Origin of the sequence: Rhizobium sp. 42MFCr.1, assembly GCF_000377185.1 — a bacterium.
Classification (GTDB): Bacteria; Pseudomonadota; Alphaproteobacteria; order Rhizobiales; family Rhizobiaceae; genus Rhizobium; species Rhizobium altiplani.
This window is the reverse complement of record NZ_KB897823.1, coordinates 115,344-173,014: the sequence shown is the minus strand read 5'-3', so window position 1 is coordinate 173,014 and position 57,671 is coordinate 115,344. Positions and strand designations below refer to the sequence as shown.

48 protein-coding genes (2 of these 48 cut by a window edge) are annotated in these 57,671 nt (G+C 59.2%); 33 read left to right on the top strand and 15 right to left on the bottom strand.

Going from position 1 to position 57,671, the window contains the following annotated elements; translation table 11 throughout:
* The 7 genes from C934_RS0109090 to C934_RS0109060 all read left to right on the top strand — a co-directional run.
* On the top strand, positions 1-602 hold the 3' portion of the coding sequence (locus tag C934_RS0109090; protein ID WP_018856402.1) for an ABC transporter permease. Its footprint begins 202 nt before the window's first position; only the last 602 of its 804 coding nucleotides appear in the window; its start codon lies off the left edge, out of view; the stop codon is at positions 600-602.
* On the top strand, positions 599-1,678 hold the full coding sequence (locus tag C934_RS0109085; protein WP_018856401.1) for an ABC transporter ATP-binding protein: 1,080 nt from the start codon (positions 599-601) through the stop codon (positions 1,676-1,678). Before C934_RS0109090 ends, C934_RS0109085 begins: the two co-directional genes overlap by 4 nt.
* Before the next feature lie 115 nt (positions 1,679-1,793).
* Complete coding sequence (locus C934_RS0109080; RefSeq protein WP_018856400.1) at positions 1,794-2,660, top strand: TauD/TfdA dioxygenase family protein; 867 nt, start codon at positions 1,794-1,796, stop codon at positions 2,658-2,660.
* A 22-nt stretch (positions 2,661-2,682) separates the two neighbouring features.
* A complete protein-coding gene (locus C934_RS0109075) occupies positions 2,683-3,336 on the top strand; it encodes an RraA family protein (RefSeq protein WP_026371688.1) in 654 nt (217 codons plus the stop codon).
* The gene (locus tag C934_RS0109070) at positions 3,333-4,187 is read left to right on the top strand and encodes a carbon-nitrogen hydrolase family protein (protein WP_018856398.1); all 855 of its coding nucleotides are present in this window, start codon (positions 3,333-3,335) and stop codon (positions 4,185-4,187) included. Before C934_RS0109075 ends, C934_RS0109070 begins: the two co-directional genes overlap by 4 nt.
* Before the next feature lie 110 nt (positions 4,188-4,297).
* A complete protein-coding gene (locus C934_RS0109065) occupies positions 4,298-5,380 on the top strand; it encodes an ornithine cyclodeaminase (protein ID WP_018856397.1) in 1,083 nt (360 codons plus the stop codon).
* Positions 5,381-5,398: 18 nt separating this feature from the next.
* Complete coding sequence (locus tag C934_RS0109060; RefSeq protein WP_018856396.1) at positions 5,399-6,754, top strand: MmgE/PrpD family protein; 1,356 nt, start codon at positions 5,399-5,401, stop codon at positions 6,752-6,754.
* A 132-nt stretch (positions 6,755-6,886) separates the two neighbouring features.
* Here the strand turns inward: C934_RS0109060 and C934_RS31775 are convergent, their stop codons facing one another.
* Both C934_RS31775 and C934_RS0109050 read right to left on the bottom strand, forming a co-directional pair.
* Complete coding sequence (locus C934_RS31775; RefSeq protein ID WP_335326816.1) at positions 6,887-8,179, bottom strand: amidohydrolase; 1,293 nt, start codon at positions 8,177-8,179, stop codon at positions 6,887-6,889.
* On the bottom strand, positions 8,166-8,870 hold the full coding sequence (locus C934_RS0109050; protein ID WP_018856395.1) for a winged helix-turn-helix transcriptional regulator: 705 nt from the start codon (positions 8,868-8,870) through the stop codon (positions 8,166-8,168). Before C934_RS0109050 ends, C934_RS31775 begins: the two co-directional genes overlap by 14 nt.
* 790 nt (positions 8,871-9,660) lie before the next feature.
* Here C934_RS0109050 and C934_RS0109040 point away from each other — a divergent pair.
* A complete protein-coding gene (locus tag C934_RS0109040; RefSeq protein ID WP_018856393.1) occupies positions 9,661-10,293 on the top strand; it encodes a response regulator transcription factor in 633 nt (210 codons plus the stop codon).
* 49 nt (positions 10,294-10,342) lie between these two features.
* Complete coding sequence (locus C934_RS0109035) at positions 10,343-11,230, top strand: autoinducer binding domain-containing protein (protein ID WP_245267932.1); 888 nt, start codon at positions 10,343-10,345, stop codon at positions 11,228-11,230.
* A 120-nt stretch (positions 11,231-11,350) separates the two neighbouring features.
* On the opposite strand, the gene C934_RS0109030 is transcribed toward C934_RS0109035, so the two are convergent.
* Positions 11,351-11,974 carry an acyl-homoserine-lactone synthase gene (locus C934_RS0109030; RefSeq protein WP_026371687.1) on the bottom strand — a complete coding sequence of 208 codons (624 nt, stop codon included), beginning with the start codon at positions 11,972-11,974 and terminating at the stop codon, positions 11,351-11,353.
* Positions 11,975-12,196: 222 nt separating this feature from the next.
* On the opposite strand from C934_RS0109030, the gene C934_RS36420 reads away from it, so the two are divergent.
* The 3 genes from C934_RS36420 to C934_RS0109010 all read left to right on the top strand — a co-directional run bounded on the left by C934_RS36420 (position 12,197) and on the right by C934_RS0109010 (position 15,018).
* Entirely contained in the window at positions 12,197-12,469 is a 273-nt protein-coding gene (locus C934_RS36420) for a hypothetical protein (protein WP_156828736.1), read from the top strand.
* Positions 12,470-12,589: 120 nt separating this feature from the next.
* Positions 12,590-13,558, top strand: a complete 969-nt coding sequence (locus tag C934_RS0109015; RefSeq protein WP_018856388.1) for a 3'-5' exonuclease — start codon at positions 12,590-12,592, stop codon at positions 13,556-13,558.
* A gap of 167 nt (positions 13,559-13,725) precedes the next feature.
* Positions 13,726-15,018, top strand: coding sequence for a DUF882 domain-containing protein (locus C934_RS0109010; protein WP_018856387.1), 1,293 nt, complete (start codon positions 13,726-13,728; stop codon positions 15,016-15,018).
* Between the two features lie 142 nt (positions 15,019-15,160).
* Here C934_RS0109010 and C934_RS36160 read toward each other — a convergent pair whose 3' ends face one another.
* The 4 genes from C934_RS36160 to C934_RS0108985 form a co-directional block, all read right to left on the bottom strand.
* Positions 15,161-15,283 (bottom strand): hypothetical protein, encoded by a 123-nt coding sequence (locus tag C934_RS36160; protein WP_018856386.1) that lies wholly within the window; start codon positions 15,281-15,283, stop codon positions 15,161-15,163.
* A gap of 196 nt (positions 15,284-15,479) precedes the next feature.
* Complete coding sequence (locus C934_RS0108995) at positions 15,480-17,960, bottom strand: ImcF-related family protein (protein ID WP_026371686.1); 2,481 nt, start codon at positions 17,958-17,960, stop codon at positions 15,480-15,482.
* Positions 17,961-18,004: 44 nt separating this feature from the next.
* Positions 18,005-18,874: a M15 family metallopeptidase gene (locus C934_RS0108990; RefSeq protein ID WP_018856384.1), complete on the bottom strand. Its 870-nt coding sequence runs from the start codon at positions 18,872-18,874 to the stop codon at positions 18,005-18,007.
* A gap of 35 nt (positions 18,875-18,909) precedes the next feature.
* Positions 18,910-19,668 (bottom strand): PP2C family protein-serine/threonine phosphatase, encoded by a 759-nt coding sequence (locus C934_RS0108985; protein ID WP_026371684.1) that lies wholly within the window; start codon positions 19,666-19,668, stop codon positions 18,910-18,912.
* A 116-nt stretch (positions 19,669-19,784) separates the two neighbouring features.
* On the opposite strand from C934_RS0108985, the gene C934_RS0108980 reads away from it, so the two are divergent.
* Positions 19,785-20,543 carry an OmpA family protein gene (locus C934_RS0108980; protein ID WP_018856382.1) on the top strand — a complete coding sequence of 253 codons (759 nt, stop codon included), beginning with the start codon at positions 19,785-19,787 and terminating at the stop codon, positions 20,541-20,543.
* A gap of 41 nt (positions 20,544-20,584) precedes the next feature.
* Here the strand turns inward: C934_RS0108980 and tssH are convergent, their stop codons facing one another.
* The gene (gene tssH, locus C934_RS0108975; protein ID WP_018856381.1) at positions 20,585-23,311 is read right to left on the bottom strand and encodes a type VI secretion system ATPase TssH; all 2,727 of its coding nucleotides are present in this window, start codon (positions 23,309-23,311) and stop codon (positions 20,585-20,587) included.
* A gap of 164 nt (positions 23,312-23,475) precedes the next feature.
* Between tssH and C934_RS0108970 the strand changes: the two genes are divergently transcribed.
* The 18 genes from C934_RS0108970 to C934_RS0108885 all read left to right on the top strand — a co-directional run bounded on the left by C934_RS0108970 (position 23,476) and on the right by C934_RS0108885 (position 45,468).
* A complete protein-coding gene (locus C934_RS0108970) occupies positions 23,476-25,572 on the top strand; it encodes a serine/threonine protein kinase (RefSeq protein WP_018856380.1) in 2,097 nt (698 codons plus the stop codon).
* A 94-nt stretch (positions 25,573-25,666) separates the two neighbouring features.
* Complete coding sequence (locus C934_RS0108965) at positions 25,667-26,830, top strand: type VI secretion system protein TssA (RefSeq protein ID WP_026371683.1); 1,164 nt, start codon at positions 25,667-25,669, stop codon at positions 26,828-26,830.
* Positions 26,827-27,363 (top strand): type VI secretion system contractile sheath small subunit, encoded by a 537-nt coding sequence (gene tssB / locus C934_RS0108960; protein WP_018856378.1) that lies wholly within the window; start codon positions 26,827-26,829, stop codon positions 27,361-27,363. The genes C934_RS0108965 and tssB overlap by 4 nt, the downstream gene beginning before the upstream one ends.
* Before the next feature lie 3 nt (positions 27,364-27,366).
* A complete protein-coding gene (gene tssC / locus C934_RS0108955) occupies positions 27,367-28,875 on the top strand; it encodes a type VI secretion system contractile sheath large subunit (protein WP_018856377.1) in 1,509 nt (502 codons plus the stop codon).
* 28 nt (positions 28,876-28,903) lie between these two features.
* Positions 28,904-29,353 (top strand): Hcp family type VI secretion system effector, encoded by a 450-nt coding sequence (locus C934_RS0108950; protein WP_018856376.1) that lies wholly within the window; start codon positions 28,904-28,906, stop codon positions 29,351-29,353.
* Complete coding sequence (tssE, locus tag C934_RS0108945; RefSeq protein ID WP_018856375.1) at positions 29,340-30,101, top strand: type VI secretion system baseplate subunit TssE; 762 nt, start codon at positions 29,340-29,342, stop codon at positions 30,099-30,101. The genes C934_RS0108950 and tssE overlap by 14 nt, the downstream gene beginning before the upstream one ends.
* Before the next feature lie 2 nt (positions 30,102-30,103).
* Positions 30,104-31,978 (top strand): type VI secretion system baseplate subunit TssF, encoded by a 1,875-nt coding sequence (gene tssF, locus C934_RS0108940; RefSeq protein ID WP_018856374.1) that lies wholly within the window; start codon positions 30,104-30,106, stop codon positions 31,976-31,978.
* Complete coding sequence (gene tssG / locus C934_RS0108935; protein ID WP_018856373.1) at positions 31,942-33,006, top strand: type VI secretion system baseplate subunit TssG; 1,065 nt, start codon at positions 31,942-31,944, stop codon at positions 33,004-33,006. The genes tssF and tssG overlap by 37 nt, the downstream gene beginning before the upstream one ends.
* Positions 33,003-34,265, top strand: a complete 1,263-nt coding sequence (gene tagH, locus C934_RS0108930) for a type VI secretion system-associated FHA domain protein TagH (protein WP_018856372.1) — start codon at positions 33,003-33,005, stop codon at positions 34,263-34,265. Before tssG ends, tagH begins: the two co-directional genes overlap by 4 nt.
* Entirely contained in the window at positions 34,265-34,726 is a 462-nt protein-coding gene (tssJ, locus tag C934_RS0108925) for a type VI secretion system lipoprotein TssJ (RefSeq protein WP_018856371.1), read from the top strand. The genes tagH and tssJ overlap by 1 nt, the downstream gene beginning before the upstream one ends.
* A gap of 16 nt (positions 34,727-34,742) precedes the next feature.
* Entirely contained in the window at positions 34,743-36,077 is a 1,335-nt protein-coding gene (gene tssK, locus C934_RS0108920) for a type VI secretion system baseplate subunit TssK (protein ID WP_018856370.1), read from the top strand.
* 4 nt (positions 36,078-36,081) lie between these two features.
* Positions 36,082-37,404 (top strand): type IVB secretion system protein IcmH/DotU, encoded by a 1,323-nt coding sequence (icmH, locus tag C934_RS0108915; RefSeq protein ID WP_026371682.1) that lies wholly within the window; start codon positions 36,082-36,084, stop codon positions 37,402-37,404.
* Between the two features lies 1 nt (position 37,405).
* A complete protein-coding gene (gene tssM / locus C934_RS0108910; protein WP_018856368.1) occupies positions 37,406-40,933 on the top strand; it encodes a type VI secretion system membrane subunit TssM in 3,528 nt (1,175 codons plus the stop codon).
* Positions 40,915-41,460: a type VI secretion system-associated protein TagF gene (gene tagF / locus C934_RS0108905; protein ID WP_018856367.1), complete on the top strand. Its 546-nt coding sequence runs from the start codon at positions 40,915-40,917 to the stop codon at positions 41,458-41,460. The genes tssM and tagF overlap by 19 nt, the downstream gene beginning before the upstream one ends.
* Positions 41,460-42,560, top strand: coding sequence for a DUF2169 family type VI secretion system accessory protein (locus C934_RS0108900; RefSeq protein WP_018856366.1), 1,101 nt, complete (start codon positions 41,460-41,462; stop codon positions 42,558-42,560). Before tagF ends, C934_RS0108900 begins: the two co-directional genes overlap by 1 nt.
* Positions 42,557-43,579, top strand: coding sequence for a hypothetical protein (locus tag C934_RS0108895; protein ID WP_018856365.1), 1,023 nt, complete (start codon positions 42,557-42,559; stop codon positions 43,577-43,579). Before C934_RS0108900 ends, C934_RS0108895 begins: the two co-directional genes overlap by 4 nt.
* Positions 43,580-44,536, top strand: coding sequence for a DUF4150 domain-containing protein (locus C934_RS0108890; RefSeq protein ID WP_018856364.1), 957 nt, complete (start codon positions 43,580-43,582; stop codon positions 44,534-44,536).
* Complete coding sequence (locus tag C934_RS0108885; RefSeq protein WP_018856363.1) at positions 44,536-45,468, top strand: hypothetical protein; 933 nt, start codon at positions 44,536-44,538, stop codon at positions 45,466-45,468. Before C934_RS0108890 ends, C934_RS0108885 begins: the two co-directional genes overlap by 1 nt.
* A 27-nt stretch (positions 45,469-45,495) precedes the next feature.
* On the opposite strand, the gene C934_RS0108880 is transcribed toward C934_RS0108885, so the two are convergent.
* From C934_RS0108880 to C934_RS0108870, 3 genes are read right to left on the bottom strand one after another with little or no spacing between them, the layout of a single operon-like run.
* Positions 45,496-45,843, bottom strand: coding sequence for a hypothetical protein (locus C934_RS0108880; protein WP_018856362.1), 348 nt, complete (start codon positions 45,841-45,843; stop codon positions 45,496-45,498).
* The gene (locus C934_RS0108875; RefSeq protein ID WP_018856361.1) at positions 45,843-46,268 is read right to left on the bottom strand and encodes a DUF6484 domain-containing protein; all 426 of its coding nucleotides are present in this window, start codon (positions 46,266-46,268) and stop codon (positions 45,843-45,845) included. The genes C934_RS0108880 and C934_RS0108875 overlap by 1 nt, the downstream gene beginning before the upstream one ends.
* 11 nt (positions 46,269-46,279) lie before the next feature.
* Complete coding sequence (locus tag C934_RS0108870) at positions 46,280-48,586, bottom strand: type VI secretion system Vgr family protein (protein WP_018856360.1); 2,307 nt, start codon at positions 48,584-48,586, stop codon at positions 46,280-46,282.
* A 447-nt stretch (positions 48,587-49,033) separates the two neighbouring features.
* Between C934_RS0108870 and C934_RS0108865 the strand changes: the two genes are divergently transcribed.
* Positions 49,034-51,121 (top strand): caspase family protein, encoded by a 2,088-nt coding sequence (locus C934_RS0108865; protein ID WP_245267927.1) that lies wholly within the window; start codon positions 49,034-49,036, stop codon positions 51,119-51,121.
* A gap of 521 nt (positions 51,122-51,642) precedes the next feature.
* Here C934_RS0108865 and C934_RS0108855 read toward each other — a convergent pair.
* Positions 51,643-53,904 (bottom strand): glycosyltransferase, encoded by a 2,262-nt coding sequence (locus C934_RS0108855; RefSeq protein ID WP_026371680.1) that lies wholly within the window; start codon positions 53,902-53,904, stop codon positions 51,643-51,645.
* A 784-nt stretch (positions 53,905-54,688) separates the two neighbouring features.
* Here C934_RS0108855 and yghU point away from each other — a divergent pair.
* Complete coding sequence (yghU, locus tag C934_RS0108850) at positions 54,689-55,579, top strand: glutathione-dependent disulfide-bond oxidoreductase (RefSeq protein WP_018856357.1); 891 nt, start codon at positions 54,689-54,691, stop codon at positions 55,577-55,579.
* Positions 55,580-56,142: 563 nt separating this feature from the next.
* Here the strand turns inward: yghU and C934_RS36415 are convergent.
* From C934_RS36415 to C934_RS0108830, 3 genes are all read right to left on the bottom strand, one after another.
* Positions 56,143-56,415, bottom strand: coding sequence for a GNAT family N-acetyltransferase (locus C934_RS36415; protein WP_156828735.1), 273 nt, complete (start codon positions 56,413-56,415; stop codon positions 56,143-56,145).
* A 655-nt stretch (positions 56,416-57,070) separates the two neighbouring features.
* A complete protein-coding gene (locus C934_RS0108835; protein WP_018856354.1) occupies positions 57,071-57,421 on the bottom strand; it encodes a hypothetical protein in 351 nt (116 codons plus the stop codon).
* 153 nt (positions 57,422-57,574) lie between these two features.
* Positions 57,575-57,671 carry the final stretch of a DUF72 domain-containing protein gene (locus C934_RS0108830; RefSeq protein WP_018856353.1) on the bottom strand. 308 nt of this gene lie beyond the right edge of the window, so the window shows 97 of its 405 coding nt (coding positions 309-405); its start codon lies off the right edge, out of view; it ends in the stop codon at positions 57,575-57,577.

Below are 57,671 nucleotides of genomic sequence, written 5' to 3'. Positions count from 1 at the left end.
TTGCCATTGTCGTTTCTGTCGTAAGTGGCGCGATCGGGACCGTTGCTGCTTATGTCGTCGCTTACGAGAAGTTCGCAGGAAGCGAGGTCGTCATGGCCGCACTCCTTTCGCCGCTTTCCGTGCCGCAGATCGTAAAGGGCGTGGCAGTGGTTCTGTTTTTGTCCGTGATCGGACTACAGCCGTTGCTCGGAACGCCGGCTCTCATTGCCGGTCACTGCGTGCTTGCGCTTCCCTTTGTGGTTCGCATGGTTGCCACGTCGATTGCAAACTTTGACTGCAACCTCTTCCGAGCGGGCCAGATTCTCGGGGCCAATCAATGGCAGCGGATCAGGTTCATCCTCCTGCCTGCGATCAAGCCGGGTGTCCTTTCAGGGGTGACATTCGCATTCATCATCTCGTTCAACAATATTCCGCTCTCGGTGTTTCTGGTGCGACCGGGAGAAACCACGCTGCCGATCACCGTCATAAACTATCTCGAATACAGCCTCGACCCCGTCATGGCTGCGGTCAACGTCGCATCCATGGCCTTCATTCTGATCGTGATTTTCAGCTTCGAAAAACTCGGCGGTTTTTCCGCCCAACTGCATGGTGGTAGCAAATGAGTGCAATCGACGTGGAGCTGATCTCCGTCAGCAAATCCTTCGGTCCGATATCGGTCGTCACAAACATTGATCTTAAGATTCCGAAGGGAGAATTCGTCAGTATTCTCGGACCGTCCGGGTGCGGGAAGACCACAACCCTCAACATGATCGCCGGGTTTAGCGCGCCGTCCGGCGGCGACATCCGTATTCGCGGCCGTAGCCAGGTTGATGTTCCTCCCGAACGCCGAAACATTGGCCTCGTTTTTCAGAACTATGCACTTTTTCCACACATGACCGTCGCCGAAAATGTTGCGTTCGGCCTGCGAATGAAGGGCACGCCAAAGGGCGAAATCGGATCAATCGTTCAATCCTCACTTCGCAGGGTTCATCTCGACACACTGGCAGACCGCTATCCCAGAGCGCTGTCGGGCGGACAACAGCAACGCGTCGCCCTGGCGCGGGCACTTGCGCCACGACCCTCGGTTCTTTTGCTCGACGAGCCGTTATCCAATCTTGACCTGAAGCTGCGCGAAGCAATGCGTGCGGAATTGAAGGAGATGCAGCAGGAACTGGGTATGACCTTCATCTACGTCACCCATGACCAGGAAGAAGCGATGGCAATGTCCGATCGCATCGTCGTCATGTGGAAGGGGGCCGTCGCGCAGCAAGGGGATCCCGGTTCCATCTATGGCGATCCACAATCGACCTTTGTCGCCGACTTCATCGGGAAGTCCAATATTCTGACATTGAGGGAGGTAACGTCGACTGGAACCGCATGGGATGCTTCAATCGACAAGTGCGACATAAGACTTCGCGCGACGCGCGGAAAGGGAGATGCCCGCTATTGTGTCATTCGACCCCAGGACATCCAGCCGCTTGTCGACGACGCTCCGGTTCCGGAGGATTTCAACGTGCTTAGAGGTATGCTGAAAAGAGTGATCAATCTTGGGGCATCGCTCGAAGTGCTCGTTGAACTCGCGCCCGAAATTCACGTCAGCGTTCTGGTTCCTTCCGCAGGGTCGGACGCATTGCCGGCCCCTGGGCAACAGCTGAAGCTCGGCATTCGTGCCTGTGCATTGAAACTCCTGGCCGACTGAGCAGCGATCGATAAAGCAGCCGCATCAATGCCTCGGGGTTCATATTGGAGATCTCCCAGGGGCCCGCTTTAGGATCACCGTGACCTAATCGAGAAGGTCACTATAGGAGATGAAAATGCTTACAAAGGAGCGGCTTAAGGCCATTCAGCATTCCAGCAACGTGTGTGCGGATATCGAGGGTTTTGATTTCGACCGATACGACAGCCGCGACATCGAGGCGATCCGAGGGTACTGGCTGCAGTATGGGGTGATACGGTTCAAGCAGACCCGCATCACAGACGCGCAGCAGGTGGAATTCTCCCGGCATTTCGGCGAGTTTGTCATCCACCCGAAGCAGTTGCAGGAAGGGGGACATCCAACGCACAGGGAAATTCTTGTCATCAGCAACGCAATGACCGACGGAAAGCCCAGTGGAGCCATGGGAAACAGTGAGGCCACCTGGCATACGGACACATGGTTCTACGAGAAGCCTCCGGCTGGGGCGATTTTGCGTGCAGTTCAAGTCCCTCCCTCAGGCGGTGATACCTACTTCCTGTCGACCTATCTTGCCTACGAAACACTGCCGGCGACACTGAAAGCAGCCGTCGATGGACGGCAGATCTTCTTCCAGAACGTCTATGACAAAACGGGTAAGCTGCGGCTGGGAAAATCGACCCCGAAGAGCCAGGACTATCGCGAGTGGAGCGGCGTCGTGCACCCACTTGTTCGCACTCATGGCGAGACGGGTCGCAAGGCACTTTATCTCGGCGGAACAATTGACGGCGCATGGATCGTCGGAATGAGCCGCGACGAGAGCGATGCGCTCTTGGCCGAGCTGTGGGATCACACGACCAGCACCAAGCAAGTCTTTGTGCAGCAGTGGGACGAAGGAGACATCATGATGTGGGACAATCGATGCACGATGCATCGTCGCGATTCATTTGATCCGGCCTTCATCCGGATCATGCACCGTACGACGACCTCAGGCGAACGGCCAGTCTGATCCCCAAAACGAAGAGCTATCCGTGACAATGTTCTATCAACTGATGGATCGCCATCCACCCCTGAATCCTGACCTGATCGAACTATTGTCATCGGTAGAGACGGCAACGATCGGCCACGTGGAGCATGTGGGATTTGTGGGAAGTCAGGTCCTTCCGCTGTTCCCGGCTCATGCGGCCGGAGTTGCCGTAACCGTCGCGGCCCCCGGCCGCGACGGTTCTATCATCTACAAGGCGATCGACCAGCTCATGCCCGGCGATATGCTTGTGATCTCTCGTGTCGACGGCGATGACATCGCCTGCGTGGGAGGCGGGGTGGCAACGGCTGCCATGGCGAAGGGCGCCGTTGGCATCGTCGTGGACGGTCCATGTACTGATGTCGAGGAGATCGTGGAAGTTGGATTGCCGGTCTGGTGCCGGGGGGTGTCCTCCAAGACCACCAATCGTCAATTCAGCATCGGTGGTTGCTTGAATGTTCCCGTCGCCTGCGGACGTACCGCCGTGTTGCCTGGCCAGGCCGTACTTGCCGACCGCTCCGGAGTGTTCGTCGCCGATGCCAACCGGATGCGCCAAATCGCTGAAGCAGCAAGGCAACGCCAGCAAAGATCGGTCGCCGTGCGAACGCATCTGGCGGCAGGCAGATCGATTTTTGAATTCCAGCCGGAGACCGGATCGTGAAAATCGCGTTGATTCAAATGAACTCGCAACCGGACCGCCGCCGGAACCTGGTTCAGGCCGAGCGGCTGATGAACGAAGCGATGCGCGGAACTCCCGACCTGATTGTTCTCCCTGAGCACTTCGATTGGATGGGAGGAACCGGAGATGACAAACGGCGCGCCGCCGATCGCGTCCCCGGCGGCGAGGCCTACGGTTTCATCGAGCGTTTTGCGAAGGACAATTCAGTCTGGATACATGCCGGCAGCTTGCTGGAACGGCAGCGCAACGACGGACCCGTGCACAACACGACGATCGTGTTTAATGCGCGCGGCGAGGAGGTCGGCCGCTATCGGAAGATTCATATGTTCGACATTACGGCGCCGAACGGGATGAAATACGCTGAATCGTCGGTTGTGACGCCGGGCGATGATCTTCTTATCTACGAGTTGAATGGATACAGGATCGCATGCGTGATCTGCTACGATCTTCGTTTCTCGCGCCTGTTCGATCGGCTGGCCAGCGAGATGGTCGATATCTTCATTCTCCCTGCTGCGTTCAACCGCCAAACCGGACGCGCGCACTTTGAGGTGCTATGCAGGGCGCGGGCGATTGAGTATCAGGCTTACTTCGTCGCATGTGGTCAATGTGGCAGTTACCCCACCCCCGGCGGCCCGCGCCGGGAAACGTTAGGCCGTTCTCTTGTTTGCGACCCCTGGGGAACAGTGATTGGCAAAGCCGGCCACTTTCCGGCAGTTCTCCAGGTCGAAATCGATCCGCATCGCCTTGCCGAAGTACGGCGCCTGATTCCGATGTCAGAGCATCGGGTGCTCCTTGATGGCAAGCACCTCCACATCAAGCCGGAACGCATGTAGCGCCGGCGTTTCGCAGGCGCTTTGCTTTCCCAGGAATTTATCCAAGCTTCATCCTGCCGTTTCCTCCGGATCGCTAGGTTCTTCCGATTGGCGAGAAGGAGAAACCGTCCATGCAGGAACAGAACATTCAAGCTAGTCGCGACGTGAAATTTCTCAATTGTGAAGAGATCCGCGCCGCAGGCGCCGACCTGACCACGCAGGAGCTTCTGGACGCAACAGATGCGGCTTGGCGGGACATCCGGTCAGGAAAATCGTTTGGTGGCAAGTCCGTGCTGTCGCTGCCAGAGGAATCCTTCTGGGAGGTCGAAAGCGTCGCTCCATTCAAGTCCCAGTTTGAGAACGAGCGGTTGGGATGGAAATTGTCGTGCCTCTACAGCGTCAATGATCAATTCGGCGGCGTCAAGATCATCGGGGCCAACGCGTTCAACCGCAATCTCGGCTTTCCGCGATCGACCTCGACCGTACTCCTGCTGGAGAAGCGAACCCTGCGCCTCGTGACGGTTCTGGAAGGAACCGCAATGTCCGCCCGGCGCACGGGCACCTATGCAACGACGGTTCTGGGCATGTTCACGAATCCAACGGATAAGCTATCAGTCTTTTTGTTCGGGTCGGGCCCAATCGCCCGCAGCGTGATTGAGTGCCTTGATTTCCGTTTCGCAGACAGGATCGAAGAGATCGTGGTGCGTGGGCGTAGCAGGGAAGGCCTTGAGGCACTGATGGCAGACATCGCGGGTTGCACGACGATCCCAGTCATCCCTGCAAGCGACACCACACGCCTACCGTTCTGTCGGTTTGTGATCACGGCCACGAATGCCAGAACACCTCTGTTTGACGATTGCGCCCTTCATCGACGCGCCATATCGCTGCATCTCGGTGGAGATGAGGTCCCAGAGGCCTACCTCCAGCGAGCACTTCGATCGGGTCTTGTCGTCTGCGATGACGTGGCGACCGTCTCTCGCCGAAATTCGCAAAGTATTGCGCTGCATTTCTCCAGGCGCGGCCTTTCCCTCGAGCAAGTCGGCCCGTTAATCGGAGTAGCAGAGCTTTCGGGCTCCGGTGATTTGCACGTCGAGCAGGAAGGTCCGACCTGCGTCACCTGCGTTGGCCTGCCGATGCTCGATCTCTATGTCGCACAGGCGACCTACAAAAAATACCGTGCGTACAACGATCACATGCTGGCAACCCGCACTTGATCAAACGGAGGCGGTTCATTGTACCTTTCCGAAATACTCGCCGAACATATCTCGGCTGTCGCCGCTCGACCTCCCCTTGCCGAGACGCGCAACATGGCAATCCGGTGTGTTCTTGATCTTATCGGTGCTGCCATCGTCGGACATTCCTCCGACAGTGCAACGGCAGCGCGTCGATCCGCAGCAACCCTCTTTGGCAAAGGCGAGACGCCGATATGGTTTTCGGGACAGGAATTGGCCGCTGTCGGCGCCCTTTTCTGTAACGCAGCAGCGGCCAGCGCCCTTGATATCGACGACGGTCACCGGGCGGCACGAGGCCATCCCGGAGCCTCAGTGGTAACGACTGCCCTTACCATCGGCTCGATGCAACAGCTTGGCGGCGACGACATCATCGCTGCAATTGTCGCAGGCTACGACATTGGAGTGAGGACGGCAGCGGCACAGAACCCGCAAACTATTTCCACGCGGCAGTCGGGACGTTGGGCTGCCATCGCATCTGCCGCAACCGCGGCGGTCTTGCTCAAGGCTTCACCAGCGGTGACCACTCAGGCGCTTGCCATTGCCGGCGTGCTTGCCCCGAACCAGCAGGCAAATGGTAGCTCGGGTTACTCGAAGATGACCGGCAACGACGTCAAGGAAGGCATCCCGTGGAGTAGTGCCACGGGGCTTATGGCTCTCGAGCTTGCGCGTCGCGGTTTTACGGGTCCTTCTGATCTGTTTGATCACCCTGACTACTACGACCCGCGGCTGCTACTCGGAGAACTCGGTCGCCGTTGGGAGATCCTCGGCACTTACTTCAAACCCTATGCGTGCTGCCGCTACATACATCCGGCTCTCGATCGGCTTCTTGAGCTTGTTGAACGCTATGGTCTGACGTCAGAGACCATCATCTCGATCGATGTCGAGACCTTCGGCTGGGCCCTCCGGCTTGCAAATCGCACGTCGCCGGAGAATCTCGTCGATGTCCAGTTTAGTCTTCCCTACTGTCTCGCGATTGCCCTTGTTGACGGCTCCTCCGGATTGTTGCCGATAACGACCAAGTGCCTTGCACGCCCGGATCTCGTTGCTGTTGCAATGAAGGTTCAGCTCTTGGTTCATCATCAGAGTGACCGCCTCTTCCCGGCCGAAACCCTGGCACGCGTCACTGTTGAAACAAAAAATGGCAAGTTTGTTTCCGACTTGGGTGGCCCACTCGGAGATCCCGGTTTGCCGCTGCTGTGGCACGGCATAGAGGAGAAGTTCTGTCGATTGACAGCCGCCAGGCTTACGCCGGGGAAGCGACAAGCCATTGTCGACGGCGTCCTGGCACTGGCGCAGGGTGAGGCAGGACCGCTATTTGCCGAAATGCCACAATATTTGGACATGCACGAGGATTGACAGGGTTCATCGCAATGTAGAGCGCGTTGTGTGGGCACACTGCGTCTTTATGCTGGAACCGGACGTTTCATGGGTTCTTGGGGATTTTGTCGCTTTTCGCACCGTTCCAAACGGCGAAGCGGCCATTGATCATCAGGTGCCGCACGCGAGCAAGATTGTGGCTTTCGACGATCGCAACATCGGCACGCTTTCCAGGCGCGAATACCCCTGTCTCCCGCAAACTCGGGAAAAATCCGAGCAACGTTGCCGGTTGCAAGCGCAATCGCGCAAGGCAACGTCTCGTTGCACCATGCGGTTGATCGCTGCAAGGATGCTGTCCCAATCACCGCCGGCAAAATCGGTAGACAAGGTATCGACAAGCCCCTCACGGACCAGGAGGTCGATGTTGGTCGCGTCGTTGCGCCAACGGGTTGTAATGCAGTCGAGTGTTGAAACGTCGATCACGACGCCACGCTTCTTGAGTTCGCGTGCGGAGGCAACACATTCATCCGGACGAAACGAGGGATGGTTGGCGTGAGCCGCCACAATGCGGGCTGATGGATATCGCACTGCCAGGTTCAGTAATGTTCGTGCTGTGGGGAGGGCGTGGTGGAATATGCCTGGCAGGCCATAGTGCGCACTGGCTGCGGCAATCTCGTCCAGTCCTCTCAAGGAGAGCGCGACAGGGGGCATGACGGTTTTCGTTATCAGCTCCACAAGATCCTGGACGGACATGATCGATAACAGACCGCATTCGGCCAGAAGTGCTTCGATCAGTTCAGTTGGGGCTGCGTCCTTACCGTCGAGGGTGCGTCCGAGGACTGCTTCTTTGAGACTTCGCGCCCACTTCGGGGAGAGCCTGATGCCCGTTAATGCAAATATCGCGTCCGGTATGAAGCGATAGTCCTGGGCCCCTCCCCCAAGCGTTTGACCACCGCCGGCTTCGCCAAGCGCTCGCACCCCAGCACTTATCATCGTCTCGATGGTCGCTGCATGATGACGGTCGCTGAGACCGGCGCCGTCAATTGCAAGTGCGGCACGAAGGTTGCTTGGCGTATGCGCGCTCGTGATATGTATGTCGAGAGGATGGTTGTTTCGCGTACCATCGTCGATTTCATCGGCAAGGGCGAGGCCGCAGACATTCAGGAGAGTAGAGGTGCCGGAAAGCAGGTGTCGGTTGCGAAAGTAATCGACGTCGCTCGACCGAAAGGGCTTGGACCCGCTCGGCATCGAGGGGCCGTGCACGCACCCATGCGCATGCGCGTTGATAATGCCGGGAATGATCGTGTAGCCGTCGGCGTCGATGACAAGCGATCCTGCGGCGGCCGCAAGCTGACCCTCCGCGACCTGGCAATCGTTCTGCCGCGAACACGGACGGAACCGCGGGTGTGAACTGTTGATCCATCTCCCGTGACAACGCGGCCATTGAGGATCAAGGTTTCGCAAGCCATCGCGCTCTCCTTTCAGGCAAAGACGGATTGACGGAGCCGATGCCATAGCCGATGCCGCGCACCGTACGAATGGGGTCAGGGGCTCCCTCAATCCTCAGACACCTGCGCAGTCGCCCGATGTGGACGTTCACCGTCTTGCAATCGACGTATATTCCACTTGGCCAGCACTGCCTGATGATCTCCCTGCGGTCGGAAATCCTGTCGGGCTGAAGAAGGAAGTAGCGCAGGACGGCAAACTCGATCCGTGGAAGGTAGACGGGGCAATCGGCACGCCACACGCGCCGGGCCGCCACGTCCATCTCGATGTCGCCAAATCTCAGGCGCTGTGTCGTGCCTTGCATCATCAATGCCCGAAGCAGATGACTGGGCGGAACCGGTCGGGTAAAGACTTCATCGGCGCCTGCGTTGAGGAAGGCGAGACCCTGGCCATGCGCCCCCGGGTCAACCAGGGCGACAATGATGATCGCGCTGCCTGCTCGAAGATCGCAAATCTGCGCACAGGCCGAAACTGCGTCCCTGACCCGGCCGTCAATCAGAAGCGCACAGACGTTGTCTTGGCGCGTAGCGATAACGATGTCATTGGCTTCTGACTGCAGGCTCGTCGCAAAGCCGGAATGCTCTAGAAGGTGGCGGGCACTGAAGCACAGATCGCCGTCTCCTGAGCCGATAACAATCGTCGGTCTCATGGCATACTGTCGCTGTTGTTGTGTTTTGGCACCCGTACAATCTCACGAGAGAGGGTGCGCTTCAAACATTGATGTCCAGCGCTCGATTAAGAAATATTTCTTCGATGTTCACACGACATCTAAGAACGGGACGAAGCAGACGGCACCTGTCGGACATTACGCCTTGGTATCCCCAAGTGCTGGCTTTCCATTGATATGAATGGCCAATGAATTGATTTGTCGTGAAATTGGAGGCTGCAAAGGAGCGGCTGCATAATTTTGTTCTCACCCCGTCCCTCCGGAGAACCAGATGTGTACCCCTTTGGAAATGTCGAACCTGCCGTCGGAAGAAAGCAGACTGGAGGATGAGGAGCACTGCAATGATCCCCATGAGGCAGCAAAACCCCTACGCTGCCTGACCTGTCGCAACCTCTCCTGTAAAGGACGCAAGGCTCAGCCGCAGCTGGACGGCACCGCCAAAGGCACGGCCCCAACGAATGAGCCCATCGAGTGATAGTGCCAATCATCTTGAGTTTAGTCTTCTCGACATAAGCAACACGCAAAGGTTGTCAATCGCCTTTAATGATTAATCGAAATGCTTGAGAAGGCGGAATTAGCAATTATGCGAGTTGGCAAGAGTAAATAATGACCGCAACCTTAGAGGGATTGTCGTCGGACCTGTCATACGCTTCCGACATGGCATTCAATCCATAAGGGCAGGCGGAGAGAACTCATTCAAGCGAAGATCATCTTTGCGGATAACGGCGGCACGGATGTTCATCCAATCATTGCTGCAATCGAAAGGGAGGCGATGGCTGTGTCGGTGGTACACTCCATCCTTCAACTGCGAAGGCATCTGTATCGATCGCAATATGACGCGGTGATCGTCGATGCCGTTTCATCGCCAAACGAAGCAATCGACTTCTGTCGGCAAATCAGGACCAGCAGCGCCATCCCGATCTTCCTTATTGTGGAGCCCTTCAAGGCGGATCTGATCGTGTTGGCGCTAGAAGCCGGGGCCGATGATTGCATGTCACCTCCCGTCTCGATCCCTGAATTTGTCGCCAGGATCAACAACCTTCTGAGACGTGCCTCATACGCCCGCATTCCCACACATCGGCAACCGCTAGCATTCACCTTCGCCGGCTTTCGTCTCAGCGTGCTTGAACGCCAGCTTTGGGGTCCGGACTGCCAGATCGTTGATCTCACCTCTGCAGAATTCGATCTGCTGCTGGCACTGTGCCGGAACCCGGGAAGGCTGATGCGACGCGAAGAGTTGCTGACATCGACGCATGCCGGTGTTGCAGGACCCGTGACGCGCAGCATCGACGTCCACATCAGCCGTCTGCGTCAAAAAATAGAACACGATCCGCCGAACCCTCGCCTGCTCAAGACAGTGAGACTTGGAGGATATGTTTTCACGGCCGACGTGATGGCGGGCTAGGTCATGTCCGCGAACTATTAAGTTTTGTTTCCGGACACCGTTCCAATTGATGCGCGAGAACCATGCAACTAATCGTATGCACGCCTGGATCGTCATGGACGGGCTGAAAGCTGGGTTGGCGTCGCGCAGGCGACGACGGGGTTCATTGAATTGCGCAAGGGTGGTCGTCGACATCAGCGTACACATGGAGCTTTGCGCATCCTGGGGGAGCTTATCGGCTATGAATATGCGTACTCTTTTTCACGAAATGATCGATTCGACCGCGACAACGTCCACGGAGGATTCGCTCCGCGCCGCCGTTGCGAGGATCACCACCAAGCATGGTTTCGAGCGCTTCGCATATCTCAATCTCGACGCCGTAAGCGCCAGGAGCTTTGCCGTATCGAACTATCCGCAGGACTGGCAGGCGATGTATTTCGGCCGCTCATACATGGCGCTGGATCCCGTCGTCACTATGGGCAAACGGATGATGCGGGCGTTTCAGTGGTGCGTCGATGAGCAACGACGACGGGCGACGAAAGACGAGCGCGGTTTCTGGGACGCGGCGTCGCAGTTCGGCATTCGCGCAGGGGTGACTGTGCCGATACGCGTGTGCTACGGGCAGGTTGCAATGCTGACCCTGGCTTCCTCTCAAAATTTGCGTCCAAGAGAATTCTGCGAAACCGAATGTGCCGTCGCCGCAACCTCGGCAACGTTTCTGCATTCGCGTCTCGTCTCGACGAATTGTCCGACAACGCAGCGTCAGCCAGGATTGTCCGACCGCGAGGCGCTGTGCTTGGGATGGATAGCCGCGGGGAAGTCGATGCAGGACATCGCCGAGATCCTTGGCTTGAACTACCACACCGTTCGCTGGGATCTCGACAACATCCGCGCGAAACTCAACGTAAAGAACCTGAAACAGGCACTTTCCCTGGCGCTGCAACTGGGTTTGATCTGACAGTTCCTATCGAAGAACCTGTTCGGCCACCGCGGCCGAACAGTCCTTTGGCGTCTCTTGATGGCGAGATGAACACATCCCTCAAGTGCGGATGCGCCGGACGCCGATCCAATGTCTGCCTCACGCCACCTTCACCCTTTCGACGAATTCAGAATGGTAGTCGGCGGGACAGATCCGCTCGAAGGTTGCCTGGTCGGCGGCGAGAACACCCGCAACACTTGGCGTTTCGTTGATGAGGCGAAGTTCTCCCAGACGTCTCATCGGCCAACCGGAGCGATTGAGAAGTCGCTCGAGCCGGACATCGGTTACTGTGACGATCTCGTTGTAGCCGTTGAGAAAGGACCATTCCGCAATTGCGGCAAACATGGTCCGGGTCGCCAGATGCAGCGGACGCCCCTCCATTCCGTGACAATGGTCGATGTCGACACAGAAGCGCGAGCTTTCGATCATGGACGCATGGGGGCGGAACGTGTCACCACCCCCAAGCAAGCATGAAAATAGAGTTTGCAGCATCGTTGGGCCACAGGCAGGGAGAAGGCGCGCGCAGCCAACGACATTGCTTTGCTCATCGATTGCCAGAATGTAGGTCGGCTCAAGCGCGTCGAATTCGTCGCACTCGCGCTCGCCCTTACACGCGACCCAACCTAAGCGTTGCGCAAAGACACGGGCGCGCAGCCGATACATTTGTTCAAGGAGATCTAGGTCACGGGATGTTCGGGGTTGACTGAGTGCGACTGCCTGCATGATCAAAATCCTCCGCAATTTGGGTTACGCAATCAGCGTGAACGGAGGTGACAGAGATTTGAACTCGCAGATTTGCGGGTCGAGACAAACGGCTGCGCCGAGACGGGAACCAACACGAGCTATCTATCGAGAAAACAGTACTGCACGGTCCCGACAGGGCGCCGGAGTAGGAGCGATGAACTGCGTTGGCACAGACGCTGAGATTTAAATGCTGTGATCGAAATGGCCGTTCATTCTGTTGCTGGACGACGTAATCACGCCCATTGCAAAGCGCGTAACCTGTTGACGATCTGTCGGACCGTCAACATTCTGGTCGCTCCGGCTGATCGCCCGGAAAAGGTCAAGAGTAACTGGATCTGGCCGGGCGCGAATGTGATGAATGCTGGAGTTCACCGAATTTCGCTCAAGGACGGACCGAAGCTGGTTGCATACGATGAGCACGGGAATTCGCAGGCGCGATCCCATTGGACGGGCCCCGGGGGCCCCTGGAGGTGACCCCGTTCCATGCAGAAAAGGTGGGGATACTGTCCGTCATCGAGAAACACCTGGCTTTGCATTATGTAATGTGGGACGGCGCCACGTTCTAAAATGCGGCTGAGCTGAACGAAGGACTGAATGACAAAACAACTCGATATGTTTGCTTCGACGCTGGCGGCCAGCGAACTGCAAATCGAGCGTATTCGCCGAACCGATCGGAAGTCGATCGGTTGGAGTGCAGAGGAAATGGTTGAATGCCTGGAGGCAACCGGGGACTACCGCGTGTTACGCAGGCTTGCTCCCCGTTCCGCTCCCACACGTCGCCGACCGGAATTTGGACGCCTGGGCGTTCTCATCGACACCGAGACGACCGGCCTTGATCACCGCAAGAACGAGATCATCGAGATAGGTGCGGTAAGCTTCACGTTCGATGACGAAGGCCAAATCGGGGACATCGTTGATGTCTATTCTGGACTGCAGCAGCCACAAACCGCGATTCCCCCGGGGATTACCCAACTGACTGGGATCACCGACGAGATGGTGGCGGGGCAACAGATCGATATGGCGTCGTTGCGGCGGATTATCGAACCGGCAGATCTCATCATTGCCCATAATGCCGGCTTTGACCGCCCTTTCTGTGAGAGGTTTTCTCCGGACTTCAAAGACAAGGCCTGGGCGTGTTCGGTCTCTGAGATCGACTGGAGCGCGCGCGGTTTCGAGGGCACAAAGCTCGGCTACCTTGTCGGTCAGGCAGGCTATTTCCACGTTGGCCATCGCGCCGTTGACGATTGCTTCGCGCTGCTGGAAGTCCTCGACCATCAGAAAGCGGAAGCTGAGAAGCCTTTCGCTGAACTGCTCAGGGCCTCCGAGCGATCGCGCGCTCGTCTGTTTGCCGAACACAGTCCTTTCGACATGAAGGATCACCTCAAAGCACGGGGATATCGTTGGTCTGACGGGAGCGACGGTCGTCCGAAGTCCTGGTGGATCGAAGTCGACGAGGATCTTCTGGCAGACGAACTTCACTTCCTGCGAACTGAAATATACCGTTGGGACGATGCCGACCCGCCGGTCCAGCACCTGACTGCGCTGGAAAGGTATAAGGCGTAAGCTTCTACGCCTGGTCACTTCCTCTACCCGCCAGGCATGCAGCAAAAGGCGAATCCCCCAGGATGCGTCAACAGGTTGTTAGGACTTTGTTGACCATAATTGCCTCTCGCATGCCTGGCTTTGCAAACCGTCTGCACGCCCGCCGGGCCAAAGGGTTGAGGTTGGCCATGTCTGATGATCCGGAAAGGCGGTTGACGCCGTGCATCTTCGGTGCTGTCGGCAGAACGCTATGGTCGATCGCCAGACGCGCTCGGCAAGCGGCGATCGCAACACTCGCCATTCTCCTATCAGGAATGACGGCCGAGGCAGAGGATCGTGCCTTGAAGCTCTTTTTTACGCACACCGGAGAGCGAACCACGATCACGTTCAAACGCGACGGAAGATTTGATCCGAGAGGGCTCGCGCAGATCAATCGCTTTTTGCGTGACTGGCGGAAAAACGAACCCACGCGGATGGATCCGCGTCTGCTCGATCTCGTCTGGGAGGTTTATCATCGCAGCGGTGCGCGTGACTATATCCACGTTGTATCAGCTTACAGATCTCCGACGACGAACAAGATGCTGCGCTCGCGTTCTCGAAGCTCCGGCGTTGCAAAGACAAGCCAGCATATGCTTGGCAAAGCGATGGACTTCTACATCCCTGGTGTGAAACTGCAGACATTGCGGGCGCTTGCCATGCAGTTGCAGATCGGCGGTGTTGGATACTATCCCCGTTCCGGGTCCCCCTTCGTGCACCTTGACGTCGGTCGAGTAAGGGCGTGGCCGCGGATGTCGCGGCAGGAACTCGCAAGCATATTCCCGAATGGCCGCACCATGCATGTCCCGGCTGACGGCAGACCCCTTCCGGGCTATGCCCAGGCTGTCGCCAACCACAACAAGCGCATTCAATCTGGCTCGATCGAGAACGCTGCAACAGCCGATGAGGAAGATGCTGTCGAACCCGGCCAGGCGAGCCCTTCGGCCGGCCCCATTGAGGTCGCACTCGTTCCAGTCCCATCCAGCCGCGTCGAGAGGGCCCTTTCCCACCAGGCAGGCCCAAATTCGGTCACTGCCCGGGCGAACGGCCAGGCGCCAATCGCGGATCTTTCCTTGTACGCCGTTCCGATCCCGAATCTCCGGCCTCCGGAAGAGGCGGTGGGTGCAGCGATTGATGAAATTCAGACGGCATCTACCGGTGCCGCGGAACCGGAGCAAAATACACGAAAGTTCCTCCCTTTGCTCACGGAAGCTCCGACGTCTGGCTTCACGCTGTCCGCACAGTCCGCTGCCTCGTTGCCAATGTCCGGATCGTCGGAACTTCAAGCTGGTATCGGGAGCGTTTCGGCAAGGCGGCTTTTAAGTTGGGCTCTGCATTTGCCGGACAGGGCGCCGGGCCTTTCTGCACCGTATGGTCATCGACGCCTGATCATTCTCGACTCGGATCGAGGTCCATACAACGCCTCTCTTGCGACCTCACCTTAATTTGAAAGTGATGGTCCCAAACGTCGGGCTGCCAAGCATTTTCGGCAGCTTTAGCGAACGACGGTCATCATAGATCCCCACTCCGTCGCCCGTCTGGATGAGGGCTGAGCGCGCCTCGCAGGCGGATGCATTTCCGTTGATGTCAGACATGCCCTGACGGCGACGATGTAGTCTTCACCATCGTCGATTGGCCAGCCGGCAATGCCTCGGCAATTTCGCCAGGCGTATTGACCAGCCTGTATTTCCAGCGCCAGGCAAGCGTCATGCGAAGATCGCGGTCGGGGTCACCGTCTTCCAAATCGCAGTGGCAGCGGCACGACGCCGTGGGTCCGCACATGCAGCACCGACATAGACGCATCCGTCCTTGAACATGATCTTGGCATCGGTACTCGCGTGTCCTGACAGACAGCGTGCTTGCCGTCGCGGTTTTCGCCCGCGTGCGAAAGATAGGATAGTGAAATTCACAATGCCAGCGGACAGGTCAGGCCGCGCATCAGCGAGCGCGCCGACACCGGATTGGCAGGCCCGGCGAAGGACATCTGCAGATAGGCGCGCGCTCCCTTGGCACGCACATCGATCAGGAACCGCCGGCCGGCGTCGCGGGGCCGCAACCGTGATCCGTCCAGGAACCGCAGGAGGCCCCATGGTCCGGCTTCGCCCTTCTTGTCGACTGCAATGCCGTTATCGAAGGATATCTCAAATCCGCGAGCGGGTGACGCTCCTGGCCATTTCAAGGTCACTGCCTCCCCCGAAGTGACGACCGGAGCATGAGCGCCGCCGATTGAGATGGTCGCCGCTCCTCGTTGGGCGAGCGCTTCCAGCACGATCGGGACATTGGGCGGTGTTCCCTGTTGGAACAGAGCCTGCCCAAGGGCCACTGCCCGCTGCAAGAATGCTGCGCTTTCCGGTTTATAGCCGGAAAGCCGCGCCTCCGGTCTCCAACGCCACGGTGTCGCCGACGTGTCCATCAAATGTGCCAGTTGCGCCCGAAAATACTTTTCGATCGTGCCCTCCGGCGCGAAGATCCGTGCGACCTCGTCCATGTCCGCGTCAGGGCCATCGAAGAACGGATAATGGCCATTCACGGCGGCCCGGCAGGCGGCTGAAATCTGCGAACCCCAAGATGACTGGGACTGAGACTGAGACTGAGACTGGGGCTGCGGCACCTCCTTTGCAACATGATCCGTTGCAACGTCCGGCGCCTGATCCAACGTAGGTTCGGCGGCCCTCGGGGCAGCCGTCTGGGAAATCACATCCTCGACGATTTGCACGACCAGAAGAGGTGCTTGCTGCAAGGCAACGATGGAGTTCGCACGCTCCTGTGCGTCCATGAGGGATTTCTTGCCAATCTGTGCATCTGCATCGAGAACAGCAAGAGAGACGTTCAACGATACGAAAAGTTGCGAGATTTCCGACATCCGCCCCTGCTCGACGAACTGGATCGCCGGCCCCAACGCCGCCGCGATCCGAAGCTGATTGGCGTGGCTTCGGCCACGATCCGTCCCGCCCGACTGGCGCCAGGCCTCACGGATAAGTGCCGAGAGCGGCGAGTTGCGTGCGCTTAGCGCACCGCTGATCACGACCGCCGTTGGCTGGTCGGTGAACGGCCTGACGCGTAGCTCACCCAGATACTCCGTCCATACGTCAAGCGTACGCTTTTGAAGCAGATCCATCACCGCGTCTTCGGTCGTCGTGCCATTGGAGGCAATAAGAGTAGCGGCCTCGGACCTTGCCCTCCGGATCGCCTCGCTTGCACCGTCGGACCGCGCGTAGCTCCATCCGGCCTCCGTAAAGAGGCCGGCGATACCGCGCCCGATCGGTACGCCTGACCGGTGGATCAGGATCGTCTCGAGACCTGGCACTGCCTGGGAAAGAGACCAGGCAGGTAGTGCTGCGGCCTTTTCGGCACGGGTCAGTTCAAGCAATGCGCGCTCGCTTGGCGAGCCTTCAGCAGCGAACTGCCGTGCCTGGGCGACCGTTTCGGGATCCGGAGATGGAAGTCTCGGTTGTGGCCCGGACATGGCGGCGACATGCTCGGCCAGCAAGGCAAGTTCGGGAAAGGCCTCGGCTCGGTCGGCAACCCAACCAGCAAGAAACCGAGGCTGCCAGTCAGAAGTGCCCTTCAGGATCGACCAGGCGCGCAGGGAATCGTAGAGTGCATTGGCCTCGCCTTCGGTGGCAAGCGCAACACCGAGTGCCTCGGCGAGTGGCTCGGCAACAAGGGATTCGGCCGCCTCGCCATAGCGACGACGTGCAGCCGCTGCCGGGTCGAGCATCTCGATATGATGAATCAGGCCAAGCGGAGACTGGCCCGCGTCCTGCTCGACAAGCTGGACTGCCGCCAGGAACGCATCGAGTTGGGCCGCCCGCGCAGCCGGCGTAGCGGCCTTGCCAGCTTCTACAACGCTTCCAACGGCTGGCAATTGCGCCAACAACCGCTCGCGAAACCGCCATTCCGCCCATCCAGCCCAGCCGACGAGCATCGCGAAAAAAAGGACAATCGCAAGAAAGACGAGTCCACGGTCTGCCCGCGTTCTATGCTGCTCCGCCTTCGACTGCGCGGCTTGCACTGCCTCATTGCAATGCCCGAGAAAGCGGGCCAGATCGCGCCGCGCCAAGCCCCCTTTCGCGGCCTGGGCAGCGCGTTCGGCGAGCCCATCGACGCCAATCATGTGGCCAATTGGAAGGGCGGCCGCAAGAGCACGTTCCCATCGCTTGGCCGGTAGCGCCGGATTGCTGCGCGCCCGCACGTCAAGCAGCGCGATGAGCGCGTCGCGCGCATCCAGGAGCCAGTCAGGGGGAACGTTCCTGCGGCGTCCTTCTTTCTCGAACTCGGCCACAAGGAGGCGGGCAGTCGCTGCCAGCTCCTGCGGATCGGGCCGCTTCTCGCTTTCGGCGCGCTTGGCGAGGCTCAGCAGCGGCTCGGCCAATGCGGGAAGCATGTCCGCTCCCGTGACATCCCGACCCGGCGGTTGGCCATGGTCGCTCACAGCTTGCCCTCCGCAGCCCATTTGCGCAGCAGCGCCTCGCCGACTTCAAAGTGCATGGAATCTTCGCGACTATAGCCGGCACCCCAGTACCAGCCGGCATCGTTGAAAAACTCCGCAAGCACAACAAGTCCGAACTGCGTGTTGTCATCGCCCATCCGGTCGAGGTTCTTCTTGAGTGTCAGGTCGACGGCCGCGCCCCAGGCGTGCGAGGAGACAGATTTCGTGGAACCGCGCACATAACGCGCGCAAAGCGCACCGGCGGTTCCGATCGCGGCGTAGATGTCTGGCTCTTCCTTTCGCAGACGCTCCATGATCTGCCCCAAGGAATCGAGCGCGGGCCTGATCATCGTCAGGCGGAAATGCCCTATGTCCCGGCTTTCCAGGGTTCTCAGTAATTTTGGGTTGGTGACCGGCTGGCAGCTTGTGGAATAGACACTTCGTGGCTCGCCAAGGACCTCGCGTAACACTGCCGGGGTCGGGCGGATGACACGCTCGTTGAAGCGCTTCTTCGCCAATTGCATGGGCTCCGTCATATTTTCGGTTTCTTCCGGCGGCGCAATGCCACCGAACTGATCGATCGAAAACGACTGCGGGCTCACAGGTTCGCCGGGCGGCGGCGAAACCGCAGAGCTTTGCGGAACGGGTTCGGGACGAGGCGCCTCTGCCAGTTCCTTCACCTTTCCTTCTAGATCGGTCACCCTTCGCTTAAATGAGTTCAGTTCAGCGCGCAGGTCCTGGATTTCCGCGTCCTGTTTGGCAAGCTGTTGCGTTGCCCGATCAATCCTTCCCTCATTCGGATCAAGCTCGGTATTTCGCAGCAAGTCTCCAACCAACGCGAACGCGACCGCCGCAAGAATGATGCTCATTCCAATGACGACGGCTGCAATCGGATCTAGTGGCCTCAAGGCGCTGCAGCTCCGTCAATCCGAACGACCACCACAGAGACGTTATCAGGAGCGCCATTATCGAGAGCGGCGGCTATCAGTCGCTGGCAGGCGACGTCGGGGTTTGGCGCGCTCAACTGTGCGATGATCTCTGGCTCGGCAACACAGTCAGTCAATCCGTCGGAACAAAGAAGCAAATAATCCCCCGGCTTGAGGGGGACTTCGACAGAGTCGACATCGAGCCGTTCGGCGGCACCGATCGCGCGGGTAACAACGTGCGCTTGCGGATGCTGCCAGACAGCGTCAGGCGTCAAACGTCCATCATCGACAAGTTCCTGCACGACCGAATGATCGCGCGTGAGCTGCAACAAATCCCCTGCCCGCAAACGGTAGGCCCGGCTATCGCCCACCCACGCGATCGTCGCTGTTCCACCATCAATGAGTGCGACCACCACTGTTGCGCCCATCTGCGCAACATTGGCCGACGCCGCCCAACGACGGATGGCGGCATTGGCTGATTGCAGTGCAGCGACGAGATGAGCGCCGGAAATGGGTGCATGCGGAAGGAGGGCGAGCTGTTCGATGACCAGGTCTGCCGCGACATCCCCGTGGCCGTATCCGCCCATCCCGTCAGTTACCGCCCAAAGTGCGCCTGAGGGGTCAATGAGAATGGCGTCTTCGTTGTTTGTGCGCACATGCCCGGTATGGCTCAGTCCCGCTCCTTGCGGCCTGGACGGCCAGCGCGTCGAAGGATTGTCCCGAGAATCCGGGGTCATGATCGGATAACCCCATTGATCGATCCGTCGTGAGCGCAACTGCCGGATCGGTTGCAGCCACAATGATCCTATAGTATTTTCAAGGGGGGCGAAACCTTTTTGCCAAGGAGCCTGAGATGAAGCGCCTGATGACCACAAAGCTGACGGTGTTTCTCGCTCTGTTCTTCGTGACACAAGGTGGTTTGGGTGCACAGGAACTGAACGATTCCGCGCTCAAGGAACGATTCCAGCGACAGATCGACTTGTTCAAGGCGGCACGCCTCGGAGCGACGCGCGGCCTGGTTCTTACCAACGGCAACGCAGCGCCCAACGCCCAAGCCGTCCCGGTGACAATTGCAACGCCCGAGACTGAACCGGCCAAGACCGCTCCAGCTCCCTCTTCCCATGCAACCGTTGAGTCCCAAGGCACCCAGACTGCTCCAGCGGCCCCCAATACAGTTCAGCCATCTGCCCCGAAGCCGACGGCGACGTCGTCGGCAACGGCAGTGTCCGCGGCCGCGGCGACGACAGACCCACAGACATACTGGAAGCTCCCGCCTGATGACCAGATCAACGTCCGGGTGAATTTTGCATTTGACTCTGCGGCGATCGCTTCGGAGCAAAGACCAATGCTGAGGCAGCTTTGCGAAGTCGTAAAGGACATGGACATCAAACTTGTCCGTATCATCGGTCACACGGATTCTGTCGGAGGCGCGAGCTACAACCAGCATCTGTCGGTTCTGCGGGCGAAGGAAGTTGCGCGGTTTTTCACGGATGATTGCCATATCCCGCGCGAGCGGCTCGAAGCGGTTGGTGTCGGCGAGCAGTTTCTTCTCAACCAGGAAAATCCGAAGGCCGACGAAAACAGGCGCGTGGAATTCCAGGCGGTAAGCTAACGGCGCCCCCCGGCAGCTGCGATCGACAGCAACGTCTTTGCCTATTCGAATGCGTAAGTGAAGCCTTCCGGGGATGTTCCGATCGTGGCCTTGGTAAGGCGTTTACCCTCGAGGGACCAGTTCAGAAGACCCTGGCTGAGGGTCGGCAGAAGTGTATTGGTCAGGATCGCGTCTATCATGCGCCCCCCGGATTCGACCTCGGTACACCGTGCCTTTATCAACTCCAGGACCCCGTCTCCGATGACCAGCTCGGCGTCATGGTTGGCGCGAAGCCGGCGCGCGATCTTCGCGAAATGATGTTGTGTTATCGCCTCAATCATTGAATCCGAGAGCGGATAATAGGGAACGACAATCACACGTCCGAGGAAGGCTGGCGGGAACACTTTCAACAGTGGTGAACGTAGTGCGCGTTCGAGCTCCTCGGGCGGCGGCCGCCTCTTGCCGCCGTCGGCAAGCTTCATGATAACATCCGAACCGACATTCGACGTCAGCAGGATGAGACTGTTCCTGAAGTCGATCCGCCGGCCCTCGCTGTCGTCCATCATTCCTTTGTCGAAAACCTGGAAGAAGATTTCGTGCACATCGGGATGCGCCTTCTCCACTTCATCGAGCAAAATGACGGAATAGGGCCGCCGGCGCACGGCCTCGGTCAGCACGCCCCCCTTGCCATAGCCGACATAGCCGGGAGGCGCGCCCTTAAGGGTCGAGACCGTATGGGCCTCCTGGAACTCCGACATGTTGATGGAGATCAGGTTCTGCTCGCCGCCATAGAGGGTTTCGGCGAGAGCCAGCGCCGTTTCTGTCTTGCCGACGCCCGACGGACCGCATAGCAGGAACACGCCCACCGGCTTTTCGGGAGAGGCCAGGCCCGCACGGCTGGTTTGCACACGCCGGGCGATCGATTCCATTGCGTCCTCCTGGCCGACGACACGCTCGCCCAGAACCGCGGCAAGCTTTAGCGCCTTTTCGGTCTGGCTGGTCAGCATCCGACCGACAGGAATGCCCGTCCAGTCCTTTACGACAGAGGCAACAGCGTTCTTGTCGACGGAAAGGAGGACCAGCGGTGCCTCGCCCTGCACCCCGGCAAGCTCCGCCGTCCGGGCCTTGAGCCGTTCAAGCTCGGCGCGTTGATCCGATGCATCGGCGGCCCTCCGCCCGGCACGCTCTCCGTCGGCGGCACCCGGCAATTCCCCGCCGGCCTCCGCTTCAGCAAGTGCGGCATCGAGCGCCACTCCTCTTCCTCGCAGGCTAGCTCGCAGACCAAGGATCTCGTCGACCATCGACTGTTCGCTTTCCCAACGAGCCTTTGCAGCAAGCAACGTGGACTCTATTTCGGCGAGAGCGGCTTCAACTTTGGACTGGCGCTCGGCGACTTCAATGCCGATTGCCGCTTCACGCCCGATAATGCCCTGCTCGATCTCAAGGGACTGCTTGCGCCTCAGAAGGTCTTCAACCTCAGCCGGCGTCGCGTGCTGCGAAACCGCCACCCGCGCGCAGGCCGTATCGAGCAGGCTGACTGCCTTGTCCGGAAGTTGGCGGGCGGGAATATAGCGATGTGACAGGCCGACGGCTGTCTCGATCGCTTCGTCCAGGATCTGCACCTGATGGTGTTTCTCCAATACACCGGCCACCCCACGCAGCATCAGGATGGCAGCTTCCTCATCAGGCTCTTCAATCTTGACCACCTGGAACCGGCGGGTCAACGCCGGGTCTTTTTCGATATGCTGCTTGTACTCTGCCCATGTCGTTGCGGCGATTGTGCGAAGCTCGCCACGCGCCAAGGCTGGCTTGAGAAGGTTCGCAGCATCTCCCGTTCCCGCTGCCCCGCCTGCCCCGATCAAAGTATGAGCTTCGTCGATGAAGAGGATGATCGGCGTCTCCGATGCCTGAACTTCGTCGATGACCATCTTCAGCCGCTTTTCGAACTCACCCTTGACGCTTGCCCCCGCCTGCATCAATCCGATGTCAAGCATGTGTAGCGCAACGCCCTTCAGCGGAGGCGGGACATCTTCTGCTGCAAGGCGAAGCGCAAAACCCTCGACCACAGCTGTCTTGCCCACTCCGGCTTCACCGGTCAGGATCGGGTTGTTTTGTCGCCGTCGCATGAGAATATCGACAATCTGGCGGACCTCGGGATCCCGGCCGACGACCGGGTCGATTTTCCCATCGCGGGCTCGACGGGTGAGGTCCGTCGCATACTTCGCCAATGCGGAGTCACCGCCTGCCGGGCGTTTTTTCCGGGGCTGTTCTTGGATCTCGGCCTTGCCGACATTTTCAAGTGATCCGGCAAGCAGGTCATCCAGCCGGGGAAGTATCGAATCCGCCTCGATCCGATCGAATTCGGCGCTGATCTTCAACAGAAGGCCGTCAAGCACCGCGACCTTTCTGCATGCCAGGAGCACATAAGCCCCGCGGACTTCTTCGGATCCAAACTGCAGGCTTGCCAGGCTCCAGGCTTCCTGGATGGCATGAAATATGTGATCGGAAAACTCCTCGATAGAGGTCGCGCCATAAGGCAGCTTGTCTATTGCCCTTGCCATCTCGGCAGCAAGCCGGCCAAGATCCATGCCGGCATCGGCGAAGAGAAGCTGAAAATCCGCACGGTCCACCAGAGCCAGCTGTTCGACCCAGTGAACAAGTTCGACGTAGGGATTGCCGCGAAGCTTGGCCGCGTCCGCCGCCGCCTTGAACGCGCGCAGGCAAACGGGATTAAGTTTTCCGACCAGTTCCTTGCGCTTGAAGCTCTGCGAAGACATGTTCTGCTCCATGTCGATCGGCTCCTGCCCAGGTGATCTTAAAGAGGTCCCGAGCCTCGTCTTTGATCGCTGGTCACAGCGTGCCACATTAGAGTATTCTTGACAAATATTCAGGGCCACGTGTTCCTGGTGAACAGTCTCGCGTAATTTCCACTGGGTGCGCTGGGAGGCTCCAGATGATCGATCCGCTGCCTGGCGACATCTTTCGCAAAGCTCAGGTGCTTAATAACACCTACGAGATCGAGGGTATCCTCGGCCGCGGCGGCACAGGCGAGGTCTACAGGGCAAGCAACCGGATCACAGGCCGTGTGGTGGCGCTAAAGGCGCTGAAACGCGAGCTATCGGGAAACGCGGGGTATCTGGAGCTCATGAAGCGTGAGGAGGAGATGCGCAACATCTCCCACGATGCGGTTGTGCGCTACACCGACTGCAGCCAGACCGCAGACGGCCACGTCTATCTGGTGATGGATTACGTCGCCGGCACACCTCTCAGCGAGTGGCTAGAACGTGGCGGGGCGTCGCCTCGGGATCTGCTGGTCGTGGCCCACAGAGTGGCCGAAGGCCTTGTCGCGACGCACGAGCGCAAGATCGTCCATCGCGACCTTTCCCCCGACAATATCATCCTGCGCGACGGCAGGCCGGAGGAAGCCGTTATCATCGACTTCGGTATCGCGAAGGACAGCAAGACAGGGGCCCGTACAATCGTCGGCAAGGAATTTGCGGGCAAATACGAATATGCAGCGCCAGAACAGTTGCATGGGCAGGCGGAGCCACGCTCTGACCTTTATGCCTTGGGCGCTTCGCTGCTTGCCACCTTTCGAGGAAGGATTCCTGACGTGGGAACCAGCCCCGGCGAGGTTGTCCGTCACAAGGAACGGCGACTTGATACCTCGGGTGTTCCTGAACCGTTGAAGACGCTGATCGACGATCTCACCAGGCCGGACCCTGCCCAACGCCCTCCGAGTGCTGCCGCAGTCGTCAAGGAAATCGGCAGATTGCTGCAGCCTGGTCTCGCCAAGGCACGGCGGGAGACCGGGCATCAAGCGGGGCGCAGGTGGCAGCCATGGCTGGCGATCCTGCCCCTGGTGGCGCTGGCGGCAATCGCCGGGCTCTGGTTTTTCGGGGTTTTTGAGCATTTGTCCCCGACTGCGCTTCCGATCGCAACCCCTTACAAACTCACGGCCGGGGTGGATGCCCAAAACCGGCCGATGCTCGCGGGTTTTGCTCCGGATGCTGAGCAGCAACAGGCAATCCTGTCGACCTTCAACCGAACGGTCGGGCTTCCTCCGCCCAATGGCGCTCTGACGCTTGCACAGGGTGCTCCATCCGAACAGTGGGCGCAGGACATTGACGCCTTGTTTAAAGCCGCCGCTCCACTCGTCGAGTGGAAGCTCGAAGTCGCTGATCGGACAGCTCGCCTCACCGGTCTGGCGGCGGACAAAGCTGCACGCGAAGAAGTGGTCGCCCACTTTGACGCTGCGGCAAAAGCGACCGGTTATCAGAGTATCGTCCGGATCGCGGCCGGTCCGCGGGACCTGTCGTCTGACCAGTTGAAACCCCTTCTCGTGCCACTTCAAACCTGCGGTCCGCTCCTCGTTCAACCTCCGGCGAGCGGCAGCTTTCCCCTCGGCTCGACGGTGGTCGTCCGTGGAAATGTCGCGTCCGGCGATGACGTCGAAGCCCTGAAAAAGACGCTCGCCCCTCGTGTCGGAGATCGCGACCTACGCTTCGACGCCACAGTGCTCAACAGCCAACTGTGCGTTGTTCAAGAGTTGCTGCCAGATGCACCGCAAGGTCAAATGTCGATCGTTCTCGGCTACGGCGACAGGACCGAACCGAACATGGCAGGCGTCTATTCGGTCGGCGACAACCCGGTCATTGACGTAATTGCGCCGGCCTCGCTCGACAAGGGATACCTGTGGGTCGTTATCGCCGACGTCACCGGCAATCTTTTCAATGTTCTTCCGAACATAAAGAGGCCCGATCACGCCCTTGCCCGAATTGGGTCCGTGTCGGGTGGCATGCGCACTATCCGTGTTGCCTACCCTGCCGCAGAGGGTGCAGCCGATCCTTCCAAGCTCTCCTTTTCCGTCGACGCCACGTTCGGCAGAAGTCTGATAATTGTCATGCAGACCGACCAGCCACTTTTCTCACAGCTTCGACCAACGACGGAGTCCACCAAGTCGTTTGCCGAAGATTTACGCGCTGCGATAGCTAATGGGCATGTGTCAATTCTCTCGATGAGCACCCGGCTGATCGACACCCGCAATTAATTAGAAGCCGGACATACACGGCATTAGTATAGACCGGTAAGTTGTGGTAAAAAGCAAATTGCAAGGGAATACTAGTCGGTTAACGGGGGTTCGGTTGTTCGACTCTGCTCTCTGGTTAAGTCCGCTGGACGGTGTGAACCCGTCAGGTGAAAGCTTGCGGAATGACGGACGGTTTCACGAGCTCGAGCGCCTCGTGCAACCGCAGATAGAAATTAGCCGTGACGAGCGCAATAACCCCGTTTCACGGACCGAGGTCCCGGTCGACTGGTCGACAGTCCTTCGAAAATCTGAAGAGTTGCGCCCCCATGGACGGGATCTGAGGCTCCTGGTGATCGTGACGCGCGCGCTTGCCAACGAACAGGGTCTTGCCGGGCTCGCTGACGGGCTGAACCTGATCACTGGAACCTTCGACATGCATTGGAAAACGATGCATCCAGAACTTCGCGAGGGCTTGCCACTGCGCGACGCCGCCCTACGTCGGATCAACGCTCTTCTACAGCTTCAGAACGACAAGGATGGCTTGCTCGGCGATCTTCGCAAGATGACCTTTTTTACGCCGCGGGGCGTCGGCCCTGTCACAGGGCGCGATCTGGATCGCGGGGCGATCGACACCCGAACCGTTCTCAGCGAGGCCGCACCCGGACTGAGCGAAGCCGAGAAGGCGTCGCTTGTAAGCGCCCATGACGAGTTGCTGAACCGTGTAAGGATCGGTTGCGTTGCCTTTGCAGAACAAACCCCCGACGAGGCGATTGCGCTTTTCGAGAGCGCAAAGGCTGCGGCGGCTGCAATGGAGGCGCTTGAAACATCGCTCAATCGGCAAATCGGGGAGGATGTACGTGTCACATTGCCGGATTTGAGCCGGTTCCTGCAGCGAGCGGTTTCCACGCTTGAACGAGTAAAGCCGAGCCCCAGGCAGGAAACCGCAAACGATGAAGTCCTCGACCGCGAGGGTGCGCCTGCAATAGCCACCGCCGCCGCCACTCCGACTTACATCGGAGCACCGGCAGTCTTTCCGTCACGGCTTACATCACGGGAGGATGTCACAAAGTGCATCGACCTGATCATCGCCTTTTACGACCGTACTGAACCGTCGAGCCCCATCCCCCATCTGGCGCGCAGGATCAAACGCATGGTGCCGATGGATTTTCTGGAACTCATGGAGGACCTGGCGCCCTCCGGTTTGAAGGAATTCCGGCTTCTGGCCGGCGTGCCGGAAAGCAAGAAACCTGTCCCTGGGACGAAAGGTGAGCATCAATGAGCGAAACTAAGGCCAAGGTAATTGAAAGAAACCGGGCGCCTCGCGTCCAGATAGCTTACGAAGTCGAAACCTACGGCAGCCCGACAACCATTGAATTGCCGTTTGTAATGGGCGTGATGGCCGATCTCGCAGGGGCCTCCCAGACGCCGGAGGCCAGCAAGTCCGTCCGGGACCGTGCCTTTGTCGAAACGGACGCAAACAGGTTTGGCCGCTTCATGGAAGCGCTCAGTCCACGTGTGAAAGCTCGCGTGAAGAACACCCTTCCCCAACCCGAGGGTGAAGAGCGCGATGAAGAGCTTGCAATCGACCTGACCTTTACCAGCATGGCTGATTTCGCGCCCGATCGTGTGGCCGAACAAGTCCCGCAGCTTGCAGAACTCTTGAGAATGCGCCGCCAACTCGAAGAATTGCTCGGCTTCATGGATGGACGCGTCGACGCTGAAAAACGCATCGCGCAACTTTTGAACAATGAGCCCCTGCTAGCAAAGATCGCCGACCAGGCGCTCGACGATAGCAGCAAGTCGGAGGTCTGAGCCATGGCCGAACAGGAAAAAGCCGCTACCGCTGGTGTCGCGGAAGCCGAGGGAGTCGACCTTCAGGAATTCAGCGGACTTCTGGAGAAGGACTTCAAGGTCAAGAAGGATGACAGCGACAAGCTTCAAACCTTGGTCAGGAACCTGGCGCTTGCTGCCCGCGCCCGCGCGGAATCGACCGTCATCTCATCGAACGCGATCAAATCGATCAAGTCCTTGATCGGTGGCATCGACAAGCTGCTGACCGAGCAGACCAACGAAATTCTGCATGCGCCTGAAGTGCTCCAGATGGAAGGGACATGGCGTGGGCTGTGGTACCTCGTCAACAATACCGAGACGGATCAGAAGCTGAAGATCCGCGTCATGAACATTTCGAAGGAGCAGCTGGCTGATACGCTTGAGGATTACGAAGGTCAGATGTGGGATCAAAGTCCTATATTCAAAAAGGTCTACACCGACGAATACTCGATGCTTGGGGGTAATCCGTTCGGCTGCCTGATCGGCGCCTATGAATTCTCGAACCACCCGAAGGATGTCGGTCTGCTACGCAACATGTCCGGCATCTGCGCCTCGGCGCATACACCGTTCATAGCAGCAGCCGCCCCACGTCTCTTCCGCATGGAAAGCTGGCAGGAATTGCCGAACCCGCAAGACCTCCAACAGATCGTCTCGTCGCCGGCCTATGCCTCCTGGCAGTCGCTGCGCGAGAGCGAGGATGCCCGTTACATAGGCCTGACGATGCCGCGCGTGCTGGCAAGGCTGCCTTACGGAGCAGAAACGGTTCCGGTGAAGGGCTTTGCATTTGAGGAAGAAGTCCAGGGCGATCATCATAAGTATGTCTGGATGAACGCGGCCTTTCCGATGGGCGTCAACATCAACCGCAGCCACAAGCTGTTCGGCTGGGGCACGCAGATCCGCGGTGTCGAGAACGGCGGGGCAGTGATCAATCTGCCTGTCCACAATTTCCCGACCGACGATGGCACGGTGGCGATGAAATGCCCAACCGAGGTCGCCATTGACGATCGGCGAGAGGCCGAGCTCGCCAAGCTGGGGCTGATGCCGATCCTCCATCGCAAGAACACCGATATTGCCGCCTTCATAGGCGCCCATTCACTGCAGGACGACGAAACGAGGGCCGGCCGGCTGGTCGACCCGGATGCGCAGGCCAACGAGAGATTGAGTGCAAACCTGCCTTACCTGTTCCCGGTTTCGCGGTTCGCCCATTACCTGAAGGCGATCGCCCGGGACAAGATCGGCTCGTTCAAGGAACGTGCCGACATGCAGATCTGGCTGACGGAGTGGATCAACCGCTACGTTCTCGCCAACCCTGTCTTTGCCGACGAAAAGGCCCGCGCAAAACGTCCCCTTGCTGCTGCCGAGGTCCAGGTTGACAGCGTGGAGGGCCGTCCCGGCTGGTACAATGCCCGGTTCTATCTGCGGCCCCACTACCAGTTGGAAGGTATCAACGCTTCGCTCCGGCTGGTTTCGGAGCTGCCGTCCATGAAGTCATGAGAAACAGACACCTGATGGGAGGTTATTCATGAAAATTGACGGATTTCTCAAAGTACCTGATATCACGGGACCCAGCGTTCGCGATGGCCACGAGGAAGAAATCGAGGTCTACGGAGTGGAGTTTGAGATGGTGGCTCCCTTCGACCCCAATTCATTGTCGCGCAGAGGCCGCGTCAGCTTGGGAATGGTCAACTTCATCAAGCATTACGACAAGTCCTCGCCCTATCTGAAGAAGGCTCTCTTCGACAACACGCCTCTGGACGAGGTCAAGTTTTCGGCGCGCAGAACGATCGAAGGCGAAACGAGCGACTACCTGGTCATCACGCTGAAGGAAGCTTCGGTGACCAGCTACCACATGAAGCCGAGTGCCGATGAGCCAGACGTGCTCGAGGAGCGGATCGGTTTTGCCTACAAGAACATCACGTTCAACTATGACGACAAGGACGAGGTCGAAATGGATGTCTATGTCGGCAAGTGACAGCTGGCAAAAAGGATTGGGACGGGAGGCAAGACCGCCCGGAGGTCACCTGCGGGCAACTCGCGAAGCGATCCAGCCGTCCCTGTGGGATCGCCTTGTGAACGACCTGCCGGGGCTCAGTTCGGAAGTCCATCAACTCCGGCAGGCGATCCAGAACGAAATGGACGAGGAACGTCTCAACGCGCTGATTGCGGGAGGCCTCCATCAGATCGACGCTGCCACGGATATCAGTTCCGAACAGAAGAAAAACGTCCACCGTCTGCTCTCTCTTGAGCGACGGCAGGCGGAACTGGAAAGCCGTGGCGTCGTCGTCTCGATCAATGTGCTGCGCGAAGCAGTGCGACGCGACATAGAGGCGCTTTTTAATGCGCAACGCTTCGAATCCTCGCCACTCTTGACCGACTTCGAGGCCGATCAGGCAGGAGACAACCCTCCATCGCTCGAGGACTTCCCTGAGGTGCGCCGCAGCGTGATCAATTATGGCGTCCCGCCTTTTTCCGGCCGTTCCTCGCGTGACTTCGACCGCGATGAACTGGCCAAAGAGATCCGAAGCGTGCTCGCTGCATTTGAACCCCGGCTCAAGGAAAGCGCGACGAAAGTCACCGTCAGTCTTGGCGACAGGGCAGCCGGTCTCAGGATCGATATCGACGCGCTGCTGCTTACCTCCCCCGCACCAGAGCGGCTGCTGCTGCGCACAATACTCAACCTCGATAACGGTTCGGCGCGGACTGAGCTGAAGGACACCTGACCATGGACCGGGTCTTCCTGGAGTATTACGAGGAAGAACTCACCCACATTCGGGCACTTGCCTCCGAGTTTGCGGGAATGCACCCCTCGATCGCGCGCAACCTCTCCCTGGACACGATCCCGTGTCCCGACCCCTTCGTCGAACGCCTTCTTGACGGTGTGGCCTATCTTGCTGCGCGCACTCGCCAGAAGGTCGATGCCGAGAGCTCGCGTTTCGCACGAAGCGTGCTCGAAAATTTCTATCCGGACCTGATCGCGCCTGCCCCCGCAACCGCCATGGCTTTGCTGAAGCCGGGCCAACAGGTCCAGACGATGCTTGCAGGGCATTTGGTAAAGCGGGGAACCCGACTGGTCTCGAGCGTCCGCCCTGGAGTGCCCACCCGGTGCATTTATACGACGGCCCAGGACGTAACCCTTTGGCCGCTCGCGATAAGCTCGGTCTCCTATATTCAGGATCGAAGCGCGCTTGCAGCGGCCGGGATAGCCCCAATTGAAGGGGCAAGCGGTTCGGCGGCGCTGAGCGTCATCGTCAATCGAACCGGCAAAGGCAAGCTCAGCGACTTGTCGCTCGACTGTCTGGATCTGCATTTTGGCGACAAGAGCAAGGCGCCCCTGCTTTTCGATACGCTCTTTGGCGCTTGCGCGGCCGTCGGCGCCCGCCCTGAAGGGCGCATTAACATTCTGAGCGCACTTCCGGATCCAGAGATGGTCGGGATCCGCGACGACGAAGCACTGATGCCGCGCACGCGCCAAACATTCGAAGGCTACAGGCTTTTGCGCGAATACTTCATGGCGCCGGAAAGATTTCACTATGTGCGCGTGAGAAGCCTGAAACCGGTCGTTCAGCGCTGCGGGAGCGGCCTGGAATTGGTCTTTCTGTTACGGCGTCCCGTTCCAGAGCTTGCGAATATCACGGCAAAGGATTTCGAACTCTTCGTAACGCCAATCATCAATCTGTTCGAGCGCAGCTGCAACGTCATTGAACTCGATACACGCCGGACCCGGCAAGTACTTCACGCTGATCGCACGCGCCCACGAGACTTCGAAATCTATCGCACAATCGGCGTCGAAGACGCCGACGCCGAAGGCCCTGATGCCGAGATACCGGCACTCTTTAGCTTGGGCCAGAACCGTGGAAACGGCTGGGTCTATTTCGCCGAGCGCCGTCCGCGGCGGCCGGGCGAGGACGAATTGCGCCAAGGACAAACTCGGACATCCTATACCGGCGACGATGTCTTCCTGACGCTTTCGCGCCCTGCCAAGTCAACAGCGGCCCGGCAACTGAAGCGGATTGAGGTTACGGCGCTTTGTACCAATCGCGATCTGCCTATCCTGGACGACACACCGTCCCTTTCGCTCGAAAGCGGCGACCCGGTCGAGACCGTCCAGCTCCTCGGGGCGCTGCGGCCGCCGTGGCCTTCGATTCCAGCGACGCTTCCGGCTGGGGCGGTGGAAGGCTCGAGGGCCGATGAACTCGCCTGGCGGCTCATTGCGCAACTTTCACTGAACTTTCTCAGCCTGGCGGAAGAAGGTCGCGGCGTGGATCCGCTTCATGCGCTGCTTGAACTTTACGCGCACCGCGGGGATCCAAGCCTGAGCAGGCACGTTCGCGCGATCGCCCGCGTCGAGGCGCGGCCCGTGATCGAGCGCCTGGCAATTGCCGGGCCGATGTGCTTTGCGCGCGGCACTGAGGTTACGCTTCATATCGATCAATCTGTGCTTGCCGGGCACAGCACCTTGTTGCTTCCAGCGCTGCTGTCGAAGCTTTTTGCGCGCTATTCGGCAATCAACGCATTCGTGCGCACCCGCACGCGCATCATACAGAAACAGGAGGATGTGCTATGGCCGATAGCGCCGGGCAACCGCTTCCTGATCTGACGAAGGAAGCCACTCCATCCCTTGAGGCATTCGACTTCTTCGAGCTCCTGCGACACCTCGAAGACGACGGGCAGCGCTTTGGCCAGGCCGGGCGACCGGACCGGGAGCCGGCCCGGCTCGGACAGCACGTGCGGCTTGGTTTTGCCGTACAGGATGTCGCAAAGGTCGAGCCGGCCACGGAAAACGCGCCGGCCCGTGTCACGGTGGCAAATATCGGCTTGCTCGGGCCAGAAGGCCCGATGCCCCTCCATCTGACGCGCTGGGTGCTGGACCGACTTTCGCAGCGGTGGTTCGCAAGGGCGGACATGCGGGAGGTCTCCGATACAACATTCGTCGATTTCGTGAACATTCTTCAGCATCGCATGATCGCACTCTTTTATCGGGCCTGGGCCGACGCTCATCCGCCGGTTCAGGTCACACGCAACGACGGCGGCCGCATTCGCGCGATGTCGGCAGCCCTGGCGGGTCTCGGCTTGTGCGAAAGGGGGCCCGGTGAGCCCTCGCAAATCGACGCCACCAAGATCTCCCACGCATCGGCCCTCGCCCATCAGGTGGATGGACCAGAGAGACTTACGCTGTTTCTCGCCGACCTGCTGAAAGTGCCGGTTCGGCTTCGCGAATTTGTCGGCTCCTGGACGTCAATACCGCCAGAGCTTCAGTCACGGATTGGCGGCGGTCATGGGCAACTCGGACGAAGCGCCACGATTGGACCGAGGTCGTTCCAGCGACAGCAGAGGATAGAGCTCTCGATCGGCCCGCTGACGTTTACCGACTATGTCGCTTTTCTGCCGGGCGGTGAACGGCGCGAAACCCTGCAATCCGCTGTCCGCGATCTGGTCGGAGACGGGCTCGACGTCGATGTAAGGCTGGTGCTCAAGCGGGACGACGTTCCCGCGGCCAGGATCGGAGCCATGCGGATCGGACACATCGCATGGCTTGCTCGACCGAAAGACCGGGGTGACGCGGATGACTTGTGCATGCGCACCATCATTGGCTGGCGGCCAAAAATGCCGGAGGCCGCGGCATGAGCCTGATCCTCACCCTTGAACACTCACCCCGACCCCAGGCTGTTCGCCAGATGCGGCTTGTTGATGGCGAGCTCGTCATCGGCCGCAGCGCAGACGCTGGCTGGCGGATCGACGACCCCGACATGTATATCTCACGCGCTCACTGCACCATCGGTTTCGTTCGCGGCCGGTATGTGGTGACCGACACCTCCAGCGGTGGGCTTTTCATCGACGGCTCGCGCACGCCGCTTGGACTGGGGAATTCCGCCCCGCTGCATGACGGAGCGCGCCTGCAGCTTGGAAATTACGTCGTCCGGGTTGAGTTCCAGGCAACACCGTCGGAGCGAGGTTCCGAACAGACGGATCCTCTGCCACAGGGTGGGCTCGAGCGGGACAACTTCTTCGCCGAGCGCAAGGAGCCGACAGTTCCTACCCCGCGGCCGGTTGGACTACCGGACCCGTTCGAACAACCAGCCCCGGGTGCGTTTGTCGCGTCGGACAGGGGCGAGACAGCAAAGAGGGCGCCGATATTCGACGATCCCTTCAGCCTCGATCCTCTGCCAGCATCAGACCAGGGCAAACCCGCCTGGGATTTTTCCTTGCCCAGCACGCCACCGCAGCCCGTCTCCGAGCCCCCGCCCGAACCTCGTTCTTCCCCAGTACCGCAGGCGACGGCGACGCCGAAAGCGACCGGACAACCCGAAACCGTCTTGCGCGAAGCCTTTCTGCGCGGACTGGGGCTTGGCGCTGAAGAGTTTGCCACATCCGATCCGGTTGCCCAGATGGAGAATTTCGGTCGCGAATACCGGATGATGCTGGAAGGACTAATGCATCTCTTGCGCAAACGAGCCGAAGAAAAGGGCGAAGCAAGAATCGCCCAGACTGTGGTTGGCGCATCCGAGGTCAACCCTCTCAAATTCCTTCCCACGGTGGATGATGTAATCGCAACCTTCCTGGCTCAGCGCAACGCAGGCTTTCTTTCTCCGCAGGCCGCCATCGGCAATTCCATCCGCGATCTCGCCCACCACCATGTGCGAACATGGCGTGGCGTCCAGGCAGCGCTTGCCAGGATGATAGACCGCTTCGACCCGGCGGCACTGGAAAGCGAACTGAAGTCGCACTCAGCGTTGGATGCCCTGTTTGCCGGTGGACGGCGGGCGAAACTCTGGGAGCTCTATGAGAACCGCTATCGCGAAATCGCCAAGAGCGCGTCGACGCGCTTCCTCGGCGAAATCGGGAGCGACTTTCGGGATGGCTATGAAGAGAGGGAGGACAATTGATGCTTAACCGACGCGGTTTTCTCATTGTGACCGGCGCGACAGGCCTGCTTTCCGCTTGCATGGGCGGTCCACCCAAATCCTCGACCGTAATTGTCAGGGCGACGGGACAGGCCGGAATGAATGCTGCCGCCGGAGGCGGGGAGCGTCCCGTAACCCTGCTCGTTCTCCGGCTGAAGGATGTCGGGAAATTCAACTCGGCTGACATTTTTGCCCTTCAGTCAGATCCGGCCGGTGCGCTCGGCGCAGACCTCGTCGGATCCGAGCAATTGACGGTCGCTCCCGGTGCAACCGCGTCAAAGACGGTGGCGTTCCCGCCGGAGGCCACTTTCCTCGGGGTTGTCGCGCTGTTCCGGGAACCCGGCAGCCGTACGTGGCGAAGGAGTGTTCCGATCAGACCGGAATCGACGGTGACGGCGAATGTCGTACTCAGCCGCGGCGGTATGACGCTCGCGCTCGCCTGAATGGAGGGCGTTTAGCATGACCGATACCAACAAGGTTCTTTGGTCCGAGGGGCTCTTTCTGCGAACGCAGCATTTCCAGCAGCAGGACCGCTATACCGAAGCGCTGATGCGCGGCTCGCTGCAGGCTGGACGGTTGCAGACCTTCGGCTTCAAGTCCCTGATGCTGGATGCCGCGCAGTTGGAAACCGGACGGATAGCGGTGACGTCGGCCCGTGGCATTTTTCCGGATGGCACCCCGTTTGCAATACCCGAAACGATGGACGCCCCCACCCCGTTGACAATCACCAACGACATGGGCGCCGGCGCTGTTCAGCTCGCCCTGCCGCTCGAACCTCCGGGAGGTGCCAGCTTCGATCCTGCCCACCGAGATCCCAGCGGTGCGAGGTATAGAGGAAGGATCGAGTGGGTTCGCGATGCCGTGCATGGCGGCGCTGATCCCGAAGAGATCGAGATCGCCCGTCCGCAAGCCCTGCTCCTTTCCCCGGCGCAGGCGACCGGTGGCTACACCGCAATGCCCGTGACCAACGTTACCGGGCTCCTGTCCGATGGCAGGGTGGCGATCTCCGAAAACTTCCTGCCGCCCGCGCTCGCAACCGGTACCGTGCTGTTTTATGGGCAACTCCTGCAGGAGGTCATCACTGGGCTTGACCGCATAGCTGAAGCCCATGGCAAGATGGTGCTCGGCGGCCCCGGCCGCAGCGTAGAAAATCTGCTGGTGCTCGATCTTGCCAACAGCGCCCGCGCCCGGTTGGCGCATATGCTTCCTCAGGAGGTTTTTCATCCCGCCGAGCTCTTTCTGGAGCTCAGCGGACTGGCTGGCCGGATGGCGACCTACGGGTCGGGCTCTCGGCGACTGAGCGAGCTTCCCATCTATGAGCACATGGCGCCTGGACCAGCTTTTGCTGCACTCGCCGACACATTGCGCTCACTGATCCTGAGCCTGCGCTATGTCGAGCCGAAGTCGCGGGCGCTGCCTGTTTTGAAACACGCCACCAATGTCTGGAAGGTCCGCATCGACAATCCCGAACTTCTGACGGCCAGCCGCATTGTCGTGCGGGTCGGATGCGACATGTCCGACGAGGCGCTGCGCAAAATCTTCGTCAACCAGGTTACTGTGGGTTCCGCGGACGAATTCGAGGCGCTGTGGAAATCTCGACTGCCCGGTATCGGCCTCAAGCCTCTTCACTCTCAGCCCCGCGAAATTCCCTACGACGGAGATCGCCTCTGCCTCGAACTCGATCAACGCAGCGAGCACTGGGAGTCGCTTCTACGCTCGCCCGGTTTTGTGATTGGAGTCTCCGGTGTTTTGCCCAACGAACCACAGATCGACTGCTACTCGGTAAACAGGTAGTACCATGGCAAGTGAGGATCCATTCGGCCTATCGGAAGATCAGGGTCGTACGCGCATCCGCCCCGTTCCCCCGGGCGCAATGCCGGTCATTGCCACCGGCACACTGGCTCGACGCGCCCGATCCCATCCTAATCCATTGGTCAATGCCTTCGCCAGGTTGTTCGAATTTGCCCCCGAACTCGAGAATGCATTGCCACCCGGCAATCCGGAAGCATTGCGAACCAGGCTGATGGAGGAACTCGTTTCGGCACGCGATGCGGCCGTGGCGTCTGGCGAAAGCCTGGCCCGCGCAGATGCAGCCGCCTGGGCTGTCGCCGCACTGCTCGACGATCTGGCACTGAACACGCCTTGGGGTGGATCCAGCGCATGGCCGCGCCAGCCGCTGGTCGTCATGCTGCGCGGCGATGTGGATGCCGGGGAGCAGTTCTTCGCCAGGCTGGAGGAGCTGGAACGCCATCCCGGCCGCGATCGTGAATTGCTGGAGCTGCAGTATATGTGCCTGGCGCTTGGGTTCCGCGGCAAATACAGGGTGCCGGGGCGTGCAGGCGATCGCTCCATTAACGCCGTTCGCGCTGCGGCCGCGCGCTTCTTGCGGGACATGGATGCCGAGGGTGCGCCGCTTTCGCCGAGGTGGGAGGGCGTTACGGCGAAAGACGAGCCTTCCGGCTTTGCCATTCCGATCTGGGTGCTCGCTGTCGTGGCGGTCGCACTCGCGACTGCGATCTACGTGCTGTTGTCGACGCGGTTGGGCTCCAAGGCGGAAGAGCTTGCGACGCTCGTTCGGGCGCTACCACCGCCGGAGCGCGCCGAAATTTATCGCCCGGAGAAACGCACACCGCCGCCGGGCGCGCCGCCAGTCGAACCCGTCGTCCTTGCGCTTTTACCAGAATTCCGTGCCGCCGCGCCTCCTGCGCTTCTTCCGGCTTTGAAAGGCAATGAAAACGCCTCTCGGGTCACACTCCTGCTTCAGTCGAGCACTCCGGAGCTTTTCCCTTCTGCCCGGGCCGAATTGACAAAAAGCTTCGAACCCCTCGTCGCGTCGATTGCGGCTGTGCTCAAGGACAACGCCGAGCTGATCAGAAGTGTCACGATCGTCGGACACACCGACAATGTTCCGCTCCAGGCAACCAATCCCCTGTCCAACAATCAGCGCCTCTCGGAGGCGCGCGCTGCAACGATTGCCGCCTTGTTGCGTGCCAGCGGCCTGCCGCCGGATCGCCTGAGGTCGGAAGGACGTGCAGCAACGCAGCCTCTGGCCGTAAACGACAGTCGCGAAGGCCGGGCTGCCAACCGCCGCATCGAGCTCCTGATCGAAAAGGGGCTCTGAGATGGCGGTCTTCCGGTTCTTCTGGGCAATCCTTACCTCGCGCTGGCTCTGGACCTTCATCGGGCTCGTGCTGCTGTCCCTGATCATCTGGATCTTCGGCCCAATCATCAGTGTCGCAGAAAGCGCGCCATTGGCTTCTGAGACGGTACGACTGGTTGTCATCGGCCTTCTCGTCGTCCTCTTTCTCATCTGGTGGATCGCGGCGCAACGCCGGGCGATCAAGGCCAATCGCATTTTCGTTTCCGAGATCGCCCCTCCACCGGAAGCGCCGCCAAGCCCGGCGGAAGAAGGGGTCGCCTCTGTCGGCGCAAAGTTCCGGGAGGTGATGGCGGAGCTGAAACGCCAGAAAGTCGGCGGCCGAAAACTTCTACGGGAGATGCCGTGGTACGTCATCATCGGCCCGCCGGCAACCGGCAAGACAACCGCACTGCGGCAGTCTGGGCTGAGTTTTCCCATTGATCTGTCGGATGATTTGCATGGGGTCGGTGGGACGCGCAACTGCGACTGGTTCTTTACTGAAGAGGCTGTGCTGATCGACACTGCAGGCCGCTACGTTCAACAGGAAAGCCAGCCCGACGTCGATGCAGCCGAATGGCTTGGCTTCCTCGATCTTCTGAAAAAGCACCGAGGCCGCCGAGCCCTGAACGGCGTCATCGTGGCACTCGCCATTGACACGCTGGCGGAAGGTGACGCGGCCATTCGGGCACATGGCCGCCAGATCCGAAAACGGCTCACCGAACTGCAGGAGAGGCTGGAAATTCGTCTGCCCGTTTATCTGATGCTGACCAAGGCCGATCTCATCAAGGGGTTCGAGACTTTCTTCGCAGGCCTGTCGACGGCGGGACGCGAGCAGGTCTGGGGAGCAACCTTCTCACCCGGCGCCCGCATCGACGGCAGCGAAGTCACGCGGGAACTCGAAGCATTGGCGGGCGTGCTTGAACGACGCCTCATTCCCCGTCTGGAAGGCGAAGAAAACCTCAATGCCCGTGCGGAGATCTTCCGCTTCCCGGCGCAGGTCGAGAGCCTTTCCGAGCCTATTCGCGTGTTGGTGGAGACCATTTTCGGTGAAAGCCGCTATGCAGAGAGCGCCTGGCTCCGCGGTATCTATCTGACCTCCGCCACTCAGGAAGGCACCGCAATTGACCGGCTGACAGCAGCACTTTCTTCTTCTTTCGGCCTCCCCGCACAGCCCGCCACCCCAATGCCGCGGGTTGAAACGCGCAGCTTCTTCCTGAAGGACCTGCTCACGAAAGTGATCTTCAAGGAAGCAGGTCTCGGTACGTTTGATCCCGCCGCGGAGGAACGGCGAATATGGATATGGCGCGGTGCGGCAGTGGCGGCGGCGGCGTTGGTTGTCGTGGCCGGCCTGTTCTTTACGATCTCCTACCGGAAAAACAGCGCCGCGCTGGCCGCACAGGCCGAGCAGCTCGAAGCCCTGCAGATTCCGCTCACTCCGATTGCTGCACGTCAGGCGCCACTCGAACCGCTCGATCTGGATGTGGCGCTCGAAGCTGCAACCGAAGTCTTGAATGCCCGTACCGAGCCGCCAGGCGGCATGGCTGCCTTGATCGGCCCTTCCGCGGCAACCGAGATCAGACAGGCGCAGGCCGACGCCTACGATCGCTCGCTGCGCAACATTTTGGAACCACGCATGGTTGCGCTGCTCGAAGCGACCATGTGGCGTCAGATCCGCGACCCCGAATACCTGCTCGGAGCGCTGAAGACATATCGCATGATGACGGGCTTATCGCCGATGGATCCCGAATTCGCCAAGCAATGGTGGACCGAGCGGCTGCCCGAGTTCGCACCGGTTCCACCGTTCCGCACCGACATGGCCGCCGATCATCAACTTGCGGCAATCGACAACATGGCGGCGGAGCAGGCCCTTATTCAACCCGATGAGGCGCTGGTGAGCGAAGCTTTGCGGGCCATCTGTTCAATTCCACTTCCAGTGCGTGCCTATAATGCACTGCTGTCGGACCCGGACGTCAGGGCGCTCAAGGAATGGGTCCCGGCAGATCATGTCGGCCCGAATGGCCTCAAGGTACTCGCTCGGCGCTCGGACAAGACGCTTCGGGTAGGCATCAGCGGCACCTTCACCTATGACGGCTTCCACAACGTGGTTCTTGCGCGACTGGAAGACGTCGCCACGCAGGCTGCGCTCGACCGCTCTGTTTTTGCCGGCGGTTGCTCGGAAAGCGCCACCCCTTCTGTCGCCGCGCTGTCGCAGGACATCCTCAAGCTTTACTACGACGATTACATTGCCAAGTGGGACAGCTTCCTGCGCGACGTAAGGCTCGCTCCACTGACCGACCTGCAGACGGCAAGCGAAAATCTCAAGGATCTCTCCAGCGCAGACTCCGCCATGAAACGGCTCTTGGACGCCGTCGTGCACGAGACGGAACTGACCCGTCCCGAAGATGAGGGTGGCGGCAAAGTCCCTCCTGCGGCAACCTCCAAGCTCCTGTCCAAGCTCGGCAAGATCGGCAAGCTTGCCAAGACGGGCGTGAAGTTGATGCCCGCCGGCTCCAAAACCGAAGTGGACCTTTCGGGCGCGCCGGTCGCCGAGCACTTCAAATCCATCAAAGGCGCAATTGCCGAGGTCGATGGCCAGCCTCCGGCACTCAATGATGCCGTGGCCGCGATGACCGCGCTTTCGAACATGCTGCAGACAGTATCGGCCAGCCCCGACGCCCAGGATGCCATAAAGCGGCAAGGAGGCTTGGCCGAGCTCACGGGGGCAGTGGCAAAACAGGCAATAACTCTCCCTGATCCACTGGACGACTGGCTGGCCGGCATCGCTGGCGATACGAGCGGCATTGCGACGAAAGCGGTGACCTCGGAACTCAACGCCATCTGGCGCGCTGATGTGTTGCCCTTCTGCCAGGCAGCACTCGCGAACCGCTATCCATTCATTGCTGACAGCGCAATCGATGTGAACGTAGTCGACTTTGCACGCGTCTTTGGCCCGGGCGGGCTGATTGACAGCTTCATCAACAATCACCTGATCAACTACATTGACGTGACCCGCCACCCGTGGAAATGGCGAGCGGACATCCACCTCGATTCATCGTCTTTGGCAGCGTTGGAGCAGGCCCGGCTGATCCGCGACAACCTCTTTCCCGGCGGCGCCGGACCGATCCTGACCTTTACGCTCGAACCGAAGGATCTCTCTCCGACCGTCGGCCGTGTGACGTTAAACGTCGACGGCCAGAGCCTCACTTATTTCAACAACCCGACACGCCCGCAGCCAATGACCTGGCCAGGCAAGGACGGGACCGGTGTGATTACCCTTGCCTTCCAACCGCTCGACGGCTCACCGGAAGTGATGGTCAGCGAAACCGGAAGCTGGGCTTTCCTGCGAATGTTGCGTGCCGGTCGCCTGAGCGGAACGGAACTGCCCGAACTCTACAAGTTGCGGCTTGCCGCTCAGGGCCATTACGCCGATTTCGAGCTGCGGGCCGCGAGCGTGGCCAATCCCTACGATCTGAAAATGTTTGCGAGGTTCTCATGCCCAACGAGGCTTTGATCCTGCCAGGCTTCTTTGGAAAGCTGCCAGCGATGGGGGATTTCGTGACGCGCGGTCTGCCGGGAGTCTTCGTTGGCCCGTGGGATCGCTGGATCAGCCGGTATCTGGTTCATCGATTTTCTCAAGGTTCGGTTACCTCTCATCCGGCGTTGCGGTTTATCCTCGGATCCGAGGCCTTTGGGCCCATGACCGGCATCGTGATGGCAAGTTCCGACCGCGCAGGCCGCCGGTTTCCCTTGACCATCGCGGCCGCGCCGCCGACGCTAACGACCGAAATCGCCGTTTTCGCCGCGGACTGGTTCGATGCGCTGGAAGCGGCGGGAAAATCTGCGCGCGACGGCGCAGTGGACGGCGATGGGCTAGCTGCTCTTCTTGCCGCCCTGCCCTATCCCGCGATCAAGATATCAGGCGATGTGGTCCGAGGCATGGCATTGTGGACACGGCCTGGCGAGCCAATCGAGATTGATCCTGGAGCACCTGAACCAGCGCTTCGCCACCTCTTCCCCGAAAGTCTGGAGACGAGCTGATGCAGATCTGGAACCAGACAGGCTTCCCGACCGAATTCACGATGGGGATGGACAAGGAGGGCCGCGAGTACATCGCCATCGTCGTCAAGGGAACCTTCGACTTTCCCGAGGCGCCAGGTGCCACGGTGCAAAAATCATCCGTGCAGACACCGCTGGTGATGGCCGACACATACACGGGTGCACCCGGTTTTTCGGCCACCCTCTGGGAGACCGACTTCGCCTTTCGAAAGCCCCGCTGCGACGTCATCGTTAACGGATGTGCCTATGCCCCCGGCGGACGTCCAGTCGACCGCGTCAGTGTCGGGATCAAGGTCGGCAACTGGTCGAAGGTCTTTGATGTCCTCGGCCATCGCGAGTGGCGCGCCCGCGGCCCGCTCTTCGTTGCCACGAGTGCGCAATCCTTCCTGCGCCAACCTTTCTCCTACGACACGGCGTGGGGCGGTACGGACCGCCTCGACCCGGAGGACAAGCTTCCGGCGAGCTATCCGCTCAACCCCGTCGGCAGGGGATGGGCGCGACCGAAGAACCAGCGTCTGGTCCCCGGTCTACCCCTCCCAAACACACAGGCGATAGGCGAGGAAATCCGCTCGCCGTTTGGCGACTACCGACCAATGAGCTTCGGACCATACGGGCGCGGGTGGCCGGGCCGCATTGAATTCGGCGGCACGTATGATCAGAACTGGATCGACAACATCTTCCCGTTCCTTCCGCCCGATTTCGACGAACGCTACTTCCAGATGTCACCGCCCGACCAGCAGATAGAACATCCGAAGGGCGGGGAGGACGTGGTGTTGGTCAATCTGACACCGGCCGGGCGTGAGAGTTTCCGGCTGCCAGCCACCAGTCTACCGATAACGTTGTTCAAGGGGCGCGAGAAAGTCTTCGAGAGCGCTTTGGCGCCCGACACTGTCTTGTTCGATCCGGAGAACAGGCGCTTCTCGCTGGTCTGGCGCATGTCGCAACGCATCCACCGAACGATCCTCGACTTCAGCGAGTGCTGGGTCGGACCGCCGACCCAATCGATGCTGAGGGCGCGGGCCACCGGTCGCACCTACGTGCGCGCGAGCAGTGCGCCCGCGGCGCAGGAGGAAGAGGCATGACCGCCCCGATCGACATCGTCTCGATCGGCATGGCGACGGCCGTCGGCCTCGACGCACAATCCGCCTGCGCGGCAATGAGAGCGCGCCTGGACGGCTTTCAAGAAACGCGTTTTCTGGGACCTGGTAGAGAATGGCTGATCGGAGCTCCAGTACCTCTGCCGCGCAACTGGCTTGGCGAAACGCGCATGGCCCGTCTCGCCGCGGGTGCCATTTGCGAGGCCTTCGAGGCCGCTCCTGAAGCCCGCGGCCAGACTGCTCTTATCCTCTGCCTCGCCGAGGAGGACAGGCACGGCCGCCCCGCCCCCGAAGGTGCCCGTTTGCTCCAGCGCATAGCTGAGATCGTGGAATGTCCGCCGCATGGCCGCTCGAGAATTGTACCCTATGGTCGTCCGTCGGGGCATGTCGCCCTGGAACAGGCCCGCCGCATACTGGCGGCGGATGCAGCGCCCTTTGTGATGATCGCTGGCGTCGACAGCTATCTGACGGCAGAGACCCTTTCCTATTATCTCGCCGGCGAACGCCTGCTGACTGCGGATAATCCAAATGGCTTTATCCCGGGGGAAGCAGCAGCAGCCGTGCTTTGCACCCGTTCACATAGTAGCGCCCTTGGTCTGGCCGGGCTCGGCCTGACCCGCGAGCGGGCCTTCATCTACAATGCGGAGGATCTACCGCTGCGGGGCGACGGCATGACCTCGGCCTACCGCGCCGCACTTCACGAAGCCGGCATTGAAATGAGCCGGGTGGGCTACCGCATCGCTGATCTTGTCGGCGAGCAATACTGGTTCAAACAATCGGCATTGGCGAGCCTGCGTCTGTTGCGTGGCCGGCACGACTTCCAGGACATCTGGTCGCCCGGAGAAAGCCTCGGCAATGTCGGCGCGGCCGCTGTGCCCATTATGATCGGTATGGCCTTCACGGCCGCCCGCAAGGGCTACGCCGCCGGCAATCCGGTCTTAATTGAGGCCTCCAACGATTCTGGCGCCTGCGGCGCTGCCATCCTAGCGGCGAGGGCAGCTTAAATGTCCAACGTCTTCGCAAACGGCCTTGAAATTTCTGGCAGGGCCGTGAACGCCAGAACCATCGCGGTCTTCCCGGATACCTGCTTCACCCCGCCTGAGAACCCGGCAACGCCGCCCGGCGTGCCCATCCCCTACCCCAGCTTCGGATTTGCCAGCGACACCGAAAAGGGCACGGGCACGGTCAAAATCGGCGGGCAAACCGTCAATATCAAGAACAAGTCAGACCTGTCGAGAACGTCCGGCACCGAGGCAGGCTGCGCCACTAAGAAGGGCATCATCACATCGAACAACACTGGCAAAGAGTATTTCAACAGCTGGTCGAATGATGTGAAATTTGACGGGGAGCCGGTCATCCGCTTCACCGATCTCGCCACCAACAATCATTCCTCCCCGGGCCCCAACACGGTTACATGGCCCCATATGGCCGGATTGAGCGCCGGGGGCCAGGACTGCGAAACCCTGCTCAACAAATATCAAATCCGGCTCCATCAGCATTCGAAGGCCGACTGCCCTGCGGGGTCCGAATCCGAACACTTCGTTCGCGTTGGGTGCTTCCAGAGCAGTCGCAAGCAGAACAAGTCTTTCACGCGATGGAAGGAGTACGATAACCAGACCGCCCCATGCATCTGCATGCGTTCCCGAAAGCACAAGAAAGGGGGCGGTTTTCAGCGCGGCGACGGCAGCAAGAAGGGAACGCCCCACAACTTGAAAACGAACCAAGAAGCCGCATTCTTCCGAAAGGAAAAGAAGAGACGCAGGAAGCCATCGCTGAAGAATGCGATGGAAAAGTCACTCGATGCTGTACGGAAGAACGAACCCGCGATTAAGAACGCGCCGAAGAAGGATGCCGACGACATGATTGAATGCTTGCGGCTCGTAATGATAAACTATCTTCAGGACGTAGTCCGACCGAAGAAGACACAGACCGAACTGAATGCAATGACGGTAGGAAGGTGATGACGGACGATCCAGAGCCGCGTCTCGACGACTACCCCCTTGACGAGATCGACATCGAGGCGATCAACGCCTTCCACCTGGGAAGAAATCTCTTTTCCGTATCCGTGCAACTTAGCGACAAGAACGATGAAGCGGGACGCTCGTTCCTGCTGCGGATCTCGCTCGACGACCAGATTCGCCAAGAAGTACTGCTGGACATCGACGATCTCATTCTCTCGCATGTCAGCCTCTCCGAGAAGGAACATATCGCGTTGCAGGTCGGTGGAACCACCCATCACATTCGCAACGGCACCATTGCGACTGGCGAAGGACCGGAGGCGTTCACGAACAAGCTCTGGCATCTCGACCAAAGGACTGCCTATCTTTATGGAGACGAAGGAACTGTTTGCCTGGCGCAGGGCACCCAATGGGTGCCGATCGAGACACGGACTTCGGCTTTCCTGCGTGCCATGCATGGTCCGACACTTAAGCTCATTCACGTGGCCGGCGATCAGGGGACATTGCTGCGCCTTGATGGCACTCGTTGGCGCCCAGTTCCTCTCGGATTCAACCACAGCATCTCTGCGTTGCAGGTTGCGCGTGACGGCAGCGTATATCTCGGCTGCGAAAATGGCTTCTGTGCTCGGTACGCGGATGAGGAATTAACGGAGATAGCTGGACCGGGTACACAGATATGCTCGATATGCGAGTTCGCTGGAAATCGGTACTGGGGAGATGACGAGTACGGCCTTTACGTCCAAAAAGGAATGAAACTCGTGCCGTTCAGATCACTGGGCTTCGTCTATGCAATGCATGCGACCGACGACTATCTTGTTGCGGTGGGCTGGAAAGAAGTCTTCACGTTCAACGGAAAGGCGTGGTCAGGGATCGAGTTTGGTTATGACGGTAACCTTTTTGTTCGTAGGATCGACATGACTCGCGAATTCATTTGACGAGTGCTGGCGGCGTTCGGCGTCTGCTCAAGCGGACGTCTCCAGAGTCACTTTCAAATAGCGTCTGACCTTGTCGAGATCGAGTGCCCGAATCCGTAAGTCCGGCGAGCCAGATAGCATCCGCACCACAAACAACTCCCCGGCCTCGTGAAACGAGGCGTACCGCTCCTTGGCAATTTCCAGCCCGGCTTCTCCTGCCACTCGCAAGCCGTCGATATGCGCTTCCAGCCTCTCGACCAGCCGCGCAAGCCGCTCCTCGTCCATTTCGGGGTTTTCGTCCGGATGGAGCAGATGATAGTCGTAGACCGTCCACAGGAATGCCGCCATCTCAGCATGCTGGCGGACAATTTCGCGAAGAACAGGTGCGGCAGGCATCAGTTGAGGTTCACCGATCCGCCACGAATTCGGTTGGCGGCGCTGGCGTGGCTGGTCACATAGGTGCCGCGTATGGTGATATGGCCGTCCTTTTCCATGATGATCGTGGCCTTGCCGCAACGAAGCTCAATACGCTCCTCGCCGGTGATCCGCACGCGCTCGCCGTCGCGAACGACATTTGGCGACGAAGACTTGCGCGCCGGCTCGACGATCTTGCCGACAATCAGTGGCCGCATCGCCTCTCCGCCTTCAAAGAGCAGCGCCACCTCAGCACCGATCATTGCCGATGTGAGGTCGGCCAAGCTGCGCGCAGGCAACGCGGTGTCGCGGGGGTTGCCGGGAAAGACGACCAGCGGCACGCCGGCATCAAACCCCAGCAACACTCCGATCACCACCCCTTCTATACGTTCCCGAGTCTCGGCCATCTGACTGCCCCTCAATTGTGAGTGATCTTACTGCCTTTCCACGTGACTTCGCTTGAAGCCTTGCCATTGAACTTGCCTTTGGCGTTGACGGAAATATCCTTGCCTTCGATCGTAATCGTGCCATCCTTTTTCATTGAAATGGCCGCAGAGCCGCACTTGATGACGACTGAGTCACCGGCGTCAATCAGCAGATCTTTTCCGATCTTGATCAGCCCGTCCTCACCGACCTCGAGCGCGCTGCCTTTCGCAACTTTCACAACGCGGGCACCGCTGATCTCCGTAGCATCGTCCTCCCCGATCTTCGCGGTGCGCGTCTTGGCGATCTGGCTTGTCTGTCCACCGCCAATGCCGATGCTCTGGTCAGTGCCGACATCCCAGCTGTCGGAAGTTCCGATGTCATGGCTTTGGCTGATAGCGACGCTTACCGACCTGGTCGCGCCGATGGTGTTCATCTGAGCGGCCCCCACCGTTCTGGTCTCTGCGGCCCCAACCGTATCGATCCGCGCCGCACCCACGACGACCGTCTGGACGATGCCGACTGTCTGCGTGTGGTTGGAGCCGATCGTCTCTGTGGAGTTCGCGCCGATGCCAATCGTCTCGTCTGCGCCAACGGTAAGTGAGCGATTGATGCCCACCGTCTCGGTGTCGTTGGAACCGATATTGACCGTGCGGTCGACGCCTACCTTTGTCGTCTTGTTGTTGCCGACGTCCTCATCGAGGTTCACGCCGACGGAATGCTTTGCATTGTTGTCGATGCGGTCGGACTGGTCGTGCTGGACCAACTTGCCGCGGTCGTTCTTGATCAGCAGGTTGTGGTCCTTCTGTGCCTGGAAATAAACCTCTTCCGATCCGGCCTTGTCCTCGAAGCGCATTTCGTTCCAACCGCCGCCGCCCGGCGACGAATTCGTCTTCAACCCCGATTGGGTGGCATTTCCCGGCAGCTCGTAGGGCGGCATCTCCTTGCCGTTATAAACCCTGCCGGTGATAATTGGTCGGTCCGGATCCCCCTCGAGGAAGTCCACGATCACTTCCTGGCCGATACGTGGGATCTGGATGAAGCCCCACCCGGCTCCGCCCCAGGTTTGCGAAACCCGTACGAAGCAGGAACTGTTCTGATCCTTCTTGCCGAGGCGATCCCAGTGAAACTGCACCTTCACCCGCGCATACTTGTCGGTGAAGATTTCCTCCCCTGAAGGACCGACCACCGTCGCGGTTTGCGGCCCCCGCATGATTGGACGAGGCGTGTTACGCTGCGGCCGGTAGATGATGGAGGTTGGAGCGACCTGAAGTGCCGCGTGGAAGGTTTCCTCCCCTGCATAACCAGCCGGGCGGTAACCGGGGTCGAACAGGCTATATTCGGCGCGCAGGACAACATGCTCGGTGTTCTGGTCCTTCCGCCGGAAGTTTTCCAGTTTGAAGGTGCAGCCTGAAGCCAGCCCCCGCACAGTACCGCCGGCGGTGATACGCTGATGCGCCGCCTGTATTTCCTCGCGTCTTACCAAGGCCACAGCGTCGCCGCGGCCGACATTCAAATGGGCACCTGGATGGCGGTAGTGCTCTCCCTGTGATTCTGCGTGAGAAAAGGGCTGTGTCGACTGCGCCATGAGGTCGGCGCCCGGCTTGGTGAAATCATAGTCCGTGTGGGCGTAGGCGCCCGGGTGAACGGAACTGGTTGCCACCCATTGCGTGATATATTCCTGGTCCCGCCGCACCGGGTCGCCTTCCGCGCGGAACTTGACCGTCGCATAGCCCGGCGTCGGCTTCAGCTTGTTCATGGCGTCCGCGAGAATGAGCGTGTGCTCTCCGTCGCCATACTCGAAAAAATACATGATGCCTTCGTGCTCGAGCAGGCGCTGCACGAAGTCCAGGTCGGTTTCGTCATACTGCACGCAGTATTCCCTCGCCTCATAGGACCCCTGCAGCCGCTTTTCAAACTTCGCCGGCTTATATTTCGAGAATATCTGCTCGACGATTTCCACGACACTCATGTTCTGAAAGATGCGGCAGTCAGTGGTGTTGGCGAGCAGCCAGAGCCACGGCCGCAGCTCCGCCTCGTAATAAGCAAAGCCTTCCTCGATCCGCGTCAGGCGGAAGTCTGAAACGAGCCCGCTGAACCACCGCTTGGGATCTCCGGCCTCACCCTCAACCGAAATTGGCTTTCCAAGCAGTTTGAGCGCGTCAACGTTTTCGTCGGAGCTGACGAAGCCGACGGTGAAAGCAAAACACCGGCTTATCTCGTCATGGCCAATGAGGTGCGTAAATGTCAGCGTCGCGGGCCCAAGCGGCGTCTGGACGGTTGTCTTGCGTTCTTCAGCCATTCGGAGAGTGCCCCTGTCTCGTGACGCCGGCATTCCTGTATCAGGAGCCTAGCACAAAGACCCGCCACCTCGAAAGCCGCATCGGCGTTGCCGAGGTCATAGTCTCCGGACGAAGTACTGACGCGGATTGGCTTTTTTACGGGTCACGTGATGATACCGATCGGCCATCATCACCCAGGCTTTTGCACGGATCGGAATTGGGCGGAGTGCTTTGTGCCTCCATGGATCCGGTCTTGACATACGTAGGCCCGAGCTCGCATGGCGCCATAAAGCCACTCTTTCAGCCCTAATCCTTTTCCCTAGGCGAAGCTGCAAAAATTGCATTACTATGGACGCTGTATTCTTGCCGTTCATCAGGACAACGAAGTCAACAATCTGGGCTTACCTGCCATGACGCAAAGAAGTTCGTGCCTTCGGCCGCAATGGATTTTTTTGATCCCGCTGTTGATGCTGTTTTTAACGGCGTTCTCGCAGATGGCCCATGCGGAGCGTAAAGCCGCTATCGTGGTCGGGAACGGCGAATACGAGTTTGCGCCTTTATCGAATCCAAAAAACGATTCCAAGCTGATTGCCGCAACGCTCACCGAGCTTGGCTTCGATGTCCTGCTCTTCTACGACGTCAAGAAAGCCGCCGTCGGCGATCTCGAAAATGCAATCCGCAGCCACCTGATCGGCGCCGATCTTGCCATTCTCTATTATGCGGGACACGCGCTCCAGCACGAGGGACGAAGCTTGCTGCTACCCGTCGATGTACGGACTGGGTCTGCCAAGGAGGTAATCGATGACGCCATCGCCCTTAATGATCTCATAGACATCGTCAAGAACGATCCAGTCGGCGTCAAACTGATCATTCTGGACGCTTGCCGCAACAACCCGCTCACCACCGAAAAAGGACTGCAACAGGGCCTCGCCAACATGGAGGCCGGCGCAGGTCAGGTTCTCATTGCCTTCGCTACCGGCGCCGGCGAAGTAGCCTATGACGGCACAGGCGCAAACAGCCCTTATTCTTTGGCGCTTGCCAATGCACTTCAGCAGCCGGGCCTCGACATCTACGACACGTTCAGAACAGTGCGGGGAGACGTGCGCCTGGCCACCAACGGATCGCAGATTCCGTGGATCACGGGATCGATCGAAACCAAATTCGTCCTGAAGCCGGCAGGCAGCGAGAAACCGGCGCCCGTGGTTGCGGGCAGTGACGGGGCACTGACGATCGATCAGGTTCTCTGGTATTTCATTCAAGACAGCGCGGATCCAACGGATTTCGAACGTTTTGCCAAGGCGTTTCCGAACAGCACGCTAGCAGCGGAGGCGGTCAAACGTAGCAGCCTTGAGGTTGCCGAGTTGCAGCAGCGTGGTCTGTTCGTCAGCGGCGCACTTGCCGCCACCCCGATTTCCACCGAGCCACCACCCTCCAATGAGGCCAATGCAGCGGCGGGGGCGGAGTTTGTCTTTCAGCAGGCAGGCGAGCGCGCCGTGAGCGAGACTTTTCGAATCTGGCCGCGCAAAATGCCTGACACACAAAGCGGCATGAAGTCTCTCGTTACGGATTGCGACCTGTACGCAGCCGATCCCAATGATCCTCAACGCGTGGTACCGGGCGTCACGAACGGGCTGGTGAACATCCGCGACGGGCTACGCTCCTGCGGCTACGCGCTGGCGGCGGAGCCCAACAATCCGCGCTTGCAGTTCCAGTTGGCCCGCGTCCTCGAAATAGCCAAGCGCTATGACTGGGCGGAACATTTCTACCAACTCGCCGCCACGCAGCAATACAGCGCTGCCCTCGTCAATCTCGGATACATGGCCCGTGCCGGCATAGGCCGCGAGGTCGACTACAAGCGGGCTCTCGATTTCTACATGCAGGCGGCACCGCTCGGAAATCTTAGAGCGAGGACGAATGTAGGAACCGCTTACATACGCGGTCAAGGCGTCCCACAGAATCCCGAAGAGGGAATCCTGTGGTACCGACTAGCGGCATCCAGTGGCTGGTCGAATGCAATCACTGCGCTCGGCGACAGCTTTCGGCGCGGCACCGGCGTGAAGAAGGATGATGTCGAGGCGACAAGGCTTTATGCCGCGGCGGCAGATGCCGGCCAGATCGACGCGATGACCAATCTGGGCCGTGCCTATGTCGGCGGCCTGGGCGTCGAGAAGGATGTCAAACGGGGCTTTGATCTGATGATCCGCGCCACGGAAATGGGTAACCAGTACGCGCCTCTCTATGCAGCGCGCATTCTCGTCAAAGGCGAGGGCAATGTTCGTCCCGATGCCAATCGCGCACTTTCCCTGCTCGAACTGTCGGCACGCCGAGGCTTCGAGGACGCCTATCTTGAGCTCGCCAAGGGTTACGCTACGGGCAGCTTTGCCCGCGGAAAGCCTGATTTGAGGAAAGCATATTTCAACGCGACACTCGCCACGCGTTTTAAAGTCGAAGAGGCGGAACGAACAAAGACCTCGGTGGGCGAGAAGCTGGACGCTGCGTCAAGAGAGGAAATCGAAAAAGATGTCGAACTCTTCGTTCAACAGAATGGGCTTTGAGAGCACGGTGGTACGGTCATAGTGGCATAATTGCACTGAACGCGGGGATGGCATTGCGCTGGATTGTCGAAAGAATTGGCCGGCTCTTGCGTTTCGGGAGGTCGAAGGACGCCGTCAGGATCGTCGATCCCGCCGCCGCCGGCGACAGTCTTCAGTACGTCCTGCGAGACCCAATTGACGAAGCCAAACCCAGAAGCCTCATTTCCGTCCTCGGTGCGATGCCCGATAATCTCGCCGAGATTCTTGATACTGCCGTCGAAGCTTGCAGGGCCAATGGCGAATTTCCAGTTATCGTTCTGTCAGAACTGCGTCCCGACCTGACTGCTGCAAGTTCTGCCCCTTTGGAATTTGTCCCAACCCGCAGCCACCTGCCATCACTTTCCCCCGAAATCTATGGCAGGTACTCGCGCAGGCGCTGGTCATTGATCATTGCGAAATGGGATATCGCCAGTGAAATCACAATCTCATCGACCATCGAGGAGTTTCTTGCCGATCAGCTCGGCGCGGATGTTTCCATGCGCTCACATTCGAGCAATCGCGGCATGCAAGGGACGGTCAGCGCGGATGCTGAAGACAAGCTGCTCGACCGCTTTCGCGGCCATGGCGGCTCCATTAACGAAATTCAGGCGCCCCAGACGCCGGCGAACCTCGGTGCGGAAGGCATCTGATAGCGCCAGGTCGAGCGTTGTCGTCACACGATCCGACTCCGAGTACCGTAAGCAAAGACCCAGGCCGGCAGTTTGGGCATAAACGGCGCGAAGATGCTGATCGTCCATTTCCGGCGCCTGGTTGGGCACGAAGATCGAGGGGATCCCTCCCAGGATGCTCTCATGGAAGCTGTTGTACCCCGCGGTGGTGACAAGAAGATCGATCGCGCTGGCGCACTCAGCCAAGGGGTAAACGCTTGTGCGCAAAACGCTCGGCCATTCCTGCTTGGGAGGTGGCGCCAACGGATTGAGGACCTGAACCGTCTGCACATTCCGTCTGGCCAGATCGGCGAAGATCAGACTGGGGAGATCCTCCAGGTCGAAATTGCGTTGCGAGCCCAGTTGTACTGCAACCGTGAAACGGTCCGGGTTGACGCCAAGCTTGGCGGCGGCTTCTCTCCTGGGCAGACCCGAACCGGGATCCAACAGAAGCACAGGGGGAACAGCAACTGCCCCGGGCATATCGCGGGTCGGACCATGGTCTTCGTCATGCGCAAATTCCCCTGGTTCGATCACCATGTCGAATATGTCCTGGACGCCCGGCTCGAAATTGTGGGAAAGACGCCACAACGCACGTCGGATCCAGATCCAGGCGAGGTCGCGTCGGCATTCGGCAACGGCAATTAACCCTGGAAACGGCCTGTTTCCATCAAACACCACCGCCGAGGCATCAAACGCCTCCACTGCCGTCACCAGCTCCTGCGCATAAGCCCTGTTCCAGCTTTCATCCGTTACGCCGATTGCCAAACCGGAAGGAGTATAGTCAACAGCGTGACCTCGCGCATGGGCCAACGCCGATCCGGCCGATCGAGTAAAGAAAATCGGATCCGTATCATCGGGCAGCCGCTCTGCGATCGCCATCAGTCGTGTGATATGACCGAGCCCGATGCCGTTTGTCGCCACAAGTAGCACTCGGCGCTTTTTGCCTATACGTCGCGGGGCGGGTTCAGGCGTCACACTTTCGGCAGTCTTGCCAGGTGAACAACCGCTGCCCGCCGTCCGGCTGTTTTCGAGCCAAGAAGGTCTGCGAAGCTCGAGATCATCATAGAGGCGTGCCATGCGTTGCGGATATTGATCGATCGCAAATTTCCTTCGGACGAGCTCCTTCGCGGCATTTGATTGTTGGAGATAGGTCGAAGGAGAGGCAATGAGGCGCTCGATGACGCTTCGCGTTTCTGCAATGTTGCAGTAGACCGCGCCATCTTCGAACAGGCTTTCAAATGAAGGGTCAAGCACTGTCACCAAACCGCTGGCCATTGCTTCTGCGATAGAAACTCCGAAGGCTTCCACCCATTGCCGGCTGTGAAAATAGACATAGAAATCAAGGCGTCTGAGAAAGTCTGGGACGCTGTTTTGCGCGAATGGACTGATCTGCCAGTTCGAGCCGATCCACGGCTGGATTGGCTCTGGGACACCGCCCAACACCTTGATGGCGAAATTGGGTGCGTCGGGGTAAGCGGCGCGCAGGTCCTCTGCAGAACTGGGCCATTTCGCCGGGTCTCCCCTCGTGTGGCGTCCCAGATTCACGATACGTGCCGGAGCTGATCGCTCCGGCGACGCCCATTCAGCGGCGTCGACCATATTATACAAATCGTGTCGGAGAAGCGGAGAACTGTCGGTCCCAATACTGTTGAACTGCGACCGGACCTTTGGCCCGACGGGAGCGAACGCGACTGGAACACCAAAGAGCCTGTCCAATACGCGTCCCACGACCGTTAGATCGTATTGCGGAGCGCGATTACCGTCGAACAGAGGATGATGAACCACGCAAACGACACGGTGAGGTCTTAAGCGCACCGGCGAACTCGGCATACGCTCAAACACTGCAGGATGGTGAGCCAGAAGAATGTCGCAGGTTGCCTCTTCCGACCCTGTTAGCCAGACGGTATTCGATTGTTCAATTGTGGTGGCCGTGCGACTGTCGAAGACGCCTAAGTCGCGGGTGCGCTGTCCGAGGATGGGCAGTAGCCCACAACTCACTTCCCACTGTCTCGCCGCCTTGAGCTCGGCTCTCAGTGCGCTCGACGTACCGCCAAGAAATCGTGGGTCGGCAGCATGAACAACGTCAAAATGCATCAGCCAACCCCGAGATTATTTGCTGCACCCGGAATACCCTACCCTCAAATGAGCTTGAACCCGGTTTCAAATACCCCGACGCAGCGAGACATTTCCACCGCGCTGGTCGCAGCCTCGCGAGGCAGAGAACAGAACGAGCGCTAATAGGCTGATCCGCGGCCCCAGCCCCGTTCGGATTGGGTGTCCAACTTCCGTACCGCAACAGGTTGCCGTTGAACCCCCTTCTTCATCTTTTCGACCGCCAAGTTGCCGTAGCAACTGCGAGGATGCTTTGCGAGGAAAGCCTGATAGGATTGACGCGTGTTCAGCTTTTGTGCCCGGCGCCAATCGGCAGATTCAGCTCGACTCGGTGGCGCACTTTGACAGTTACGGGCATTGGTTGGCGCAAAGGGTTGGTACGTCCAGGACGGCACGCATGCCGTCAAAAAGACCGAGAAAAGGACGGAAACACGTTTCAGCATGCGAGACGCTCCAATCCGGGATTTAGGCTAAAAACCTACAAGGAAGAGTAGAATAACTGTCGCCAAATAACAAGCTCCGCAGTTCGCACCGACGTCCACGCGCCCTCCTTGCGACGAGAAAACTATTCCAGTAGCTCCGAGCTTACTGGCACAAGCTTTCTCGATTAACGCCGTCAAACATCGTTCCCTAAAGGGCCGGCGAAACCGACCCGGACCGCAGTCGCGAAGGGGCAGTGCCGGGGCGCGGCACTTTCGTGTCGCGGTTCCTTTATAACAACTGAAGCCTATGTGCCTGCCCATGACTGCCCAACAGAGGATCTAGCATGACTGAAAATAGCTCCGCCAATAATTTCCCTCCCGGGTACGAACTGCCAAAGGTATGGCATTGGGAAAAAGGCAACGGCGGACAGTTTGCCAACATTAACAGGCCCATTGCCGGCCCCACCCACGATAAGCTTCTGCCTGTCGGAACGCATCCCCTGCAACTCTACTCGCTGGCAACTCCGAATGGCGTGAAGGTCACTATCATGCTGGAGGAACTGCTTGCGCTCGGCCGTAGCGGAGCGGAATACGATGCGTGGCTGATTAGGATCGGCGATGGTGACCAGTTCGGTTCCGGCTTTGTGGAGGTCAATCCAAACTCGAAGATTCCAGCACTGATGGACCGTTCTACAGCTGAGCCGACACGGGTGTTCGAAAGCGGATCAATCCTTCTTTATCTGGCAAGGAAATTTGACGCCCTGATACCACAGGAGCACAAGGCACAGACGGAGACGATGAATTGGCTGTTCTGGCAAATGGCCTCGGCGCCCTACCTCGGCGGCGGCTTTGGCCATTTTTACGCCTACGCTCCAATGCATATCAAATATGCCATTGACCGTTTTTCGATGGAGGTGAAGCGTCAGCTTGACGTGTTGGACCGTCATCTTGAAGGCAACCGGTTCATGGCGGGCGACGAATACTCGATTGCGGATATCGCAATTTGGCCCTGGTACGGGAACCTCGCGCAAGGAAAGGCATACGGCGACTCCGCAACCTTCCTTGATGTTGAGACCTATAAGAACCTGCAGCGCTGGACTGCTGAGATCGCAAGCCGGCCGGCGGTCAAGCGTGGCCGCATGGTCAACCGGATCAACGGCGATCCTTCAGAACAACTCCATGAACGACACGATGCCTCCGACTTCGAAACGCAAACACAGGATAAGGTAGGCTAGAGGCAGAGGGGCCGTCTTTAATCGGTTGGTTGCGAAGGTTTTGGCTGCAGGCGCACGTCAAACCTGCCGATCTTGATCTTGCGCTTCCAGCCGTGCCCTTCGAAGTCGCTCGCTTTTTTCTTCCCTTTTTCGGCGCTCTTCCTCCGCATTCTGGCGAGCGAAGCGCGTCGTTTCTTCGAAAGCATCGAGCCGTTGCTGCCTGCTCGACCTCGAGGATTTTCTGTTGCCGTGCTCTGTCATTTCCATTCTCCTCGCGGGGGTCGTCGTGTCATTCGCACTCCTGAGCCGCATCCCATGGTGTCCAATCCTGCATACAGCAGTTGCAGCGCAGGATGCTCGCGCGCCGATGAATAGATGTTCACCTGCTCTTGTCTGCGCGAGAAAAGAGAAACGTTCTGCTTCACAAACCGTTCAGTGCGGCACCGTACGAGCGCTTTGACTGCTAGATAGGACGATGCCACCTCGAGGAAATGGCCACTGTCGAATTCCTCAACCTCGATGAGGCAGCTATGTTCCACGTTCTGATGAGATGGTTGCGGCATTCAGATCATCGGTGCCAAATGTCATTCGCAATTCATGTGCCGGCTCGGGCCAAGACTCCGATAAAGCGCTTCTCCTGCTTTTGACGAATGCAATACAATACCCGTGCAACCGCGGCTCTTCAAATACGCAACAGCCTTGGACCTAAGCTTCGTGGCAACGCCTAATCCTCTAAACTCCTGCTCGACCCAGAAACCAGAACCACGTGACGCCCATCGCCTCGATCTCGAGGATCCAGCGATCTCCTGTCCTTGGATTGCGATGCGTCGCACTCCTATCGACACAATTGTCGTCATCAAACTTACCGACGCGTCGGCGTCGGGGTAACCGAGCAACAATCCGGCGTTAACGCCCAGCGGAAGCGTCGCTAGCCTGGTCCAGGCAGCAACAATCGAAGGAACCGAAGAAGTTGGAAATGGAGATCATTTCGGCTCTGATGGCCACATGCTTGCTGAGGCTGCCAATCACCTCCTGTGCCAACGGGATCAATGGTTTCGGGGATGATGCAGCAAGTACTGTCACTGACGCAGAGCGCCGTGTCGGCAACCCCGCAGCGCGCTAACAAAAGAGGCTCGCCACGAGATACCTGAGGCGAGCCCTTAGCATGTGATGTTGCGCCACGATAACCTACCCGCGACAACTGAAAATCTGACGCATAAAGATTAAGTAACTACTAAAATGCAAGCGGAACACAGTGTTTATGCACTGCGGCTGAGATCGACCATCATCCTTAAAAAACCACGACGTTCCCAGGGGCCTCATAGCTTCGGGCTTTTCGGCCACACCTTCAGCCCGGATGTAGATCCATTTCAAGTTGCAAACCATTTTCAATGGACGGCTCCCCAAGCCGGGTCATGCGCGCCCTTACGGCGGTTGCCTTACCACGGCCGTCATCAGATGCCAGGCTGGCGCTTGGGTTTCATTTCCGCTGACCCGCTGATCTGGACCGTATTACGCGACGCGGTATGCCAACCCAAGGCACAAGCCAGAGATGAAAAGTATCAATGCGATTGCGAACTTCGTTCGATCAGTGAAGGCATAGAACGAGCCCTCGGGAGGCGCTCCGTCGATACTGTCGGCGGGTATTTCCTCTTCTCGTTTTTCAGGATCGCCCGCTAATGGCCGCAGGTCGCACGGAATATCGGCAGTTGAAACGACGACCCGTCTCACGCTGGCCTCATCAAACTTCACAGAAAAGGAAATCTCCTTGCTCTCTTTGATCGTCAGCAAGGCTCTCCGAGCGGCGGCCTCCTCGTTTTCGGCTTCGACAAGTGACGTGTGCATCACGAGATAATGTGGCATTCGATCCCTCTTGCTGTGCTGTTCGACGGTGATCGGCAACTCCACCGGCCACGTCAAGCGCTAGAGCGTGATAATGTGTGCCACTGACCCACAATCCGGTTCCACGCCAGAGCCGGTCGAGAATGAAAGATCATTGCGCCTGCCTCGGACGGATTAGGGTGCGCTACATATCGGCGGCCAATGCCGTCGCGGCTTCTCCAGCGTGCTAAGCTTTTTAGGTACTCCCGTCGAAACATCATTGCTTTCTGCG

Bases quoted from the DNA above. Each gene is read 5' to 3' on its own strand.
- C934_RS0108885 (WP_018856363.1), top strand. From the start codon at position 44,536: ATGACGGACGATCCAGAGCCGCGTCTCGACGACTACCCCCTTGACGAG.
- C934_RS0108890 (WP_018856364.1), top strand. From the start codon at position 43,580: ATGTCCAACGTCTTCGCAAACGGCCTTGAAATTTCTGGCAGGGCCGTG.
- tssE (WP_018856375.1), top strand. From the start codon at position 29,340: ATGTCGGCAAGTGACAGCTGGCAAAAAGGATTGGGACGGGAGGCAAGA.
- C934_RS0109085 (WP_018856401.1), top strand. From the start codon at position 599: ATGAGTGCAATCGACGTGGAGCTGATCTCCGTCAGCAAATCCTTCGGT.
- C934_RS0108985 (WP_026371684.1), bottom strand. From the start codon at position 19,668: ATGACCCCGGATTCTCGGGACAATCCTTCGACGCGCTGGCCGTCCAGG.
- C934_RS0109040 (WP_018856393.1), top strand. From the start codon at position 9,661: ATGGCTGTGTCGGTGGTACACTCCATCCTTCAACTGCGAAGGCATCTG.
- C934_RS0108950 (WP_018856376.1), top strand. From the start codon at position 28,904: ATGAAAATTGACGGATTTCTCAAAGTACCTGATATCACGGGACCCAGC.
- C934_RS0109080 (WP_018856400.1), top strand. From the start codon at position 1,794: ATGCTTACAAAGGAGCGGCTTAAGGCCATTCAGCATTCCAGCAACGTG.
- tssF (WP_018856374.1), top strand. From the start codon at position 30,104: ATGGACCGGGTCTTCCTGGAGTATTACGAGGAAGAACTCACCCACATT.
- tagF (WP_018856367.1), top strand. From the start codon at position 40,915: ATGCCCAACGAGGCTTTGATCCTGCCAGGCTTCTTTGGAAAGCTGCCA.
- C934_RS0108970 (WP_018856380.1), top strand. From the start codon at position 23,476: ATGATCGATCCGCTGCCTGGCGACATCTTTCGCAAAGCTCAGGTGCTT.
- C934_RS0108855 (WP_026371680.1), bottom strand. From the start codon at position 53,904: ATGCATTTTGACGTTGTTCATGCTGCCGACCCACGATTTCTTGGCGGT.
- C934_RS0109065 (WP_018856397.1), top strand. From the start codon at position 4,298: ATGCAGGAACAGAACATTCAAGCTAGTCGCGACGTGAAATTTCTCAAT.
- tagH (WP_018856372.1), top strand. From the start codon at position 33,003: ATGAGCCTGATCCTCACCCTTGAACACTCACCCCGACCCCAGGCTGTT.
- C934_RS0109015 (WP_018856388.1), top strand. From the start codon at position 12,590: ATGACAAAACAACTCGATATGTTTGCTTCGACGCTGGCGGCCAGCGAA.
- C934_RS0108835 (WP_018856354.1), bottom strand. From the start codon at position 57,421: ATGCCACATTATCTCGTGATGCACACGTCACTTGTCGAAGCCGAAAAC.
- tssH (WP_018856381.1), bottom strand. From the start codon at position 23,311: ATGGAGCAGAACATGTCTTCGCAGAGCTTCAAGCGCAAGGAACTGGTC.
- C934_RS36160 (WP_018856386.1), bottom strand. From the start codon at position 15,283: ATGACGCTTGCCTGGCGCTGGAAATACAGGCTGGTCAATACGCCTGGC.
- C934_RS36420 (WP_156828736.1), top strand. From the start codon at position 12,197: ATGGCCGTTCATTCTGTTGCTGGACGACGTAATCACGCCCATTGCAAA.
- C934_RS0108895 (WP_018856365.1), top strand. From the start codon at position 42,557: ATGACCGCCCCGATCGACATCGTCTCGATCGGCATGGCGACGGCCGTC.
- C934_RS0108990 (WP_018856384.1), bottom strand. From the start codon at position 18,874: ATGAGCATCATTCTTGCGGCGGTCGCGTTCGCGTTGGTTGGAGACTTG.
- C934_RS0108875 (WP_018856361.1), bottom strand. From the start codon at position 46,268: ATGGCCGAGACTCGGGAACGTATAGAAGGGGTGGTGATCGGAGTGTTG.
- C934_RS0108880 (WP_018856362.1), bottom strand. From the start codon at position 45,843: ATGCCTGCCGCACCTGTTCTTCGCGAAATTGTCCGCCAGCATGCTGAG.
- tssJ (WP_018856371.1), top strand. From the start codon at position 34,265: ATGCTTAACCGACGCGGTTTTCTCATTGTGACCGGCGCGACAGGCCTG.
- C934_RS0109050 (WP_018856395.1), bottom strand. From the start codon at position 8,870: ATGAGACCGACGATTGTTATCGGCTCAGGAGACGGCGATCTGTGCTTC.
- C934_RS0108900 (WP_018856366.1), top strand. From the start codon at position 41,460: ATGCAGATCTGGAACCAGACAGGCTTCCCGACCGAATTCACGATGGGG.
- tssM (WP_018856368.1), top strand. From the start codon at position 37,406: ATGGCGGTCTTCCGGTTCTTCTGGGCAATCCTTACCTCGCGCTGGCTC.
- tssK (WP_018856370.1), top strand. From the start codon at position 34,743: ATGACCGATACCAACAAGGTTCTTTGGTCCGAGGGGCTCTTTCTGCGA.
- tssG (WP_018856373.1), top strand. From the start codon at position 31,942: ATGGCCGATAGCGCCGGGCAACCGCTTCCTGATCTGACGAAGGAAGCC.
- yghU (WP_018856357.1), top strand. From the start codon at position 54,689: ATGACTGAAAATAGCTCCGCCAATAATTTCCCTCCCGGGTACGAACTG.
- C934_RS0108865 (WP_245267927.1), top strand. From the start codon at position 49,034: ATGCTGTTTTTAACGGCGTTCTCGCAGATGGCCCATGCGGAGCGTAAA.
- C934_RS0108980 (WP_018856382.1), top strand. From the start codon at position 19,785: ATGAAGCGCCTGATGACCACAAAGCTGACGGTGTTTCTCGCTCTGTTC.
- tssB (WP_018856378.1), top strand. From the start codon at position 26,827: ATGAGCGAAACTAAGGCCAAGGTAATTGAAAGAAACCGGGCGCCTCGC.
- C934_RS0108870 (WP_018856360.1), bottom strand. From the start codon at position 48,586: ATGGCTGAAGAACGCAAGACAACCGTCCAGACGCCGCTTGGGCCCGCG.
- tssC (WP_018856377.1), top strand. From the start codon at position 27,367: ATGGCCGAACAGGAAAAAGCCGCTACCGCTGGTGTCGCGGAAGCCGAG.
- C934_RS36415 (WP_156828735.1), bottom strand. From the start codon at position 56,415: ATGACGACAATTGTGTCGATAGGAGTGCGACGCATCGCAATCCAAGGA.
- C934_RS0109010 (WP_018856387.1), top strand. From the start codon at position 13,726: ATGTCTGATGATCCGGAAAGGCGGTTGACGCCGTGCATCTTCGGTGCT.
- C934_RS0108995 (WP_026371686.1), bottom strand. From the start codon at position 17,960: ATGCTTCCCGCATTGGCCGAGCCGCTGCTGAGCCTCGCCAAGCGCGCC.
- C934_RS0109035 (WP_245267932.1), top strand. From the start codon at position 10,343: ATGCGCGAGAACCATGCAACTAATCGTATGCACGCCTGGATCGTCATG.
- icmH (WP_026371682.1), top strand. From the start codon at position 36,082: ATGGCAAGTGAGGATCCATTCGGCCTATCGGAAGATCAGGGTCGTACG.
- C934_RS0109030 (WP_026371687.1), bottom strand. From the start codon at position 11,974: ATGCAGGCAGTCGCACTCAGTCAACCCCGAACATCCCGTGACCTAGAT.